This is a genomic window from Blautia luti (assembly GCF_013304735.1).
In the GTDB taxonomy this organism is placed as follows: domain Bacteria; phylum Bacillota; class Clostridia; order Lachnospirales; family Lachnospiraceae; genus Blautia_A.
Genome location: NZ_JAAITI010000004.1, coordinates 115,343 through 167,586, shown reverse-complemented (window position 1 = coordinate 167,586; position 52,244 = coordinate 115,343). Strand labels below are relative to the sequence as shown.

The 52,244-nt window shown below is 38.9% G+C and carries 50 protein-coding genes and 3 pseudogenes (1 of these 53 cut by a window edge); 47 read left to right on the top strand and 6 right to left on the bottom strand.

Going from position 1 to position 52,244, the window contains the following annotated elements:
- The 7 genes and pseudogenes from G5B06_RS04090 to G5B06_RS04065 all read left to right on the top strand — a co-directional run.
- A partial coding sequence (locus G5B06_RS04090; protein ID WP_173771421.1) for a SpaA isopeptide-forming pilin-related protein occupies window positions 1-6,023 on the top strand: 6,023 nt, incomplete at its 5' end.
- Between the two features lie 81 nt (window positions 6,024-6,104).
- The gene (locus G5B06_RS04085; protein WP_005344203.1) at window positions 6,105-6,245 is read left to right on the top strand and encodes a hypothetical protein; all 141 of its coding nucleotides are present in this window, start codon (window positions 6,105-6,107) and stop codon (window positions 6,243-6,245) included.
- 6 nt (window positions 6,246-6,251) lie between these two features.
- Window positions 6,252-7,340, top strand: coding sequence for a DUF5688 family protein (locus G5B06_RS04080; protein WP_118342922.1), 1,089 nt, complete (start codon window positions 6,252-6,254; stop codon window positions 7,338-7,340).
- A 76-nt stretch (window positions 7,341-7,416) separates the two neighbouring features.
- A complete protein-coding gene (locus G5B06_RS04075) occupies window positions 7,417-7,725 on the top strand; it encodes a hypothetical protein (protein WP_023922639.1) in 309 nt (102 codons plus the stop codon).
- Window positions 7,726-8,605: 880 nt separating this feature from the next.
- Window positions 8,606-8,950, top strand: a complete 345-nt coding sequence (locus G5B06_RS19770) for a TnpV protein (RefSeq protein ID WP_081717104.1) — start codon at window positions 8,606-8,608, stop codon at window positions 8,948-8,950.
- A 1,610-nt stretch (window positions 8,951-10,560) separates the two neighbouring features.
- Window positions 10,561-15,411, top strand: a pseudogene (locus tag G5B06_RS19765) (DEAD/DEAH box helicase family protein); the annotation flags it as partial.
- 76 nt (window positions 15,412-15,487) lie between these two features.
- Window positions 15,488-16,039, top strand: a pseudogene (locus tag G5B06_RS04065) (hypothetical protein); the annotation flags it as partial.
- A 64-nt stretch (window positions 16,040-16,103) separates the two neighbouring features.
- Here the strand turns inward: G5B06_RS04065 and G5B06_RS04060 are convergent.
- Both G5B06_RS04060 and G5B06_RS04055 read right to left on the bottom strand, forming a co-directional pair.
- Window positions 16,104-17,222: a site-specific integrase gene (locus tag G5B06_RS04060; RefSeq protein ID WP_144136860.1), complete on the bottom strand. Its 1,119-nt coding sequence runs from the start codon at window positions 17,220-17,222 to the stop codon at window positions 16,104-16,106.
- 46 nt (window positions 17,223-17,268) lie between these two features.
- Window positions 17,269-17,853: a helix-turn-helix domain-containing protein gene (locus G5B06_RS04055; RefSeq protein WP_144136859.1), complete on the bottom strand. Its 585-nt coding sequence runs from the start codon at window positions 17,851-17,853 to the stop codon at window positions 17,269-17,271.
- A gap of 213 nt (window positions 17,854-18,066) precedes the next feature.
- Here G5B06_RS04055 and G5B06_RS04050 point away from each other — a divergent pair, with 213 nt between their 5' ends.
- From G5B06_RS04050 to G5B06_RS18925, 26 genes and pseudogenes are all read left to right on the top strand, one after another.
- Window positions 18,067-18,261 carry a hypothetical protein gene (locus G5B06_RS04050; RefSeq protein WP_016225774.1) on the top strand — a complete coding sequence of 65 codons (195 nt, stop codon included), beginning with the start codon at window positions 18,067-18,069 and terminating at the stop codon, window positions 18,259-18,261.
- Entirely contained in the window at window positions 18,258-18,872 is a 615-nt protein-coding gene (locus tag G5B06_RS04045; RefSeq protein WP_144136858.1) for a CHC2 zinc finger domain-containing protein, read from the top strand. The genes G5B06_RS04050 and G5B06_RS04045 overlap by 4 nt, the downstream gene beginning before the upstream one ends.
- Window positions 18,873-18,900: 28 nt before the next feature.
- Complete coding sequence (locus G5B06_RS04040) at window positions 18,901-20,205, top strand: DNA primase family protein (protein ID WP_144136878.1); 1,305 nt, start codon at window positions 18,901-18,903, stop codon at window positions 20,203-20,205.
- A 169-nt stretch (window positions 20,206-20,374) separates the two neighbouring features.
- Window positions 20,375-20,635 (top strand): hypothetical protein, encoded by a 261-nt coding sequence (locus G5B06_RS04035; protein ID WP_144136857.1) that lies wholly within the window; start codon window positions 20,375-20,377, stop codon window positions 20,633-20,635.
- Between the two features lie 185 nt (window positions 20,636-20,820).
- The gene (locus G5B06_RS04030) at window positions 20,821-22,251 is read left to right on the top strand and encodes a MobA/MobL family protein (RefSeq protein ID WP_129923494.1); all 1,431 of its coding nucleotides are present in this window, start codon (window positions 20,821-20,823) and stop codon (window positions 22,249-22,251) included.
- Window positions 22,252-22,367: 116 nt separating this feature from the next.
- Entirely contained in the window at window positions 22,368-22,517 is a 150-nt protein-coding gene (locus G5B06_RS04025) for a YydF family exported signaling peptide (RefSeq protein WP_129923495.1), read from the top strand.
- Between the two features lie 93 nt (window positions 22,518-22,610).
- The gene (locus G5B06_RS04020; protein ID WP_129923496.1) at window positions 22,611-23,240 is read left to right on the top strand and encodes an ABC transporter ATP-binding protein; all 630 of its coding nucleotides are present in this window, start codon (window positions 22,611-22,613) and stop codon (window positions 23,238-23,240) included.
- An 8-nt stretch (window positions 23,241-23,248) separates the two neighbouring features.
- Window positions 23,249-23,971 (top strand): hypothetical protein, encoded by a 723-nt coding sequence (locus tag G5B06_RS04015; protein ID WP_131222952.1) that lies wholly within the window; start codon window positions 23,249-23,251, stop codon window positions 23,969-23,971.
- A complete protein-coding gene (locus tag G5B06_RS04010) occupies window positions 23,961-24,899 on the top strand; it encodes a radical SAM protein (RefSeq protein ID WP_129923498.1) in 939 nt (312 codons plus the stop codon). Before G5B06_RS04015 ends, G5B06_RS04010 begins: the two co-directional genes overlap by 11 nt.
- Complete coding sequence (locus G5B06_RS04005; protein ID WP_129923499.1) at window positions 24,880-25,593, top strand: metalloprotease family protein; 714 nt, start codon at window positions 24,880-24,882, stop codon at window positions 25,591-25,593. The genes G5B06_RS04010 and G5B06_RS04005 overlap by 20 nt, the downstream gene beginning before the upstream one ends.
- A 306-nt stretch (window positions 25,594-25,899) precedes the next feature.
- Window positions 25,900-27,990: a YodL domain-containing protein gene (locus G5B06_RS04000; RefSeq protein ID WP_244094526.1), complete on the top strand. Its 2,091-nt coding sequence runs from the start codon at window positions 25,900-25,902 to the stop codon at window positions 27,988-27,990.
- Window positions 27,991-28,289: 299 nt separating this feature from the next.
- Complete coding sequence (locus G5B06_RS03995) at window positions 28,290-28,496, top strand: hypothetical protein (protein ID WP_012744284.1); 207 nt, start codon at window positions 28,290-28,292, stop codon at window positions 28,494-28,496.
- 730 nt (window positions 28,497-29,226) lie between these two features.
- Window positions 29,227-29,664: pseudogene (locus G5B06_RS19760) on the top strand (CHAP domain-containing protein); the annotation flags it as partial.
- 158 nt (window positions 29,665-29,822) lie between these two features.
- Entirely contained in the window at window positions 29,823-30,035 is a 213-nt protein-coding gene (locus G5B06_RS03985; protein WP_008703822.1) for a helix-turn-helix domain-containing protein, read from the top strand.
- Window positions 30,036-30,040: 5 nt separating this feature from the next.
- The gene (gene vanR / locus G5B06_RS03980) at window positions 30,041-30,742 is read left to right on the top strand and encodes a VanR-ABDEGLN family response regulator transcription factor (protein WP_004853366.1); all 702 of its coding nucleotides are present in this window, start codon (window positions 30,041-30,043) and stop codon (window positions 30,740-30,742) included.
- Window positions 30,729-31,814 (top strand): sensor histidine kinase, encoded by a 1,086-nt coding sequence (locus G5B06_RS03975; protein WP_008703821.1) that lies wholly within the window; start codon window positions 30,729-30,731, stop codon window positions 31,812-31,814. The genes vanR and G5B06_RS03975 overlap by 14 nt, the downstream gene beginning before the upstream one ends.
- Window positions 31,815-31,951: 137 nt before the next feature.
- Entirely contained in the window at window positions 31,952-32,806 is an 855-nt protein-coding gene (locus G5B06_RS03970) for a hypothetical protein (RefSeq protein ID WP_020994032.1), read from the top strand.
- Between the two features lie 4 nt (window positions 32,807-32,810).
- Window positions 32,811-33,524 (top strand): ABC transporter ATP-binding protein, encoded by a 714-nt coding sequence (locus tag G5B06_RS03965; protein ID WP_004853372.1) that lies wholly within the window; start codon window positions 32,811-32,813, stop codon window positions 33,522-33,524.
- Entirely contained in the window at window positions 33,514-34,698 is a 1,185-nt protein-coding gene (locus G5B06_RS03960; protein WP_117456454.1) for an ABC transporter permease, read from the top strand. The genes G5B06_RS03965 and G5B06_RS03960 overlap by 11 nt, the downstream gene beginning before the upstream one ends.
- A 27-nt stretch (window positions 34,699-34,725) precedes the next feature.
- Window positions 34,726-35,229, top strand: coding sequence for a hypothetical protein (locus tag G5B06_RS03955; RefSeq protein WP_015514509.1), 504 nt, complete (start codon window positions 34,726-34,728; stop codon window positions 35,227-35,229).
- 43 nt (window positions 35,230-35,272) lie between these two features.
- A complete protein-coding gene (locus tag G5B06_RS03950; protein ID WP_012744280.1) occupies window positions 35,273-36,229 on the top strand; it encodes a D-alanyl-D-alanine carboxypeptidase family protein in 957 nt (318 codons plus the stop codon).
- A gap of 65 nt (window positions 36,230-36,294) precedes the next feature.
- Window positions 36,295-36,693 (top strand): winged helix-turn-helix domain-containing protein, encoded by a 399-nt coding sequence (locus tag G5B06_RS03945; protein ID WP_015514508.1) that lies wholly within the window; start codon window positions 36,295-36,297, stop codon window positions 36,691-36,693.
- Between the two features lie 441 nt (window positions 36,694-37,134).
- Entirely contained in the window at window positions 37,135-37,737 is a 603-nt protein-coding gene (locus tag G5B06_RS03940) for a hypothetical protein (RefSeq protein WP_015514507.1), read from the top strand.
- Window positions 37,738-37,779: 42 nt separating this feature from the next.
- The gene (locus tag G5B06_RS03935) at window positions 37,780-38,364 is read left to right on the top strand and encodes an SOS response-associated peptidase (protein WP_012744277.1); all 585 of its coding nucleotides are present in this window, start codon (window positions 37,780-37,782) and stop codon (window positions 38,362-38,364) included.
- A gap of 23 nt (window positions 38,365-38,387) precedes the next feature.
- Window positions 38,388-38,846 (top strand): YaiI/YqxD family protein, encoded by a 459-nt coding sequence (locus G5B06_RS03930; protein ID WP_015514506.1) that lies wholly within the window; start codon window positions 38,388-38,390, stop codon window positions 38,844-38,846.
- Between the two features lie 10 nt (window positions 38,847-38,856).
- The gene (locus tag G5B06_RS18925; protein WP_012744275.1) at window positions 38,857-39,375 is read left to right on the top strand and encodes a hypothetical protein; all 519 of its coding nucleotides are present in this window, start codon (window positions 38,857-38,859) and stop codon (window positions 39,373-39,375) included.
- A 15-nt stretch (window positions 39,376-39,390) separates the two neighbouring features.
- Here the strand turns inward: G5B06_RS18925 and G5B06_RS03920 are convergent, their stop codons facing one another.
- Both G5B06_RS03920 and G5B06_RS03915 read right to left on the bottom strand, forming a co-directional pair.
- Window positions 39,391-40,770 (bottom strand): relaxase/mobilization nuclease domain-containing protein, encoded by a 1,380-nt coding sequence (locus G5B06_RS03920; RefSeq protein WP_012744274.1) that lies wholly within the window; start codon window positions 40,768-40,770, stop codon window positions 39,391-39,393.
- Window positions 40,737-41,060: a MobC family plasmid mobilization relaxosome protein gene (locus G5B06_RS03915; protein WP_012744273.1), complete on the bottom strand. Its 324-nt coding sequence runs from the start codon at window positions 41,058-41,060 to the stop codon at window positions 40,737-40,739. The genes G5B06_RS03920 and G5B06_RS03915 overlap by 34 nt, the downstream gene beginning before the upstream one ends.
- Before the next feature lie 249 nt (window positions 41,061-41,309).
- On the opposite strand from G5B06_RS03915, the gene G5B06_RS03910 reads away from it, so the two are divergent.
- Complete coding sequence (locus tag G5B06_RS03910) at window positions 41,310-41,699, top strand: MmcQ/YjbR family DNA-binding protein (protein ID WP_055039885.1); 390 nt, start codon at window positions 41,310-41,312, stop codon at window positions 41,697-41,699.
- Window positions 41,700-41,756: 57 nt separating this feature from the next.
- On the opposite strand, the gene G5B06_RS03905 is transcribed toward G5B06_RS03910, so the two are convergent.
- Window positions 41,757-41,957: a helix-turn-helix transcriptional regulator gene (locus G5B06_RS03905; RefSeq protein ID WP_005344265.1), complete on the bottom strand. Its 201-nt coding sequence runs from the start codon at window positions 41,955-41,957 to the stop codon at window positions 41,757-41,759.
- Window positions 41,958-42,013: 56 nt separating this feature from the next.
- Window positions 42,014-42,745, bottom strand: a complete 732-nt coding sequence (locus tag G5B06_RS03900) for a helix-turn-helix domain-containing protein (protein ID WP_055039884.1) — start codon at window positions 42,743-42,745, stop codon at window positions 42,014-42,016.
- A gap of 194 nt (window positions 42,746-42,939) precedes the next feature.
- Here G5B06_RS03900 and dinB point away from each other — a divergent pair, with 194 nt between their 5' ends.
- The 13 genes from dinB to G5B06_RS03840 all read left to right on the top strand — a co-directional run.
- A complete protein-coding gene (dinB, locus tag G5B06_RS03895) occupies window positions 42,940-44,187 on the top strand; it encodes a DNA polymerase IV (RefSeq protein WP_055039883.1) in 1,248 nt (415 codons plus the stop codon).
- 14 nt (window positions 44,188-44,201) lie between these two features.
- Window positions 44,202-44,414: a DNA-binding protein gene (locus G5B06_RS03890; protein ID WP_055039882.1), complete on the top strand. Its 213-nt coding sequence runs from the start codon at window positions 44,202-44,204 to the stop codon at window positions 44,412-44,414.
- A 12-nt stretch (window positions 44,415-44,426) separates the two neighbouring features.
- Window positions 44,427-44,666 carry a hypothetical protein gene (locus G5B06_RS03885; protein ID WP_005344271.1) on the top strand — a complete coding sequence of 80 codons (240 nt, stop codon included), beginning with the start codon at window positions 44,427-44,429 and terminating at the stop codon, window positions 44,664-44,666.
- 250 nt (window positions 44,667-44,916) lie between these two features.
- The gene (locus tag G5B06_RS03880) at window positions 44,917-45,489 is read left to right on the top strand and encodes a hypothetical protein (RefSeq protein WP_008688147.1); all 573 of its coding nucleotides are present in this window, start codon (window positions 44,917-44,919) and stop codon (window positions 45,487-45,489) included.
- A gap of 9 nt (window positions 45,490-45,498) precedes the next feature.
- Entirely contained in the window at window positions 45,499-45,870 is a 372-nt protein-coding gene (locus tag G5B06_RS03875; protein ID WP_044921552.1) for a hypothetical protein, read from the top strand.
- A gap of 103 nt (window positions 45,871-45,973) precedes the next feature.
- Window positions 45,974-46,813: a PD-(D/E)XK nuclease family transposase gene (locus G5B06_RS03870; RefSeq protein WP_015529876.1), complete on the top strand. Its 840-nt coding sequence runs from the start codon at window positions 45,974-45,976 to the stop codon at window positions 46,811-46,813.
- Between the two features lie 127 nt (window positions 46,814-46,940).
- Window positions 46,941-47,078 (top strand): LytTR family transcriptional regulator DNA-binding domain-containing protein, encoded by a 138-nt coding sequence (locus tag G5B06_RS19755; RefSeq protein ID WP_015529878.1) that lies wholly within the window; start codon window positions 46,941-46,943, stop codon window positions 47,076-47,078.
- Between the two features lie 259 nt (window positions 47,079-47,337).
- Window positions 47,338-47,463 (top strand): hypothetical protein, encoded by a 126-nt coding sequence (locus tag G5B06_RS19210; RefSeq protein ID WP_015529879.1) that lies wholly within the window; start codon window positions 47,338-47,340, stop codon window positions 47,461-47,463.
- A 152-nt stretch (window positions 47,464-47,615) separates the two neighbouring features.
- Window positions 47,616-48,977 carry a radical SAM protein gene (locus tag G5B06_RS03860; RefSeq protein ID WP_055039881.1) on the top strand — a complete coding sequence of 454 codons (1,362 nt, stop codon included), beginning with the start codon at window positions 47,616-47,618 and terminating at the stop codon, window positions 48,975-48,977.
- The gene (locus G5B06_RS03855; protein ID WP_015529880.1) at window positions 48,977-49,648 is read left to right on the top strand and encodes an ABC transporter ATP-binding protein; all 672 of its coding nucleotides are present in this window, start codon (window positions 48,977-48,979) and stop codon (window positions 49,646-49,648) included. The genes G5B06_RS03860 and G5B06_RS03855 overlap by 1 nt, the downstream gene beginning before the upstream one ends.
- Entirely contained in the window at window positions 49,641-50,345 is a 705-nt protein-coding gene (locus G5B06_RS03850) for a hypothetical protein (protein ID WP_015529881.1), read from the top strand. The genes G5B06_RS03855 and G5B06_RS03850 overlap by 8 nt, the downstream gene beginning before the upstream one ends.
- Window positions 50,336-50,983: a hypothetical protein gene (locus tag G5B06_RS03845; protein WP_015529882.1), complete on the top strand. Its 648-nt coding sequence runs from the start codon at window positions 50,336-50,338 to the stop codon at window positions 50,981-50,983. Before G5B06_RS03850 ends, G5B06_RS03845 begins: the two co-directional genes overlap by 10 nt.
- Window positions 50,984-51,024: 41 nt before the next feature.
- Window positions 51,025-52,244, top strand: partial view of a hypothetical protein gene (locus G5B06_RS03840; protein ID WP_055039880.1) — the 5' portion only. The gene runs 64 nt beyond the window's last position; the window shows 1,220 of its 1,284 coding nt (coding positions 1-1,220); it begins with the start codon at window positions 51,025-51,027; its stop codon lies off the right edge, out of view.

Here is a 52,244-nt window from a genome sequence, read left to right as displayed (position 1 = left end):
CGACAGATCATGCGGACACTTACAAAGCGGTCTATTATGTGGAACCGGTAAATCAGGAGCATCCGAAGTACCAGATCAGCCGAAAGCTGATTGTGCGTGAGAAAGAAACAGAAGTGCAGACAGAAACTGCAGGGAGTGAAGCAGTAACCGAATCAGAAACAGCTGGCAGTGAACAGCAGACAGAGGAAACGGAGAATTCAGAAGCAGACTCGGAATTGCTTCCAACAGAGGAAGTGACGGAAAGCGAGATAGAAGAATTTGATTCTCAGGCAAGCGAACTATTACCGGATATGGAAGAAGATACTGAAAATACAACGGATTCGGAAACAGGTCTTACAGTATCGGATGCAATGGAGCAGGCGGAAGAGGAAGGAATTGATTTATACGCCATGGAAGCTGGTGAAACAGTCACTTTTATGGCAAAGACAAGTGCAAGAAGTGTACAGAAAGTATCTGTTACAAGAGGAACTCTGTATCGTTATGCGGATTATGGTTATGGTTCTTATCTTACCTATCAGTATACGGTTCAGTTTGGAAATGTATCTGCGACTGCTTACTGTGTACAGCCATCAAAACCGGGACCAGGAACAGGTAATTACACGATTAGTAAAGTCGGAGATGGAAAAACATTAGCTAAGGTATGTTATTACGGAACCAAGGCAGCAGGAGATGAAGGATTCTTTACAGAAGAGAATGGTTATGGAAATCTTAGTGCTGGAGCAAAATTCATTCTTGTTCATCTGGCGGCTTCTTATGCTAATGGAAGTGGCGACGCTTTTTCCGGAGCGAATAGTACAGCCAAGAATTTAGCAATGAAATTGTATAATTATTGTGTTTCACAGCCAGAAATACCGGATGTAGCAATGTCATTTTCTGATGGAGATGTAAAAGCTTATGTGGATGGCAATTCACAGAGAACCAAAGATATTACATTCAAAGCAGATAAGCTACAGACAATTACGATGAAGCTTCCGTCTGGTGTGAAACTTCATAATCTAAGCACAGGCACAACAAGTAAAGCTGGTGCAAGTGTAGAAATTTGCGGAGGAACAAAGTTTTATCTTTCTGCACCACTGACACAGGTGAGTGACGTGGCACAGAGCTGGTCTTCTACAATGAAGGGAAGTATTACAAAAGATTACTCTGCTTATAAAATCACCACCGGATCTGACACGCAGGATCTTGCGTTGGTATTTGGTGAAGGTGTGACAGATGAAAAATATATTGATTTCAAAGTGTCTTGGATTGAACAGGCTACGATCGAAATCGTAAAGAAAGACGATACAGCGGATGTCAATCTTGCAGGTGCAGTATTCGGTGTATACAGCGATGAGGCATGTACAAAGCTGATCACTCAGATGCCGGCAACAGATAAGAATGGAAAATCCTCTGTTACGATCATCAAGACACAGGATACCGTTTATCTGAAAGAGATCACAGCGCCACAGGGATATGTAGTAAATGCAACGGCAACAAATGTGAAACTGGTAGCAAGTAAGACCTCGGCTGTGACCGTGGAAAACAAGGAGCAGCTGGCAGAGCTTACCATTTACAAAGAAGGTCAGGTTCTTATCGGTGCAGAAGTCAGTGAGAGTGGAACCGTATTCCAGTATGAGAACCGCAGACAGAAAAATGCAGTATATAACGTGTATGCCGGAGCGGATATCGTAACTGCTTATGGCACAAAAGTGTACAGCAAAGGTGACTTGGTAAAAGAAAATCTGACAACAGGTGAGAATGGTTCTGTCACACTGAAAAACCTGCATCTTGGAACCTATGTGGTAAAAGAAGCAAAAGCACCGGACAATTTCTATAACGGCAGCGAAGAAAAGCCAGTGACTCTGACCTATGCCGGACAGAATAAAGAAGTTGTATTTGCAGATGTGACTTTTAACAACGAGAGACAGAAAGCAGATGTTTCCGTAGTAAAACAGGATAAAGACACCAAGAAACCACTGAATGGCGGTATTTTTGCTCTGTATGCATCCGATGATATTAGAAATGCAGACGGAACCGTTGTTGTGAAAAAAGGAACACTGATTGAGAAAGCAACTACTGGAGCAGATGGGAATGCAAAATTCACAGCGGATCTTCCGATTGGATATTCCTATTTTGTAAAAGAAGATCAGGCACCGGAAGGCTATGTAAGAAATACAGAAGATGTGTATACGTTCAAGTTTTCTTACACCAATGATAAAGAAGCAACCGTATCTTTTGCCCATACCTTCAGTAATGACCGTGTGACAGCAAAGATCAATTTATTCAAAGTTGATAAAGAAACAGGAAAAGCAGTACCGCAGGGAGATGCCACACTGAAAGGTGCAGTTTATGGTCTGTATGCCCGTGAAGATATTGTGCATCCGGACGGAGCAACCGGAACTATTTATAAAGCAGGAGAACAGATAGCATCTCTTACAACAGATGACAAAGGACAGGCTTCTGTAAATGGCTTGTATCTTGGCAAATATTATATCAAAGAGATTACACCTCCGACCGGATACCTGGCAGATACAGAAGAGCATGATCTTACGTGCAGTTATGAAGGAGATATGACAGCAGAAGTGAAAAGAGAGTGCACTTCCAGTGAGCAGGTCATCAAGCAGCCATTCCAGATTATTAAAGCAGCCAACAATGGAAAGACAGATGCAGATCTGTTATCCGGAGCTGGATTTACAGTTTATCTGAAATCTTCCCTTACAAAGAAAGCAGATGGCAGTTATGATTTTGATTCTGCAAAACCAGTAGTGAGTGGAGAAAAAGGAGCAACTGAGATTTTCACAGATGAAAAAGGGTATGCCTGCAGTATTCCATTACCATTTGGAAGCTATATCGTGCGTGAGACAACAACACCGCACAACTACAAGCCAGTCGATGATTTTGAAGTGAATATCACAGAGCATCATCCAAATGAGCCACAGATCTGGCGAGTGCTTCTGGATGAAGAGTTTAAGGCAAAACTGAAAATCGTGAAAAAAGACGATGAAACAAAGAAATCCGTCCTGATTGCAGGAACAGAATTTAAAGTGTACGACCTGGACAACAAGAAGTATGTGGAACGGGTAACAACTTACCCAGTGACAACAACCCATAAGTCCTATTTTACGGACAGCCAGGGATATCTGATCATGCCGAAGAATCTGAAGATCGGACATTACCGCATTGAGGAAGTCAACGCACCGGAAGGGTACACAATCAACAAGAACTATGTAGAGATTGCGGTGGATGCAAACACAGCATACCAGATGGATTCTGAGAGCGGAGATGCCATTATTACGGTAGATTACGAGAACCATCCGGTAAAAGGAAAGCTGACGATCTATAAAAAAGGTGAAATGCTGACCGGATTCAAAAAGGATTTTGTTTATGAAGAAAGATACCTTAAGGGTGCGGAATTTAATGTCTATGCAGCTGAAAATATCTATACACCGGATTATCAGAAAGATGAAAACGGAAACAGACAGCTGATCTATGCAAAAGATGCACTGGTAACAACGGTAACGACTGGAGAAGACGGAAAAGCAGTTGCAGAGAATCTGCCGCTTGGTTCTTACTATGTGGTAGAAAAGACTGCACCGGAAGGATTCGTACTGAACCATGACAGATCAGAAGTCGCATTTGTCTATGCCAATCAGGATACACCTGTGATCGAACAGGAAGTGACTGTTGGCGATGACCGACAGAAAGTTGCAATCCAGGTAGAAAAACAGGATGCAGAAAATGGTGCAACCGTAGCAGGAGCTGTCTTTGGTATCTATAACAAAGCGGATATCAAGGCAGATGGAAAAGCAATCGTGAAAGCAGACACACTCTTACAGGAAATGACTTCTGATAATGATGGTCTTGCGGCATGTACGCTGGATCTGCCACTTGGACAGTATTATGTGAAGGAGTTAAAGGCACCGGCGGGATTTGTATCCTCTGATGAAGTTCTGAATCTGGATGCTTCTTACCAGGGACAGGATGTGAAGACAGTAAAACTGAAAACTGTGAAAAAGAACCAGCCGACAACAGTAGAAATCACGAAATCTGATGTAACAACAGGTGTGGAGCTGGATGGGGCAAAACTCACCGTTCTTGATAAAGAAGGAAATGTTGTGGATCAGTGGACGTCTGTAAAAGATCAGCCACATGTGATCAAACGCCTGACAGTTGGAGAGGAATACACTCTTCGTGAGGAAATGGCACCTTATGGATATCTGAAAGCAACGGATGTGAAGTTCACTCTGGAAGATACCGCCGAGATTCAGAAAGTAGAGATGAAAGATGAAGTACCGACAGGACTTCTGATCATCAACAAAAATGGAGAGTTTTTGGATAAGGTAACACTTTTGGATCATGTAAAAGGTACCGTGGAGCATCTTTTTGAGTATGTAACCGGAAGCCTTACAGATGTGACGTTCGATGTATTTGCTGCGGAAGATATCAAAGCGGCAGATGGTGTCAGTGAAGATTATTTCAAAGCAGATGAAAAAGTGGGAACCATTACTACAGATTCCAATGGTATTGCACAGATGGGAGATCTCCCGGCTGGAAAATACTATGTGAAGGAAGTAAAAACAGCCCATGGTTATGTGCTGGACAAAGAGCCGAGATATGTTGATCTTTCTTACCGTGATCAGGACACACCAGTCATCACTTATGATGAGAAATGGCAGAATGCCCGTCAGAAAGTAAAGATTACGGTTCTGAAGAAAGAAAAGGATACAGAACGTGTCCTTGCAGGTGGTGTCTTCGGTCTTTATACCAGTGAAAATATCAAAAATGCAAAGGGCGAGGTACTTCTTGAGAAAGACAGTCTGATTGAGCAGCGGGTAACGGATGAAAAAGGACAGATCACTTTTACGGCAGATCTTCCGGTAGACGGAAAATACTATGTGAAAGAGATCTTTGCACCGGACGGATTTGTTACAACAGATGAAGTACAGGAATTTACCTTTGAATATGCTGGAGAAGACCAGGCAGAAGTAAGCTACGACTTTACTTTTGAAAATCAGCCAACCACAGTAGAGCTGACCAAAACAGACCTGACAACAGGCAAAGAACTTCCAGGTGCACACCTGAAAGTAACGGATTCAGATGGCAATACAGTAGATGAATGGACTTCTACGGAAGAATCCCATGTGATCAAAGAACTGGTTGTTGGTAAGGAATACACCATGACAGAGACAAAACCGGCAGATGGATATGTCACTGCAGAAAGTATTACTTTCACAGTAGAGAATACAGCAGAGGTTCAGAAGCATGAGATGAAAGATGATGTGACAAAAGTGCAGATCAGTAAGACGGATATCACAGGAGAAACTGAGATTCCGGGTGCGAAACTGACAATTCTCGATAAGGATGATCAGGTAGTAGAGAGCTGGATTTCCACAGAGGAAGCACACTATATTGAAAAACTGCCAATCGGTAAATACACCTTACGTGAAGAGCAGGCACCGAAAGGATATCTTCTGACAGCCGATGTGACATTTGAGGTGAAAGATACCGGAGAAATCCAGAAAGTGGCTATGAAAGATGATACTGCCAAGGGAAAAGTGATTCTCAATAAGACAGATAAATCGTCAGGAGAACCACTGAAAGGGGTAGAATTTGAACTCCGTGACAGCAAAGGAAAAGTTCTGGAAACTTTAAAGACAGATGCTGCCGGTCATGCAGAAAGTAAGCTGTATGAGATTGCCACATTTAAGAACGGCAAATATGATACAGCGATCAAGTATTATCTGGTGGAAACAAAGACACTGGATGGATACACACTGGATCAAACCAAGCATGAAGTGACATTTGCTTATGCAGATGACAGTACACCGGTTGTAGAAGTTACCTTTAATCTGACAAATGAGAAGCCGGAAGTTCCAGAAACACCGAACACACCGGATACACCACAGTCCCATGAAGAGACGAAGGTATCAAACGCACCAAAAACAGGTGACAGCACAAATATCTGGCTGCCGATCCTGCTTCTGATAATCTCCACAGGAGGTATGGCAGGACTTTATATCAGCAGAAAAAGGAAAAACAAATAAGGAAACCAACGGTTATGATTGGGAGCTTCTATGTGAGGCTCCCTTTTTCATACACAAAATCACAGAAAGGAACAGAAAACTATGATGAAAGCAATGGAAAAAAGACAGGAAGCACGAAAAAACCAGGAGAAAACTTTAAAGAGAATGATGGCTTATCAGAAGAAAGCTGAGCAGATGGTCAGCAGAAAAAGAATGAACCATCACATGATCAGAAAGGGGTAAAAGCGTATGATGAACAGAAAAGAATTTTATGAATATGTCAAAGACAATGTAAAGGAGTATCTGCCAGAGTCTTACAGGGACGCAGAAATTAAACTTCAGGAAGTAGAAAAAAACAACGGTTTGAAGCTGACAGGTATTACGATTCCAAACGGAGATCAGAGAATCGTACCGACGGTCTATCTGGATTCCCTCTACCAGGAATATATCAATGGGAAAGATGTAGATTCTTGTGTTGGGGATGTAGCTGATATGCGTATTGAAGCACAGGGTAAAGCAGAATTTTTTGATATGGGAGTTCCGGATATTCTTGATTATGAAAAGATGAAGGACAAATTACAGATGAGAATTTGTGACAAAGAATGGAATACCGATCGTTTGGCAGACAAAGTAGTCACAGAACACGGAGATTTTGCAGCTTATTATGCAGTAAATCTGGAGGAAAATGGAGAGGGAATCAGCAGTATTCCAGTAACTGTTTCTCTGATGAACGAATGGGGAGTATCTGTCGAACAGATTCAGGCAGATGCGATGATGGCAGATAAGAACAGAGGCGTGCAACTGGTGGATATGACACAGATTATCGAATCTATGATTTTTGGAGGAACACCGAAGAATCTTTTGAATGAAAAACTGGATATGGAAACTGTGGAGAATCCAATGTTCTGCCTTACCAATGAATCTAAGATGAATGGAGCTTCCCTGTTACTGCAGGAAGATATTCGAAAACAGATTGGGGAATGCCTGGGAAGTGATTACTTTGTCATCCCATCTTCCGTTCATGAAGTGCTGATTCTCCCGGATAACGGTATTTTACAGGTTCCAGAATTAAATGCGATGGTACAGGAAGTCAATGAGACACAAGTGGAAAGACAGGAACAGCTTTCTGATAAGGTTCAGTTCTGTGACAAAAAGACCGCAGTATTGGAAAATGCTGAGCGCAGGGAAGCACGTCTGGAGAAAGAAAAAGTAGCCGAAAAAGCGGAAGTAAAAGGTGGAATCCATGGAAGATTGGAGAAAGCTAAGGCAGAAATCAAGGCAAAAGGGACGGATACAATCCCAAAGAGTAAGGCGAGAGATCTTGCTACAGCATTATAAAGTGAAAAGAAAACGATGGCTTATGGGGACTGTGCAGAGCAGTCCCCAATTTTTTGAAGTTGGAGGAGAAAAGAATATGGATTGGTGTTTATATGGTGAAGACAAAAGGAGGGAAATTGATAGAGATTTAAAACCGGAATATCTTTTGGATGATTTACGGAGATATCAGGATGTATTTGGCGAAGAGTTTGGTGTGAAAGAACTTCTTATGCTGGAGGATATCAGGGTAAAGGCTATGATTGCCGGAGCACTTGCAGATATGCCGGAATTTCTTGTTGATCAGATTGGAAAAGCAAATAATAGCAGTAGCTTTCCTTCCGTGACAAGGGCAATGGAACGGATTGCCGATGTTGTAGAAGAAAAGTGGGAAGAAGAAAGGGAGTAACAGATGGCAAATAAATTATATGCAATGGAGCAGCTGACGGAGGAAGTGGCAAAGGACGTTTCCGCTAATCCGCAGGAGTGGATACGTTTTCTAAATACTGCATCCAGGCTGTACCGGTACACTTTTCCGGAACAGCTCTTGATCTATGCACAGCGTCCGGGAGCAACAGCGGTGGCTTCCATGGAAATCTGGAACCAGAAGATGTACCGATGGATTAAAAAGGGTTCCAAAGGAATTGCCCTGATAGATAACACATCCGGACCAAAAACGAAGTTACGATATGTTTTTGATGTGCAGGATACTTATAAGGTAAAAAATCTTGGCAGAGATCCACAGTTATGGAACCTTAATCCGGAAGGAGAACAACTGGTGGCAGATTATCTGCAGGAACAGCTTGCACTGGAAACAACAGAGGGAGGCTTGCCAGAGGTTCTTCACCAGGCGGCAGAAGAAAGTGTGCAGGCCTGGCTACCGGATGCTTTCGATGAATTGCAAATGGATGTATCAGGTACTTTTCTGGAAGATTTGGACGAGCAGAATCAGAAAGTGGAGTTCCGGGAATTGATGACAAACAGTGTCTGGTATGTATTACTGAACCGATGTGGACTGGATGTACAGGAATATCTGGATGCAGAGGATTTTCGGCATATTACGGATTTTAACCAGTTAAAGGTTATGGGACATCTTGGAAGTTCTGTGAATGAGATCAGCAGACCGGTATTGATGCAGATTGGACGATATGTATTGGATGATCTGGAAAAAGATCTGAAAACGGTTGCAAAAGAAAAGAAAGTAGCTTATAATAAATTTAACACGTTAATTCGTGAAAGTGAAACAAAGAACACAGAAGATAGAGAAAAAAATAAGGAGGAAACAGAGCATGAGAGAGATCACTTACAGCCAGAACGGAGAGTATCAGATTCCAGATATCAGCCTGGAAGAGACAAGAGGAACAATCGGGAAGTACGGAATGATGAGGAAAGAGTATCTGAGAAATTACAAGGTAGCCAGGTTCAACATTCTGACACTGCAGAACCGTCTGGACAGTCATCTGATGGAGATCGACAGTCAGGCAAGACAGAGAGTAGACAACCTGATGAACGAACTTCTAGAGAAAGATCCGGCACCAGACAAGATGGCAGACACAATGGCATGGACCAGACACATGAACCAGATCAAAGCACAGGCAGAGGAACTGGTGATCCAGGAGATTATTTACAGTTAAGCCTGTTCCCAACAGAAGAGGAACAGTTTGGAGAAATAAGGAAAGCGGCAGCTGCATTAGAACAGCCGGCCGCTTTTCTTATTTCCGATGAAGTAGTCGATCATATCCTTCGCACAGGTAGTGGGCAGAAAAATACACTGTTTCATATTACTGCAAGATTGATTGAAGGTCTGGACAATGAAGAAATGCAAAGCTTCCTGAAAGATGAATATGGCACCGGAGGAAAAGGATTTACCATAGATAATCAGAAAATCAGTATCTGGTACGACAACGATGGTATCCGTATCCGGCGAGGTGACTCTGCAAGAAGAAACTTTGACCGTATCGTTACGTGGGAAGAAGCTGCTGACAGGATCCGGGATATGTATGAGGAGGGAAATTACGTTGATAATCTTATCTCCAATAATGCTATCGAGCAGGAACAGAAAGAAATGACAGATCTTCTGGCACTTCATTTCCGAGATACAAATAGAAATACGGAAGAATACCGGTCTTATACGGATTGGCAGGATACCATTCGGAACGCTTGGACAGATCCAGAAGGAAAAAAAGAAATCTATCAGCAGTTTGAATGGTTACAAGCGGATATGAATGAAAATCCGAGTAATTATCATCGTTGGGAAATTCAGCACAATCCAGTATATTCTCAGCGTTTTCGTGACCTTCAGAGAGATTTCTCCTGGGTGGATCAACAATTTAAAGTAGAACGTCTAGGGCTTTCCTTTATCACACAGGATGAAATTGATGCAGTGTTAAGAAGAGGTGGCATTACTGCCGGAGGACGTAACCGGATTTACGAATATTTCATGGAACATTATGATATGAAAGATGCAGCTGAGTTCCTGAAAAATGAATATGGAACAGGTGGTTCTTCACCCGGAATACCAGGAGCAGGTGCTTCCGACGCATCACATGATGCAAAAGGATTAAAACTTGCAAAAGGAAAAATTGGCAATCCAGAAGTAGAAGTTCTATTAAAGTGGAATAAGGTTGCAGAACGTGTCCGCCAGTTAATCCGCACAGATGATTATTTGTCATCGGAGGAAATGGAAAAGTACGAAGAGCGACAGGAAGCACAAAAACTGGCAGACTTGGAAGAAGCACAGCAGATGTTAGGAGAACAACAGGAGCAGGATACTTTAACCGCTGAAGATATAACTGATTTGCAATTAGTTGATTCAGAATATATGTCTGGTACCAGAACAACAATTCATGATTTTGATTGCAAAGTTAAGGGAGAAGAGAATCAACTTCAATACACATTAGAATATCATGATGATGGAGAAGGTTTCACGATTCATACGGAAAAAGATGATATTTGGAATCGAATGTCAACACAAGAATTGGAACGTCTGGATGTAAAACTTGGACAAGAAGTACTTTATTATCATTATCACAACAAAACAGTAAATGCGGATACCCTAGATAAATTACGGGAAATCAGGGAAGAAATAATGGAGGAAGAGTCCTCGTATTTCACTGCTATTTCTAATCGTGTGTGGACAGATTATGATAAAAAAGAAAAAGAATTATCTGGAGAAGTTGAGGTATCGGAAGAAAAAGAATCTTTGGAAGAGATTAACGGAATATCAGAACCGATTCCAGCAACGAACTTCCGCATCACAGATGATGAGCTTGGGCAGGGGACAGCAAAAGAAAAGTTCCGTGCCAATATCATGGCTATCCAGCTGTTAAAGAAATGTGAGGATGAGAACCGTAATGCGACACCAGAGGAACAGGAAATCTTATCCCGATACGTTGGCTGGGGAGGTCTTGCAGATGCATTTGATGAAACAAAAGCTGCATGGGAGACAGAATATCTGGAATTAAAGACGGTTCTTACACCAGAGGAATATGCGGCAGCCAGAGCTTCCACCTTAAATGCTCATTATACACAGCCGATTGTGATTGACAGTATGTATCAGGTGTTGGAGAATCTGGGATTTACAAAGGGAAATATCCTGGAGCCATCTATGGGAGTCGGGAACTTTTTTGGAATGCTTCCGGAGAATCTAAACCAGTCCAAACTTTATGGTGTGGAATTGGACAGCATCAGCGGCAGAATTGCAAAGCTGCTCTATCCTGATGCCAATATTCAGATCAAAGGTTTTGAGAAGACAGATTATCCCAATGATTTCTTTGACGTGACAATCGGAAATGTGCCATTTGGTGCATACAAGGTCAATGACCGTCAGTATGATCGCTTCAATTTCATGATTCATGATTACTTTCTTGCCAAAACGATAGATCAGTTACGTCCAGGTGGTGTGGCTGCTCTGATCACAACAAAGGGAACTATGGACAAGGCATCACCAGAAGTTCGAAAATATCTGGCAGAGAGGGCAGATCTGTTGGGAGCAATCCGACTGCCCAACACAGCTTTTAAGGCAAATGCAGGAACAGAAGTCAGTGCTGATATTTTGTTTTTCCAGAAGCGTGACAGCATGACAAAAGAGATGCCGGAGTGGGTGAATCTTGGAAGTGATACCAATGGAATTACAGTCAACCAGTATTTTGCAGACCATCCTGAAATGATTCTGGGTGAGATGAAAGAAGTATCGGGTCCATATGGTATGGAAACAACCTGTATGCCGATAGAAGGTGCTGACCTTGAACTCCAGCTTGCAGAAGCGGTCAAGAACATTCATGGAAGCATGGTATCGGCAGTAGATGTGGAAACAGAACTGGATGAGATGCCAGAGAGTATTCCGGCAGATCCGAATGTCAGAAATTACAGCTATACGGTGGTAGATGATCAGGTATATTACCGTGTCAACTCTTTGATGAATCAGGTGAAAATGCCTGCCGCCACTGCAGAACGTGTGAAAGGCATGGTTGCAATCCGTGATACTGTTCGTGAATTGATCGCCATGCAGATGGAGGAATTTGTAGCAGACGAAGAAATCCAGAAACAGCAGGAGAAACTGAATCAGGTATATGATACCTACACAGCAAAGTATGGAGTCATTGGAAGTAATGCTAACAAACGTGCATTTTCTGATGACTCTTCTTATTGTCTGCTGTGTTCACTGGAAGACTTGAATGAAGATGGAACGCTGAAACGAAAAGCGGACATGTTTACTAAGCGAACCATTAAAAAGGCGGTCGCTGTGACAAGCGTTGAGACAGCCACAGAAGCACTTGCATTGTCTCTTAACGAAAGGGCAAAGGTAGACCTTCCTTATATGGCAAAGCTGACTGGAAAGACCGAAGAGAAAATCACAGAAGAACTGGTTGGAGTTATCTTTAAGAATCCACTGACAGACCAGTGGGAAAGCGGAGATGAATATCTGTCCGGAAATGTCAGGGATAAATTAAATACTGCGAGAACCTTTGCAGAGAATCGTCCGGAATTTACACCGAATGTCCGTGCATTAGAGGCAGTTCAGCCGAGAAATCTGGAAGCGTCTGAGATTGAGGTGCGTGTTGGAGCTACATGGATTGAGCCTTCGGATTATCAGGCTTTTATGGTGGAACTGCTTCATACCCCGTGGTATCTTGCACAGAAGGAAATACAGGTAAAATACTCTGAGGTCAATGGTGAATGGCGTATTACTGGAAAAAATGCAGATAGTCCAAGGAATGCGTTTGCCTATGCAACGTATGGAACTGAGAGAGCAAATGCCTATAAGATTCTGGAAGATACCCTGAACCTGAAAGATGTCCGCATTTATGATAAGAGTGTCAATGAGAATGGTGATGAAATCCGTGTCCTCAATAAGAAAGAAACCATGCTGGCATCACAGAAGCAGGATGCCATGAAAGTAGCATTTAAGGATTGGATTTTTAAAGATCAGCAGAGGCGTGAAAGACTGGTAAAAGTTTACAATGAACGATTTAACAGTATCCGTCCCCGTGAATATGATGGCAGTCATTTGACTTTCCCAGGAATGAATCCGGAAATAGAGCTTCGCCCGCATCAGAAAAATGCTGTTGCACATCAGCTTTACGGAGAGAATGTGCTTCTGGCTCATGTAGTAGGAGCTGGGAAGACTTACGAGATGGTAGCGGCTGCAATGGAGAGCAAACGTCTGGGATTATCACAGAAGAATTTATTTGTCGTGCCGAATCATCTGACAGAGCAGTGGGGAGCAGAATTCCTGCAGTTATATCCGGGAGCCAATATCCTGGTAGCAACCAAGAAAGATTTTGAACCGGCGAACCGGAAAAAGTTCTGTGCCAGAATCGCTATGGGAAATTACGATGCTATTATTATTGGTCATTCCCAGTTTGAGCGTATACCAATCTCTGATGAGAGGCAGGAAGCTATGCTGCGGAAGCAGATTGATGATCTGGAAATGGCGATTCAGAGTGCAAGGTATGAACAGGATGGCGGACGTTATACCGTCAAACAGATTGAAAAAACCAGAAAGACACTGCAGACAAGGCTGGAAAAGCTGAATCAGAAAGAAAAAAAAGATCAGGTAGTTACGTTTGAAGAACTGGGAGTAGATCACTTGTATGTAGATGAAGCACACAGCTATAAAAATGCGTTTCTCTATACAAAAATGAGGAATGTAGCCGGGATTGCACAGAACGAAGCACAGAAGTCGGCAGATATGTTCAATAAATGTCAGTATCTGGATGAGATTACTGGAGGAAAAGGCATTACTTTTGCCACGGGCACACCAATCAGCAATAGTATGACGGAATTATATGTTATGCAGCGATATCTGCAGAACAGTAAATTACAAAATATGGGACTTGGACTGTTTGATTCCTGGGCTTCCACTTTTGGAGAAGTTGTCACGAGCATCGAACTTGCTCCCGAAGGAACAGGATATCGTGCAAAGTCCAGATTTGCACGGTTTTATAATATCCCGGAACTGATGAATATGTTCAAGGAGATTGCAGATATCAAGACTTCCGATCAGTTAAAGCTTCCTGTGCCGGAAGCAGAATATGAAACAGTGGTGCTGAAACCAACGGAACAGCAGAAAGAAATCGTAGAAAGCCTTGGAGAACGTGCGGAAGTTGTCAGAAATGGCGGAGTAGATGCCGCGGTTGATAATATGCTGAAAATCACCAATGATGGAAGAAAGTTAGCATTGGATCAGCGTTTAGTGAACGAATTATTGCCAGACAATCCGGAAAGCAAGATATCAGTCTGTGCAGAGAAAAGCTATGAAATCTGGAAAGACACAGCAGCACAGAAATCAGCACAATTGATTTTCTGTGATTTGAGTACACCGAAAGGCGATGGCAGTTTTAATGTCTACGACGACCTGAAACGGAAACTGATGGAAAAAGGAGTGCCGGAAAAAGAGATTGCTTTTATTCATGATGCAAATACAGAAGCAAAGAAGACGGAGCTGTTTGGAAAAGTGAAATCCGGACAGGTTCGTTTTTTGATTGGTTCTACAGCAAAGATGGGTGCAGGAACCAATGTGCAGGATCGTCTGATTGCGTTGCATCATCTGGATATTGGCTGGAAACCATCTGACTTGGAACAGAGGGAAGGACGTATTATCCGTCAGGGAAACCATAATAAAAAGGTTCATATCTTCCGGTATGTAACTGAATCCACATTTGACAGCTACATGTGGCAGTTGATTGAGAACAAGCAGAAATTCATTTCTCAGATTATGACCAGCAAAGCACCTGTGCGAAGCTGTGAAGATGTAGACGAAGCGGCACTTTCCTATGCAGAGGTCAAAGCTCTTGCAACCGGAAATCCGGCAGTAAAAGAGAAGATGGCATTGGATGTTGATGTGGCAAAATTAAAACTTTTAAAAGCCAACCACATGAATAACCAGTATCGACTGGAAGATGATATTGCAAGGAATTTTCCACAACAGATTGCAAAACTGACAGAGATCATTGACAGCTACAAGGCAGACATCGCTCATTTTTCTGAGTACAAAATCACAGATCCAGAGCAGTTTTCTATGGAAATCAGTGGCAAAGTGTTCACAGAAAAGAAAGAGGCAGGAGCGGCTCTTCTGGCGGTCTGCAAAGAAATTAAGTCTGTGGATGCAGCTATGGATATTGGAAGCTATCAGGGATTTAACATGAGAATCCAATTCGACAGTTGGAGCAAAGAGTTTATCCTGTCTGTAAAGCATGAATCGGTAGCTAAAGTTCGATTGGGAGCCGATGCTCTAGGAAATATCACTCGTATCAATAATCTTTTAGAAAGTTATCCGGAGAAACTGGCAGAAGCAGAACAACGGCTGGAAACGGTACAGGAGCAGATGACAAACGCCAAAGAGGAAGTCGGGAAGCCATTTCCAAAAGAAGAGGAACTGAACCAAAAACTGGAGCGACTGTCAGAGTTAAATGCACTTCTCAATATGGATGAACGGGAAGATACAGAAACAGAGCAGTCGGAATCAAAAGAGAAAGAAGAAAGACCGGCACGAGGTTCTATCCATGAGAAACTGCAGATTTATAAGGAAAAGAGTCAGCGGGAAAGTGAAACTGGCAAGGAAACCAGAAAACGGGACTTCGGTCTGGAATAAAGAGGAAAGATGGCATAATTTGGTAGAAGAAGGTTCTGTCGGTTATGCCATTTTTTAGAACACAGGAGGAATTTATATGGCAAGAAACAGGATAACGGGTAGAGAAACACAGAAAATGCAGGAATACACGCAGGGACAGATCAGTCAGGCAGAGCGTAGAGGCATAGAATTTCCAACAGATGTAAAAGAACAGCTTTTTGAATATGCGAATCTGATCGGTGAGGAAGAGAAAGTTAGGACTCTGGTAAGAAATCTAGCAGATGCAGTGATCCAGGCAGATGAAGAAGGGGTAGAGGATCTACTGGATGATGCAAGAATGGATATTCAGGATCTACCAGATCCAACCATAGGTAAGCTGGAATTACGTGATTATGGATATACAGCAGAAGACATGGTGCCGCTTAGAAAAGAAGCAGCTTTGGATTATCACAGAATGGGTTCTAAGATTTATTGCCTGGGCAGCGATGGCAGCAAGGGAGAGTATGCAAGTAAAGAAATGATACAGGCGCATGAAGGTCTGTTTGGCATGGAATCGCAGATGTGGGAACGGATAGAGGAGAATGACCTGGATTATGCCGATGAAGATTTTGGAGCATTTCAGGAGCCTATGAGTGTCATTGAGTTTGAATAGTTGCTACATCTCTGGAAAGCCTTGAATTATAAGGATTTCCAGAGATTTTTCTTTTTGTTGGCTACAAATTGGCTACATCTGCCATTTGGCTACTATCTGGGACTGCTGTTCCGTTGATAAGGTTTTCAAGCTGTTGTGCGACTTCGGCTTGTTTGTTTGGATACAGATGACTGTAAGTATTTAAGGTTGTCTGTATTTTTTCATGCCCTAAACGGTCAGCAATCAGAAGTGGCTGGCATCCCATCTCAATCAAAAGGCTGGCGTGGGAGTGACGGAGATCATGCACACGAATCTTCTTTACACCGGATTTTTTACATCCTCTGAGCATTTCATGGTTCAGGAAATGTTTGGTGTAAGGGAAAAGTCTGTCGTTAGGCTGAATCTCATAACACTTATCCATATAGGTTTTTAAACAATCAGCAAGTGTCTGAGGTATCGTGATAACCCGGTTACTTTTTGGCGTTTTAGGAGGCCAGACAACATCCCTGCCATTGATTCTTTGGAAGGTTTTGTTGATGGTGATGGTATTATTTTCTAAGTTCACATCTTCCGGCGTTAAAGCACACAGTTCGCCTACACGCATTCCAGTATAGTACATGGTCATGAAGGCTGTATAAGAAGCTGGCTTATCCTGTACGGCTGTAATAAACTGTTCAAATTCCGTTTTTGTCCAGAACTGCATTTCTTCTGCATTGCTTTTTCCCATGCTCCCAGCCTTTGTGCATGGATTTTCCCGCAAATCATAATATTTCACTGCATAATTGAACATAGCGGTAATCTGATTATTGATTGCTCTAAGGTAGGTCTGAGCATAAGGCTTTCCGTTCTTATCACGATATGCAGTCAATCCGTTCTGCCATTTACGGATATCCTTTGGTGTAATCTCATTGATCGGGATTTTCCCAAACACCGGAAGGATTTTTTTATCTACCATATAACGCTTGCTGATGATGGTGGATTCTTTCAGACGGTGTCCCATATCCTCAAAATACAAATCTACAAAATCCCGAAACAGCATACCCATATCTGCATTGGCTTTATTGAGAAAGTCCCTTTCCCATTCCAGAGCTTCTTTTTTTGTGGTAAAACCACGTTTTTTCTTGTGGATAGTCTTTCCTGTGTAGTCTTTGACACGCACCTGTGACATCCATTTTCCTGTTGTATCTTTTGTTACTGACAATTACATCATTCCTTTCATAAGAGTTTTCAACTCGTCTTATGTAGGTCTACTTGCCAGAAAAAAGAGCATTCTTTCTTTTTAACCGTTCCTCAGTATCGAGATTTTCCGGTTCTTCCATCTCTACACCCTGTGAAGCGTAGTAGGCAAGAGTTTTATCTTTCCACTCTTCATAGGCATCTTTAGCCATGCAATACTGCTGAAAAGATTCCCTGTTGTTTTCCCATTCCTCAAGGAACAGGCACATATCTGCATTCTGATCAGCGGATTTGTCTTTCCCATCAAAAGTAATGGAACATTGCCAGCCGTCATGATGTGGCGGTCTTTTTGTTTCTATGGAAAAGTGCAGTCCACTGATTTTTTCCAGTTGAAACAAACATTCCATAACATCAGAGAGACAGTCAAATTTGAAATCCCCTGTCTGATGTCCGAGAAGATAGGTAGAAGTCGTATCAAGCACTTTAGCCAATTCATTGACCATTGCGATTGATACTTCAATTTCCCCGCTTTCATATTTCTGGATGGTACGGAGAGATTTTCCAAGAAGGTTTGCTAAATCTTTCTGGTTATATCCTCTTTTTTTTCGGAGTGTTTTAATCCGTTCTCCTATTGTTGAAACTTCCATTTTGTTCATTTTTTATTCACCTCATGGATAATATAACATGAAATAAAACGAATTGCAAGTGCGTAATATTAAAAATATATATTGACAAATGTGAAGAATAAACGTATGATGTAAATACGAATTAAAAGTGCATATAAAAAACGTATTGAATAATAAATATGAAATAGAGGCGTATTGCAATAGCACTTTCGATAAATAGAAAAAAGAAAAGGAGGAGATTGTATGCAGATTAATGTATCTTATATTACCGCAAATGACATTATGGAGATTCTCGGGGTTGGGAGAAGCAAAGCCTATGAAATTGTGCGGGTAATGAATGAAGAACTGGAAAATGCCGGATATAACATCATCAAGGGGAAAGTTCCGGTCAGGTATTTCCAGAAAAAATATTATGGCTGTGAGATGAAAATGGAATGAATATCTTTCAGACAGTAAAAGAAAACGTAACTGCAAGGCAGGCAGCCGAACAGTACGGGTTGAAAGTCAATAAAAACGGGATGGTCTGTTGCCCCTTTCATGATGACAGGCATCCCAGTATGAAAGTGGATAGAGGTTTTTGCTGTTTTGCTTGTGGTGCGAAAGGGGATGTGATCACATTTGTGGCAGATTTCTTTCATCTAGCACCATTGGAAGCAGCAAAGAAACTGGCAGAAGATTTTCAGATACCTGTTTTTACAGATAACGCAAGAAAAAGGAATGCCAGTAAGAAAAAAGAAAAACCGAAAAGAACATTCTACCAGACGGAAAAGAAATTTGAAGAATGGGAACGGGAAAGTATCCGTATTTTATCGGATTATCTTCATCTGCTGGAAGAATGGAAAATAAGATACGCACCAAAAACACCAGAGGAAGAATGGAAAGCAGAATTTATAGAAGCCTGCCAGCAGACAGAAAAGATAAATTACTATCTGGATTTACTGGTGTTTGGAGAGTTACAGGACAGAATTGAATTTTTACTGGATAGTGGGAAGGATGTGAAAAGAATTGAGAAACGAATGGAAGAATATAGACGAAACAACAAGGAATAGACTGGAAGAAGCATTGGATCAGAGAGAAATGAACTTTAAAGGGTACTCTCAGGAATGGTTTGAGGATGGGCAGATTGATGAGGTGGCATTTTGTGAAAATTTCCTGCAAAGAATGCCATTGAAATGTATCAACGGTATCTTTTTCAGCTATGACGGAATGCTGCCGGACAGCGAGGTAGAAAAAGAAATTTACAGAATGGTAAAACCAGTTCTTACGAAAGGAATTTCCAAGAAAGTAAAACAGCTTTTGGAGGTTCTGAAACTGGAAGCCTATTCAGAGGAACTTCCGGTGCAAATGGATCGTATCCATGTGAATAACGGAACTTATTTTCTAAATGGAGATTTTACAGAAAAGAAGGAGTTCTGTCTGAACCGCTTGCCTGTAAATTATGAAATGAAAGAAGCAAAGCCGGAACGGTGGTTACAATTTCTTTCAGAACTGTTGGAGGAAGATGATATTCCTACCTTGCAGGAATATATGGGATATTGTTTAATTCCATCCAACAAGGCACAGAAGTTATTGATTATCTTAGGAAAAGGAGGGGAGGGGAAATCCCGTATAGGTTTGGTTATGAGAAAAATTCTCGGAACGAATATGAATGTAAGTAATATTCAGAAAGTAGAACATAATCGTTTCGCAAGGGCGGATTTGGAATACCGACTTTTGATGGTGGATGATGATATGAAACTGGAAGCATTGAAAGACACCAACTACATTAAAACCATAGTCACGCTGGAGGATAAGATGGATTTGGAAAGGAAGTCAAAGCAGAGCGTACAGGGGAATTTATATGTCAGATTTCTCTGCTTTGGAAACGGGAGTCTGAGTGCTTTGCATGATCGTTCCTATGGATTTTACCGCAGACAGATTATCCTTACGGTCAAAGATGTGCCACCGGACAGAGTAGATGATCCCTATCTGATCGAGAAATTGCAAAGAGAAGCAGACGATATTTTTCTCTGGTGTCTGGAGGGATTGAAACGATTACTGAAAAATAAATACCGATTTACCATCAGTGAACGTGCAAAGAAAAATCTGCACGAAGCTATGGAATCTGGAAATAATATTATCGCTTTTATGCAGTCATCTGGGTATATCCGTTTGGAAGAAAATACAACGGCAACTTCTAAAAATTTATATCAGGCATACGGCCGCTGGTGTGAAGACAATACGGAAAAACCTATGAGTGCAAAAAGTTTTTCGGGGTACTTAAAAGAAAATGAAAAGAAGTATCACATTCATTATTCTACCAATATTCCCTCAGACAATGGGAAAAATGCCAGAGGATTTCAGGGAATCCATACGCAGATACGCATAGACAGTTACCGTTGATACGGATGAAAAACCGATAAAAAAGAATTTTCCAAAGAAGCGTATATGCGTATATCTTCAGGAAAATCAAGGGGTTACAGGTTTCTGAAAAGTGTGGAAGATACGTTTATACGCTTATACGTGTAATTTTTAAATTTATTTTATTTTTTAGCAGAAGGGAGTGTTGCAGATGTTAAAGCAGCCGGAAAGAGAAAGCAGAAATGTGAATGATTTGTTTTATGAGATGGAGGGCAGACAGATACAGAAAATGAACAAGGTACTGGAAGGCGTGGAACTGACTAAAGCAGAGGAAAGAACCATGATATGGCTTGCTGGATGGGAAGAAAGTACTGTGGATCATTTGCTATCAGTCATAGAAAAAACAGCCCGGATACGGGCAGAAAAAAAGGGCGGATACGCCCATAAATCTAAGCGTGAGTCCGAGAAGTAATCGGATTATGTTAAACAAAGACAAGCCCTCGGCGATTGAGAGCGAAATACACTCATCGCACAAACCTATGGTTTGTACTCTGTGTATTTCGCTCTGCGAGGCTTATGCCGGATACGGCAATCAGTTCGTAAACAGGTGCCTATGCACCTACTCACAACAAAGTCGGCGGGAGCCGAGGAAGGAGGATGCTTATAGGCAGACATTCATTTATCAGACAAAGCAAGCTGTCCGATGTGGAAGGAAGGATTGATTATATCTCCAATCCGAAACGGCAGGAATATCTCTATGCGACCTATCAGACAGAAGGAGTAACACCGGAGTTTTGGAAAAATCTTGCAAGAGAAAATCAGTTGGATTTTAAGGCGAGTGGATCGGCAGGGAAATGTATTGAAGGGCGTGAGTTTATCATTGCACTTCCTGAAAGTTTTGTTCAGTACAGGGCAGATGATGTGGTAAGGCTTTTTACGGAGAGTTTTCATAAAAGGTATGGTGTGGAGTGTAGTGCAGCCCTTCATCACAACAAGGCAAAGACGAATTATCATATCCATCTGGTATTCAGTGAACGGAAAATGTTGGAACAGCCTGAAGTAAAGATTGCTACCCGAAATATGTTTTATGATGAGCAGGGAAAGCATAGACGCACAAAGAAAGAGGTTTTAGACGAGCAGGGTAATCTTCGGGTGGGATGCAGTATTATCCCCAAAGGGGAAGTCTATGAAAGCCATATTTTCACGAAAAAGGATGAATGGTTTAAGAACAAAGCATTTACCAAAGAAGTCAAGGAACTGTTTACTGATACGATCAACCGATATGTAAAAGAAGAATCTGAAAAACTATCCGTATTTCAACAGGGCGGCGTATATTTAGCAACGAAGAAAATTGGAAAGAACAATCCGAAAGCAGAGGAGATAAAGGCAGACAATGCGGCAAGGCAGGAATGGAATCGGACAGTTGATGTGGCATTAGTTGAAGGTGTTCCTGAAGAAGATATTTTGAAGATCAAGCAGGAAAAAATCACAGATAAAACGCTGCAATCTATAAGGGCATACGGTTGGTTGCCGGATATGTTCCGTCAGATTATCCGAGGTGCGAAAGACTTTTTACAGGAAGTAATTTTCAAATTTAAGCTACCGCCTAAACCTGTACCCAAGATTGACTTGCAGGAGTGGAAAGATATGCAGAAGCTCATGTATGAATTGCAGAGACAGTCAATAGAGATAAAACGCACACAGCAGGATATTTCTTCTTTGAAAAAGCAACTGTCAGAGTTACGAGGACTATTTAAAGGCAAAGAGAGAAAATCTCTGGAAGGGAAAATTGAATTGTTAGAGGATTTGGAAAAGCGTCTGCACAGGAGTATGGAGCAGATCGTAAAACGTGAAGGGTATCCAAATGTGCAATCCTTTCAGAAGGTTTATAACAAGGCAGAAGAACTGATTATAGAATACAATGAAGAACTGCGGGCATGGAAAAATCAGACGGACCAGAAGAAAGAAAATCCGTTAGAACAGCCGAAAAAAGCAAGCGTACTGGAAAAACTGCACCGCTATCAGCATGAAGGCAGACAGCAACCAAAACGGTCAGTTAAGAAAAAATCTATGGATAGAGGAAGATAAAGTATAATAAATTGTTTTGGAAAAAATATGAAAAAACAATAAAAAATACGAAAAAGATATTGAATTTTTAAACAAGAGTGCTATACTGCTTGATATGAAGAAAGGAGGAAAGCCAAATGCGTATTAATGACTTTAAAGCAACAGATGACAAAGACAAAAAAGAACTGGAAAAAAAGCTGAATTCTTTTAAACTTGAAAAAGTTCTGAGCCTTTGGTATTTTGTCCGTTCATCAGGTAAGGCTACGATTGTTGGAAGTAAATCATAAATAACCGTAGAAGAAATGCCTCTAAATTCTCTAAAAAGGAGTTTAGAGGTATTTCCACTTTAATAAGTATTTTGATACTGTTTGGCGAAAAATATGAAGCTTACAAATTTTTCTCTTTCAATAAAAGGAAAGTGCCTGTTAGAAAATGTAAATGTAGATTTTAAATCAAAAACAATCAATCATATTTTAGGAAAAAATGGGACTGGAAAAACATGTTTAGCAAAAGCACTTGTTGGAGCAATGAAGTTTGATGGAGATATAGAAGGTGTTAATAAGAAGGTTTGTGTTATAGGAAGTTATACTAATTTGCCATCAGATTTAAAAGTTAAAGACATTATAGATGTGACTAAACGTAAATTTAATGTTACAGTTGCCCAAAAATTGATTGAACAGTTGAATATACAAGAAATTTCATTTGATAATAAGATGAAAAATTTAAGTGATGGGCAAAAACAGAAAATTAAATTACTATTTTTCTTAGCGACACAGCCAGAAATTGTAGTATTAGACGAATTTACAAATGCTTTGGATAAAAAAAGTTGCTTTGATATATATAGCTTTTTGAATGAATACATCAAAACGAGTAATACAACTATTATCAACATTACTCATAATTTGACAGATATAGAATATCTTGAAGGTGCATATTATTTGATAGAAAATAAAAATATTTTGTCAAATATGACTAAAGAGAAAGTTGTAAATGCTTATATTAAGGGGTGATGGTTAGAATGAAGCTAGAAATGAAAAGGGCTGTAAGAAACAAATTTTATGTAATTTTTACATTGATTAACTTATTAAATGTTTTGCTAGGATACATTTTATTGGTTACTATAGACAAAGTTCAAAATGTGACTTTCCAAGATATGTTTGAAAGTGTATATACTGTTTATACGCAATTTGGAACATTGTTATTTTCGGCTTTTATAATAATGCAGTTTTATGTGGATTATAAAGAAAAAAATATATTTTTTTATAAAACTTTAGGTTTTTCAGAGTTAAGATACTATTTGACAAAGGTTGGCATGATTTTATTAGCAACAATAATTGGCAGTGCTTTTTCTTCAATTTTGGTTTGTGTACCATATGCAAAATTAGGAATGTTGCCAGTGGTATTCCTAAAAATAGAAGGGGTAATGATTTATTATACCCTTATCATATCGACAATAGGATTTATATTTAGCAATTTTTTGGTTGCATTTTTTTCAAGTTTCTTTTTGTGGATCGCAGGAATAGTAGTTTCAGCTGGTTCTCCTTTTATGGAGTATTTTGCATATTATGATGCATCAACAACGGACTATCATCATCTAATATCTTATTTGGATGGGAAAATTGAAATAACAAGTTTGTTACACTACATTGCTGGAAATTATGTATATGATTTGATAGTATTTTTAATTTGTGTTATGGCTGTTTTATGTTTACGTAGGAGGTGGGCAAAGAATGGAATTTAGTCATTTAGCTATATTGTTAACAGAGAATTGTAATGCACATTGTAAAATGTGCTGTGATAGTCGTGGAATAGTGAGAGGAAAGACTTTAACAGAAAGAGAATTGGATAAAATTCTTAATGATGTTAAAGAATGTAAACAGATAACTGATATTGGTATAACTGGTGGTGAACCTATGTTATATCCTGCGTTAATAGATAGAATTATGGAATTTCCTTTCGACAGAAATGTAAAAATTTCGATTAAAACTAATGGTTTTTGGGGAAAAAATATAGAAGATGTTGAAAAATTCATAGAAAAATATAAGACAAAACTTTCGTATATATCGTTGAGTTATGATGAATTTCATATGCCCTTTATTGATATACAGTGCTTGAAAAATATTATTATGGTAGCAAAATCGTATAATATTTCAACGGATGTAGTTGGATGTTTTTTAAAAGATTCGATGACACCGGGAGATATATTAAATCAATTGGGAGAAAGTGCATATTATACAAAGTTTTGTTATCAGCCAGTAATTGCAACTGGATCAGGAAAGTTGTTTGAAGAAAATAGTTATATAAAATTACTTGACTCAGATAATGATGTTTTAAGATGTGTAGGATGTATTGAACCTAATATATTAATCAATCCTAGATTGGAAGTTTATCCATGTTGTTCGCAGGTTATTGAAAATACTATTTTACAAATGGGTAACTTGAATGAAAACAGTTTAAAAGAAATAATTACAGACATCAAAAGTAATTATGTTTTAAATACGGTATTTACAGAAGGATTTACACCATTTATAAAATTGCTTGAAGATAACAAAATTGATTATCCGCATAAATTAGCTAGTCCTTGTGAGTTTTGTGAATTTTTGTTTAAGGACGATTGGTTTTTACAGTTATTAGCCTCTGTTAATTATTATGAAAATATTAGAAAATGAAGATAATAGTATTATAGTTGGAAAATCTGCTGATGATTATATTCTAAAATATCAAAATGACTTTTATAAAATGAAAAAAAAGGATTTTATTCAGATATGTGATGAAGAAAAATTGATTTTTCGAGAAGAAATTAAAGAAAATCCAATATACGCAATAATTATGGTGGGTATCATTTCTTTGACAATAGTAATGTATTTCTTCCATGAAAAGTATGTTATTATTGATTCTAATTTTATAATTGCAAACATAATTTTATTTGCGAATATATTTATACATGAACTAGGGCATGTTTTGTTTCTTAAATTATTTTATAAAAGTGGAAAAATAAAAATAGGTTTTAAAATCTATTTTATTTATCCAGCATTTTATGTGGATACATCAGATAGTTATTTACTGCCTAAATATAAAAGGATAGCAGTATATCTAGCAGGGAATTTTATGAATTGTATTTATGTATTGATTTGTTTTATTTTTTTCCCTTCTTTAAATAAGTATAATTATGCCATTATTTCTACAATACTGATTAATTTTTTGCCTATAATAAAAAGTGATGGATATTATGCTATTACTAGTTTATTTAATAGATATAATGTTGCAAAATCAAAGAAGAAGGATTTTATAGAAGATACTGTTAGAGGAATTTTGATGTTTTTATTTTTGTTTTTACTATCAAAATTAAATGTTTCTTTATAAAAATCTAAGATAAGGAGTACTGTTATTAAACATTAAATAAAAATGAGGTGAATAAAAACAGTGGCTACATTTTGGCTACAAAAACATTACGAACGAATCGGATTGTGCGGATAATCAATCACAAAACACATATAAAACGAACTAATAATACACTTTATAAGCGTTTGTACGAATGTAAAAGACGAGCAGGAAGAAGCACTGAAATTATACGATGCCGGAGCAGATATCTATCTGATCACTAATTTTTCATCACCAATGTATGTCACGGAACGCATGGAAATTGAACGAGGACCGGAGCATTATCAGATGTCTATGACAGAACTGGAGCGTTTCCGTAACCTGGAATGGGAAATGCAGAAATATCCGCAGATTCAGTCTTTGAAAGAGGCAAACCTGTTGTTAGGAACAAGGCGAACCTTTGGTATTTATCAGATCAAGGACGATTCACCGGGCGAAAACTATGCATTTATGAATATGCGCTTTATTGAAAGTCATGGTATGCAGATAAAAAAAGAAGATTATAAGCTGGTCTATGTTGGGGAATTATCGGGAAATATGTCACTGGATGATATTTTTGAAAGGTTCAACATTGATAGACCGGAAGATTTCCGTGGGCATTCCCTGTCTGTCAGTGATATCATAGTTCTGAATGACGGGGAAAAAGTAACCGCTCATTTTGTAGACAGTATCAGTTTTGAACAGCTGGATTCTTTCCTGAATCTGGAAGAACAGGTTCTTAGTGAACTGGCATATGAGGTAGGAGAACGTTACTTTGCTATTCAGAGAACAGAAGAAGGATATGATTATTCGTTTTACGATGAAGATTTTCGTCTGATGGATGGTGGCGTCTATGAAAATGATCAAATTTCTATTGAAGAAGCGGCAGAGGAACTTCTGGAAGACGAAGGCTGGACTGGAGAACGCATCCGTGGAGATTATGATCAGTTGATGGAAAAAGTAGAAGAAATGGATGAAGTTGTAATGGCAGAGATTCAGAAAAGCCAGGGCGAATATAAGCCTTTGGCAAAGGTGGAGGAACTGGAAGAGGCGAATTATAACATGATTGATAACGTCCTTAATAATATGCCACCGAAGAAAGAGCCTTATCTGGAATATTTCGCCACAGAATGTGATGAGTTCCATGATATGGGAGCTTATGAAAAAAGTACCGATGTTAATCAGATTGCTGCGGTCTATGAAAAATATAGGGAGAATCCTAAAACTGCGTATCTGGGATGCTCAATGGGAATTATTTATCGTGATCCGGAAGACAGTTACTATGATGAAGCCGAATTTGCGATCGTTAAAGGGAATACCGTATTCGGAAATCTGATGGATGATGTTCGATTTTATGGAGAACTTGCACTGGTACGGGAAGGGATCGAGAAAATTCATGAAGCATTGCCGGACTACAAGTATGTACCGATGAGGGATGTTCGAGAAGCAATGTATCCTGAGAAAATGACCACAGAACAGCTGGCAGAGGCACTGGATGAGATTGCAGAAGCTTTTGATCCGTATGAGTATCGAGATAATGTGGAGAGGGGAGAAAATACGGTGCAGGAAGTAATGCTGGATTTGAGAAGTGGAAATATTCATTCCTATATTTCATATCTGAAGGATATTGTAGACGAAGAATGCGATCTGTCTGTTCGTGCAGGAGTATTGATTGAAAGACTGAAAGCCTATGAACCTGAACTTCCAAAGGATATGGAACCAATGGTGTATGTAAACTATTGTGAAGAAAGTGATCTCATGAATCCAAGATGTCAGAAGCTGTCTGAGCTGGATGCAAAAACAGCAGAAATGGATAAAGAATGGTATGCAAAACGTGATCCGAAGACAGAGGAACCTACAAAAATTGCAAAGATATATGTGACTGTATATTATGCGGAAAAAGGTGAACAGATGCTGCATCATTTTAAGAAGTCAATGGATATTGGAAATGGACATGGCGGTATTGTGAGTCAGTTGAAGTATGATAATGAAATGAAGCTTACAGATGAGTATTGGATCAATTACCAGAAAGGCAAAGGAAGTGAAGAGTTCCAAAAGTATATGGAAGATCTGACAGACATGCAGAATCATGTGCTTCCGTATCTGCAGAGTTTTTGCAATCTGGAGGAAAAAGGTGTGAAGGAGAGACGAGAACAGCAGATAGCAGAAAGATATGAAGGAAGAGCAGATGAGAGGGTAACAAGTACCGAAGCGAATGAAGTTGTTAAGGATGTAGGAAAAACAGATAGAAAACCGGCACAGCAGAAGCAGGCGGTAGATGGAAAAGATAAGAAATTATCCATTCATGAACGGCTTGAGATCAATAAGAGGATTATTCAAGAAAAGCAGGGAAAAGATAAAACGGAGAGAGGAGTTGATTTGGGTGTAAGGACAGTGTAGAATAAGCAGAACGAGTCGGAGGTCATGGATGATAACGTGGCTTCCGGCTTTATTGCGTATTGTCGGAAGAATTATAAATGGTATAATGAATGTAAATGCGATAAAAGAATGTCGCCTGTTATGCGACTTCCAAATGAGAAAAGTGTGTTATTCTGAGATCAAACAAGAGGCTAATAGAGTCAGGAGGGTGACATTATGAGTAAAAAAGGATATAGCAGACCAGGATTCTTTGGATCCATAAACCATTATGATGCAAACGGAAAAAAGTAGGCGAGAGCAGACCAGGATTCTTTGGTGGTATGAACGACTATGATGCAAATGGAAAGAAAATCGGACATAGTTCGCCTTCCTTTTTTGGTGGTATGAATCATTATGACAATAACGGGCATAAAGTAGGTGAGAGTCGACCAGGATTCTTTGGCGGTTTAAACCATTATGATGACAAGGGGCATAAGCGGGGGCATAGCAATCCAGGATTTTTAGGTGGATTCAATCATTACGGTTAAAACTGCACAGAGAGCAGCACAAGCGGCAAGGGCTGCGGCAAAAGCCGCCGTGGTTACGGTAAAGGCGATTGCCAAAGCGACCGCACTTGCCATTAAAGCGATTATTGCCGGAACGAAAGCCTTGATTGCCGCTATCGCCGCAGGCGGCTGGGTGGCGGTTTTGGTTATTATCGTGATTTGCCTGATTGGTATGATCCTCGGCTCAGTATTTGGCATTTTCTTCTCAGACGAAGATTCCGGCACTGGAATGAGTATGCAGACCGTTGTGCAGGAAATCAATACCGAATACGATACCAAGCTGCAAGAGGAAAAGAACTCGGTATCCTATGATGTTCTTGAAATGAGTGGCAGCAGAGCCGTTTGGAAAGAGGTGCTTGCCGTTTACTCTGTAAAAACGAATACGGATCAAGATAACCCCCAAGAGGTTGCCACAATGGACGATGGCAAAAAGCAACTCTTAAAAGACATCTTTTGGGAGATGAATCAAATATCTTCCCGAACAGAGAGCAAGACCGAAACAGTTATTACCGAAACCGATGACGGACACGGTAATATCGTGGAAACTGAAAGCACGGTCACACAAACCTATCTGTATATTACCGTCAGCCACAAGACTGCCGAGGAAATGGCGGCGCAATATGGTTTTAACGAAGAACAGAAAGGCTACCTCGCTGAACTGCTTGCAGATGAAAACAATTACCTTTGGTCACAGGTGCTTTACGGCATTACAGGCGGCGACGGACAGATCGTGACCGTTGCACTCTCTCTGGTTGGCAATGTGGACGGTCAGCCGTATTGGTCGTGGTACGGTTTTAACTCCCGTGTAGAATGGTGTGCTTGCTTTGTATCTTGGTGTGCCAACGAGTGCGGCTATATCGACGCTGGAGTTATCCCAAAATATGCAGGCTGTGTCAACGGAGTACAATGGTTTAAGGATCGTGGACAATGGCTGGATGGCAGCGCCGAGCCTGCCCCCGGAATGATTATTTTCTTCGATTGGGCAGACGAAAGTGGTCAGGATGGATTATCCGACCATACGGGTATTGTTCAAAAGGTCGAAAACGGCAAGGTTTATACGGTCGAGGGCAACTCCGGCGACAGTTGCCGAGTCAATGAGTATTCTATCGGTTATTACGAGATTCTTGGCTACGGCGCACCTGCCTATTAAAATACACAAGCCGCCTGCATTTTGCAGGCGGTTGGATTACATATCAGAAAGATATTGTGCCGGTTTGAAAACTAAAAGTCTCAAAATACAGACTTAATAATTGCGATTTCACTCTCAAAGTGCTATAATACAAACTATATTTGGGTGGAGGTGCGGAAATGAAAGTACGGTACAACAAACTTTGGAAACTTCTGATTGACAAGGGAATGAAAAAGAGTCAATTACGAGAAGCGGTCGGGGCAAGCAAAAGTACATTTGCGAAACTCGGAAAAAATGAAAATGTTACCCTTCCCGTGCTGTTGAATATATGCGAATACTTAGAGTGTGATTTTGGCGACATAATGGAAGCCGTACCCGAAAATGAGGTGTAGGATCAATGAACAAGAAGATTTTAATTGTGGATGACGAAAAAGAAATCGTTGATCTGCTTGAAGTGTATTTGAGTAACGATGGTTATTCAGTATATAAATGTTATAATGGGTTAGAGGCGATGAAATGTATCAAACAGTCGCAGATTGATTTAGCGATACTTGATATTATGCTGCCGGATATTGATGGTTTTCGACTTTGCCAAAAAATTCGGGAAAAGTTTTACTTCCCTATTATTATGCTTACCGCCAAAATTGAGGATAGCGACAAGATTATGGGGCTTACGATTGGTGCGGATGATTATATAACGAAACCGTTTAATCCTTTAGAGGTTGTGGCAAGAGTAAAGACGCAATTAAGGCGTTATCAGAGCTATAACAGTCCTAATTTGAGCCAATCCGAAGAAAAAGACGAGTATGACATCAGAGGTCTACTGATAAACAGAGTCAGCCACAAGTGCTACTTGTATGGCAAAGAAATAGCCTTGACTCCGTTGGAGTTTTCTATTCTGTGGTATCTGTGCGAACATCAGGGTAAAGTTGTCGCCTCGGAGGAATTATTTGAAGCCGTGTGGAAAGAAAAGTATCTTCGCAACAGTAACAATACGGTAATGGCGCACATTGGGCGGCTTCGGGAAAAATTGAATGAACCTTCAAAAAATCCGAAGTTCATTAAAACTGTTTGGGGGGTAGGGTATGAAATTGAATAAAAAAGAAAAAAACTATCTGCTCTCTACCTTGTTCAAAGGGTATGTAATTCAATGTGCGATTTGCTCTGTGCTTATTTTTGGCGGTACTTTTCTTTTAGGAATTATGGCAGAGGAAATTCTCCGCAAGTATGTTTTGTATTATTACTTGTATTACAGAACAGTATATCTTTATATAGTGGCTGTAATCGTGTGGGGTGGCTGTATTATATACATGACATACCTACTTTTGAAAAAAGTAGTCGCCTATGTGTACGAGGTACAGGCTGCGACAGGAAAAATGTTCGATCAGAATGTCAGTTACATTGAAATGTCCCCGGAGTTGAGTGAAATCGCCGCTAACATCAATCAGTTAAAACAAGAGGCTGAAAGTAATGCAAGGCTTGCAAAAGAAAATGAGCAGCGAAAAAATGACCTGATTATGTATCTTGCACACGATTTGAAAACACCGCTTTCTTCTGTAATCGGGTATCTTACTTTACTGCGTGATGAGTCGCAAATCTCAAAGGAACTTCGAGAAAAGTACCTTTCAATCACTCTTGGTAAGGCAGAACGGTTAGAGGATCTGATTAACGAGTTTTTCGAGATAACACGATTCAATATATACGATATTACATTACAATACACGAAAATCAATTTAACTCGCCTGCTGGAGCAACTTGTATATGAATTTAAGCCTATGCTCAAATCAAAGAATTTGCAATGTAATCTTTGTGTTGATGATGATATAATGCTTCGATGTGACGCAGACAAAATTCAGCGTGTTTTTGATAACCTTTTGAGAAATGCGGTTATCTACAGTTTTGAAAATACGGATATCACGATCAGCGCACAATGTCAGGAAGATACGGTCAGCATTATTTTTTGTAACCACGGCGATACTCTGCCGGAAGAAAAGTTAAACAGGATTTTCGAGCAGTTTTATCGGCTTGACGCAGCGAGAAGTACAAGCAGTGGAGGAGCTGGATTAGGTTTGGCGATTGCAAAGCAGATTGTTGAACTACACAATGGTACAATCGTTGCAGAGAGCCAAGAGGATCAAAACAAGTTTTCAATTACTTTGCCGTTGGCGTAGGAAAATTGTAAGAATTTGCATAGAAAAAAAGAGGAATACCTTACGAGCAATCAAGAAAATACGGGCTTCTGTTTTGGTACAATAAAAGTATCAAGATAGAGGCTCGTATTTTTTGTGATACAGCATAAGGAGGAATGATGAAGTTGCTAAGAAAACAAATGCTGCTATGTTCTATTTTGTTTCTTGTATTTACGCTATCTGCCTGCTCTGCAATTGGGCAGACAGACGAAAACAATCTTACAGATAGCGCAACATCCGCAGAAAAAACGGTATCAGTTGTACGAGGGACAATTACTCCAACCGTTTCAACGCAAACGACTATTGTTCCGGCAGTACCGTTTATTATTTCCTCACCCGAAAATGGCATATTTAATACAGCGGTAGAATTAGAAGAAAAAATCACTGCCGGGCAAATTATTGGAACTGTGAACGGCAAAGAATTGAAATCTCCGGTGGATGGTACAATTACCTCTATTGCCCCATCCAATGAAAGCGTACCGAGTAATTATCCCGTAGCGATAGTGCATTATACAGGATTTGCCCTCAATGTAGAGGCAGATAATTTTTTGAGTACCTTACCGGAGTATGCAGAGTTGAAAGCAAAATTTCAAGTATATGATGGTGTAGGACCAACCGATATGATTGCCGTGGTGTCGCCTGCCGCAGATGAAAATGCGTTTACGGGAATCGTGCCGCAAGAGGGCATTCTGCAATGCTTGATCAGTCAAACAGTCGATGTGAAATCGGGGCAAAGTGCAACGGTAGTCATAACGGCGACAACGAGAAATGATGTCCTTATATTGCCGCTGTCGGTAATAGCGGGTAGACAAGGGACGGGATTGGTTACTGTAATTACTCCGAATGGAGAAAGAGTGGAAACAAAAGTGACATTGGGTGTGACAGACGGAGCCAATATAGAAATACTGTCCGGCTTAGAGGAGGGCGATGTAGTTTCTGCTACTCCGCCAAACCTTGATCCGAGGGGGATTTGATAAAATGAAAGGAATTTCCGAAAAGACTTTAATCAAAATAAAGGATTTGAAAGCAAGCGTCAAATTGAATAATGGCGATATGCTGACAACAGTAACCAACGCTAATATGGAATTGCAACGAGGGCGCAGTTATGCCATTGTCGGAAAGTCCGGCTCAGGCAAAACAAGCCTTATATCCATTATTGGCTTGTTAAATCGGGAATATGAGGGCGAGTACCTTTATGATGGTATATCTATTTCTGCTTTGAAAGACCGTGATCTGTCTATACTGCGAGCCAATAATATCGGATTTGTATTTCAGAACTACTCTCTGATTAAGCACTTGCGGGTATGGGAAAATATCGAATTACCCCTACTCTATGCCAAAAAGTCGTTTACCGCCAAACAGCGTCACGAGATAATTACAGGCTTGCTAAAAAGTGTCGGCTTAGAAAGCAAGGAAAATGATTACCCAATCAATTTGTCCGGCGGTGAACAACAAAGAGTTGCAATCGCAAGGGCGCTTGCAGTATCTCCGGAAGCCATTTTATGTGATGAGCCTACGGGAGCGTTGGATAAAAAGACGGGAACGCAGATTATGGAACTGTTGCACAGCGTCGTAAAAGAAAATGGAATTATGCTGCTGTTGGTTACGCACGATCCTGATATTGCAGATACCTGTGATACGATTTTTGAAATGGATGGAGGGAGGATAACTTGTGCTAAAAATGATACTTAAAGACCTTCGTCTGTCTCCACTTAGAAGTATTCTGACAAGTGTTTCAATGCTTGTAGGCATTATCGCAATGCTTGGATCGGTATTAGTTGGTACGCTTGGACGGGAGTATTTGATTTCCGTAAACGCACAGGTATATGGCTGGTCACCTACTTACTCATTCGTGATAACGGAATCCGATTTTCACGATAGAAATAAAATGGAACAATTATTCCAGAGATTTGAAGCCATTGATGATGTAGCCGCTGTTACTTTTTCTATGGGAGAAGATATTCGATTTGCACCAATGAAAGATTTAACGCCAATACCGCCGAATGATGTTTACCAAAACCTGATGGCTTTTGATTTAGTTTGCACCACGGAGGCATATAGTCAAGTCTATAATCTTCCAATGACATCCGGTAGATGGTTAGAGCCTTCGAGTGAGGGCGGATCGCTTGAAGTGGTCATAAACAAAGAAGCTAAAAACTATTTTAATGATTCGCCCTATGCTGCAGGAAATGTAAAAAGCACACTTTCGTTAACCCCATTCAATATTGTCGGAGTAGTAAACGATGGCAGGGATTTTCCGACTATCTATGCGGATTCTGCGGCGATCCTCAATTTCGCACCAGCAATGTGGCAAGTACAAAATGCAAATGTGTATTGGCATCCCACAACAGGACTGACAATCGAACAGATACATTCTGCCCTTGGCGACATTTTGACTGATACCATTGGCGGTTACTGGGAAAGTGCTGGGCGGAGTGATATTGGAGATACCTATGATTCGGTATTGTCCATACTGCAATTAGGGCTTTTGGTTACTTCGCTTTTGTTGCTGTTTGTTTCCGTATTAGGGCAGATCAATATCGGACTATCTTCATTGGAACAGCGCACACATGAGTTGCTGATCCGCAGAGCGATAGGTGCTTCACGAACAAATATTGTGGCATTGGTTTTAGGCTCACAGTTGATTTTATCAATATTCGTTTGCTTTGCAGCTATTTTGATTTCGCTGATTTTGGTGCATTGTATTGGAGCGTTGCTCCCTGTGGATTCCCCGGTGGGAACACCGAGTTATCCAATCAGCGTTGCTGTTGTTGCAGTTGCTGTGTCTGTGCTTACAGCATTATTGGGCGGATTATTACCAGCATTGAAAGCAGCAAAATTAGAGCCTGCATTGGCTCTTAGATAATAAAACTCAATTCAAGGAGGAAACAAAATGAAACGAACAATCTCAAAATCCGAAAGACCGTACAGACTGTTATTGTGTGTTATGATTTCTTTGCTGGTGATTATGCTGGCAGGCTGCTCCACTTCTTCGGACTCCGACACAAACACAAGAGGTTTCACGGACTTTGCTACCATTGAAGAAGAATACCTAACGACCATTGAGAGTTTGAATTGGCCGGAGGGCTTTACGCCGCCTGATGCTTTGGAAGGCGAAGATACGGGAGCGTCTTTTCAGATAGGATATGGCGATACAAGAGCATCTAACCTTTGGGAATATTCTTGGATGCAGGAATGGCTTGATACTTACAATACGGATTCGGAAAGGGCGGCAAAAGCCTTAGCTGAACTCGAAAAAGCCTTTGATATGCCTTATATGGGAACAGATCGCTGTGATGACGCCACACGCAAATATCTTCGTGATAATATTGATAAAGCTAAGTTGGGAGATCCGTCTGGATTTACAGAGTGTATTCAGGCAAATTATGCCGATTAAAAATGGCACATAGGAGTTTTGGTGTTGGGAGGTGAGCACATATATGCAGAGAAAACGCCGTAAGAAAAAACGATTTGGAGTATTTTTGTTTTTGCTTGTAGTTTGTATCGGCATAGGTATAATGTTTGTGCCGTGGGCAATGCAGCCGGAAAATTTCAGAGAGGTAAAGAATAAAATAAATGGTTTTCTCTACAAAGAAGATTTTCCTGACTCTTATAATGCAAAATCGCTGATTTTGGTGGATTGTTCTGATGATGAAATATTTGTTTCAAAAAACGAGAACGAGCCACAAATTCCTGCAAGTTTAGCCAAGCTGTTTGTTATTGAGTATGCGTCAACTTTAGCAGACCTTGATAGTATCGTTGTTGCAGACTATGGTGCTATTTCACTCACGAAACCTGGCTCGTCTGTTGCTCAAATCAAGGAAAAAGAATACTTTTTACACAATCTATTTGCGGCAATGTTAGTACCGTCAGGGAATGACGCAGCTTATGTGGTTGCTGATTATTGTGGAGGATTACTTTCGCCGCAAGCAGAAAGCTGTCAAGAGCGTGTGAGGATTTTCATGGAGAACTTAAACCTGCATTTGCAACAGCAGGGGTACTTAGACACAGTTTTATATGATCCGAGTGGTTTTGATATGGAGGCACTTACCACCACTTTAGATTTGAAAGAAGTAGTATATCGGTTGTTGGAATACTCGTGGTTTAGAGAAATTGTATCTCAAAACACTTATACGGCAACACTGCCTGATGGCAGTACACAAATATGGCAGAATACAAACGCCTTCCTTGATCCGACATCCGAATATTACAACGAAAATGTATGCGGAATTAAGACTGGCTCTCTGTCTGACGACTATAACTTGATTGTGCTTTATCAGCAGCACGGAAAAGAGTTTTTGATATGCAGTTTAGGCTCTCAGTCCGATTCCTCTCGTTATGACGATGTGAATTTTATTCTGAAAACGATTGATGAATCGTATTATCTCACGCAATAAATCTTATGTTGTCCAAGACAAAAAAACTAACCAAGGGGGGTGATAATATCGGACGAATCGTAATAATGGAGTTCAAAGCACAAGACTCAACAGCCTTTGACGATATGCTGGCTTTTGTAAAACAGCACCCTGATTTTGAAAAATTAGAGATTTCATATGAGCCGACATTATCCCTTTCCGGCTTAGAAATCAATTTGAGCCGGCGCAGAGTTATCAATAACGGTCAGGAAATTGAACTGACCGTCAAAGAGTACGATATACTCTGCTTGCTCGCAGCCAATAAAGGTCGTGTTCTTACATACGAGCAGATTTATGATAAGGTGTGGGGCGAAATATCAGCAGGCAATGAAAAGGATACCGTAGGCTTTCACATTCGGAATCTTCGTAAAAAACTTTGTGATACAAACTCTCACTTTTCCATAGATAGTGTTCGTGAGATCGGCTACCGCTTTAACAGTCAGTAAGCAGTCCCTCGTAGTTCATAATGAATTGCGAGGGATTATTCATTTTCTAAGACGGTATGTCGGAATTTGATAAATCCCTGCAAATGTTGATTTTATACGACTGTTAAGAGCAATATCGTGTCTAAACTTGCGACTGGACTTTGCATTTTCTACGAGTTATCTTCGTAATATCTCGGCATTATACTACTGGAATGTTTATCATAAACAGGGCATGATTTATGGCAGAATGGGCAGTCGTTCTCGTGCCATTTATTAGGTCTTGCTTGGATACGAATATGTTTAACTCCATTCTTATCAGAGTAAAGATTACAATTTTTTATAACTGTGTTCTTGACATTAAGGACACTTTTGCATAATGTATTAACTGAAGCCACTTGTGAATACTCCTTTTGTGTTTTTCTTCGCAGTTAATACATTAAAGGACACAAGTGTTTTTTCAATATGGTGTTGTTAATTTATGGTGTTAGGCTTCCACCATTATGCCAGAAGCCTCATATAAATTTATTGGGAAGAGTTACCGATCAAGTTTTCTCAGAATCCGAAGAATGGGATATTGATACGGTGTCAGAAACTATTGCATCGGAATATGAAAGAGCAACGAATCTTTCGATAAATAAAGAGAAGCAGAATTTGCCAATAGAAGAAAAACGAACGATAGATGTTAAAGAAATACGAGAATGGCTGAACTTTATTATTACGATTATATCAGTTGTTTTGGGAGTTACGAATTCTTCAGCAACAACGATAAATAATTACAATTATACACAACAAGTCAATAATTATTACATCGTTGGAATGGGATATGATGCGAAGGAGCTAAATACGACTAAATATAGAATCGTTAATAGAGAATCTATTGTACGACTGAAGCATGACTGCCATTCGATTGTAATTGAAAAGCTTGAGGAAGGGAAAGTTGTTAGAATTATAGATAAATATAAAAAGTGGCGACAGATAATTTGGGAGAATGAAGATGGTGAAGAATGTATGGGGTGGATTCAAAATTATAGATTAACTGAGTTTAAAGTGCCTAGAAATAAATGATGTATATTTGATGAAATAGAATCTATAAGTGAAGGAAGTATTATGTGTGGTAGATATTATATTGATTCTGATATGGCAGATGAAATCGAAAAAGTAGTGCATGATATAGACCAACGGATCCGGCAGGAACATTTTGCAGGAGATATCTTTCCAACCAATGTAGCACCGATCATTGAAAAATCAGAACATGGATTGAAACTGGATGTTTGCAAGTGGGGATATCCATTGTCACAAGGAAAGAATCTGGTTATAAATGCAAGAGCAGAATCTGTTATGGACAAACCTTCTTTTCGAAATGGAATCCTCTATCACCGCATTTTGATACCGGCAAGTGGGTTCTATGAATGGAATCGGTTAAAAGAGAAAAATACATTTTCCAGATATGATGCACCAGTATTGTATATGGCTGGCTTCTGTGATTGGTTTGAGAATGAACGACGATTTGTGATTATGACTACAGCAGCCAATGAATCTATGATAAAAGTACATGATCGTATGCCGCTGATATTGGAAAAAGGACAGCTGAAAGATTGGTTCGATGACAGGAAAATGGAGCAAATTCTGCATCAGGTACCGGTTCAGCTAAAACGAGAGGCAGAATACGAACAGCAGAGCTTATTCTTATAATGGTTCAGAGGAGAAATAGAAAGATGCAAATATTTGTTGATGCAGATGCCTGCCCAGTGGTTGCGATCATTGAAAAGATTGCAAAAGATAATAGTGTTCCGGTAATGTTGTTGTGTGATACAAACCATGTTCTGTCATCGACTTATAGTAAAGTTGTTGTTGTCGGTGCAGGAGCAGATGCAGTAGATTATAAACTGATTAGTATCTGCCATAAAGGAGATATTGTCGTATCACAGGACTATGGTGTGGCTGCAATGGCATTGGGAAAAGGTGCTTATGCTATTCATCAATCAGGTAAATGGTACACGGATGATAATATTGATCAGATGCTAATGGAACGTCACCTGAGTAAAAAAGCCAGAAGAAGTTCCCGTAAATGTCATGTCAAGGGACCGAAGAAGCGGACGGAGGAAGATGATGAAAGATTCGCTCAGTCTTTTGAAAAAATGCTTTTGATGGCACGGGAGAAAGAAGGCAGATGAGGAATTGTAGATGCAGAGGAACGACAGAAGCTATAAAGACTTAAAACAAAAACAGAAGAGTGCAATAGCAGATAAAACATACAAAATGCACTTGAAGTTTTATCTTGAGAATCAGCGAATGCCGGATGCTACTGAAATGAATGATATATGCAAAAGTTTGTTTACGGCAGTTCAATCGCTTGCTCCTAAAACGGAATATGAAGAATTTTATAAAATTGTTGAAAAGCGTGAAAAGAGTTATGAAGAACGTATCCTGAGAGACATTCAGAATGGAATTATAATAGAAACACTTATGGCAAAAAAACATAAGAAAACGCCGGAAGAAAAAGCAGCTGTTGCGAAACAAAAGAAGCAGCAGAGGCGAGCAAGACGGAAACAAGAAACAAGAGATAATCTGGCTAAAGAAGAAATCTTGCAAGATGACAGATTTTTCGTTATTGCCGGTTATACCTCCGGAGGTGCACCGTATGGTGTCACCTGGGAGGAAATGGGTCTGAAACCTTGGGAAGATTTGGAAGAGAATAATTGAGTTGTCAGTGCAATCTTATTTATCTCTTGTGACAGAAACAGGTTCCCGTTTTGCCGGAAGTAAGTCTGAATTGATTTCAGGAGCATCGAGCAGCACAGAGAAATTTTGCTGAATGATATCCAGTGTTTTCTGCTTTTTCTGTAATTTCTGTTTTTCCCGGACGGTAGCAGCTTGTTCAGATTCAAGATTTTCAATCCGCTTCTGGATTTTTTCAGAGCTAGGGATTTTGGTAACACCGAGATCCTGAAGCTCTTTTTTTAGTGAATCGTGGAGTTGGTATTCTGCCAGATGCTTGGAACGGTATTCTTTTGGATTTTTTGCAGATTTGCAATCTTCTATCACTTTACGGCAGAGCCGGTAAGAATCACAGTGTTTCTGAATGACTTTCTGCGTGCTTAGCTCACTGGTGATGTGTGCTATTCTCTGATCAGCCGCTTTAACAGAAGCATCAACATCAGAAACATGCTGCCTGAAATCCTCATAATTCAGTAGGTTATTTTCTGAAAGATAGTTGAAGGTGCGGGCTGCCTCTTTTAGATTATTGAGTTTTGCCCAATGTTCAAATCCTTCTCGATTGCCAGTCGTTACATACGTGGAGATATTGATATACAGGCGAGCTTCTCTGGACAGATGTTTTGGAGTTTTCACTTTGCTACGATTTTTAGCTAAGTGGATGCGGACGTTTTCTTCCGTATAATAACTTCCCAGAGATTTCATATAAGTGAAATTTTTTTGTTCCGGTGCACGGAAAGAAAGATGCTTTCCCTGCCGGACTTCATATCCAGCTAACTGCATTTTTTGTAGAAATTCCTCATAGTTGATGGAAGTCCAGATTGCTTTATCAACTGCAACACGTAGCTTGGCTTTCCAACTGGTGCCACGATGATATTCCATGTTCTCTTTATAGCTTTTTCCTTTTTCTCCGGTTGGCATACTGGTGGCAAGTCCATTTTCCAGGCAGATACGATTACTGATTCTGCAGAGTTTATGGTAGCTCCGCTTATTGGAAACATACTTGTGATGATCAACAAAGCTTGCAGCGTTGAAGATGATATGGTTATGAATGTGCTTTTTATCAACATGGGTACTGATCACGTATTCATATTTTCCTTTCAGTACTTCGGCTGCAAATTGCTGTCCTAAGCGATGGGCAGTTTCGGCATCAACTTCTCCAGGTTTAAATGACTGGATCAGATGAAATGCCAGGTTATTACCTTTGTCCATTCCATTCTTTTTTGCCATTTCTCTAGTCATGGAAAATTCGAGATCAGCAGTTTCCGGGGAACAGCCAAAACTGGAAACCAGCAGTTTTTCATCAGTCTTGTCTGGATTCGTGATATAGTCCAGAGCTTTCTTGTCTGTTACTTTAATGGGGAAGATCTTAATATATGCCATAGTTCTTTCACCATCTCTTTCAATTCTTGCATTTCTTCCGGATATAGATCTCCGGTGGTATTTACCTTTTTTGCAATCTGGTTGATATTTATGCCAATCTTGTGCATTTCCTCATACTGTTTCTTCAGAGGAGTTGTATCTGTGTTGACGATGTAGCCGTCGATTGCCATCTTACGCAGATAAGCTCCCATGTTCTTGGTTTTTGATTCTATCATCTTCCTGCGGATTAACTTTCGTTCTTCTTCTGTGACATAAAAATGAATTTCTTTGTTTCTTTTTCTTTCAGCCATTAGCAGTTTCTCCTTTCTGAGAGGGCAGTAGTATCGTTGCTTTCAGCGTTTTTCAATTCAGGGCAGGGTACCCTAAATTGGGATTTTCCGGAAGTGTATCCTCACTTCCTGTCCTTGCTGTTTTATCCCTCTATTAGTTAAAGTCAGGAGAACCGGGAAAATGCAAAAGAATTTGACAGGTAGTATAGGGAACAAAAATGTGGTAAGATTATGGACAGGATATCAGAAGAATCAGGAGTTGAATGGATTGTGAAGAAAGAAGAAATATTTGAATATGTGCAGAAACAGTATGGCACACTTCCGGAATATCTATGGAGTAAACTACCGGACAGTGCAGTACTCCGACATAAAAATGGAAAATGGTATGCAGTGATCATGACGGTTGAAAAATCGAAACTGGGATTAGAAGGAAGAGAGTTGGTTGATATCATTGACGTAAAGTGTGATCCGGACATGACAAATATGATTATTCAGACTTATGGATTTTTACCTGGGTATCATATGAATAAACAGCACTGGATCACGATTTTACTGGATGGTTCGGTCAGCGAAGCAAAGGTACTGGACTTTTTAGATATGAGTTATGACCTGATTGACGGAGCAGGCGGAAAAGAAGAAAATGTAAGTGGTTTACAGTGATTTTTGAGCAAAAGGAAAACCGGGGATTTTACTCCTCGGTTTTTCGGCTGTTATGCTTCAGTCTTCAACTTGAAAAATATCTTCTACAGGCACTTTCAGGTAATGGGCCAGCCGGATTGCAATCTCAAGAGAGGGATTACGTTCTCCACGTTCGATGCGGCCTATAGTCTGGCTGCAGGAACCTATGGCTTCAGCCAAATCTGCTTGAATGAGATTCCGTTCTTCACGAATATCTTTTAATGTATTATTGATTGCCATTCAATCACTTCCTTTGCTTATTGTTATCAGCAGGATCATGAACCTGCTGTTGAAATCTAATGAAATCCCGGAATTTCTGCACCTTTGCATTTCCCGATTACTTTTCCAAAAACTTTAAAAGAGTCAGATTCCAAAACCTGGATAGGACGATATTTTTGATTTAAAGAGATCAGATAAACACCATCTGGCTCATCGTGTAATTCCTTGATGTAAATATTGCCGTTGAGATAGAAGATTCCAATTTCACCATTAGCAAGAGAATCTTTTTTCTGAATCCATGCAACATCATCTGTATGATAAACTGGCTCCATACTGTCACCGGAAATCCGTACACCAAAGTCAGTCTGCTCAGGAGCAAGGTGTCCTACATCATAGGTTTCTTTTACAGAATCCTCCAGGTAATTTCCAGTACCAGCAGAAACTGGTTCCCATGTAATTTCTACAGGATGATGGAATGGGATAATTTTTGCAGACAGTGGAGAAAACTTTTTAGAAGCTTTCAAAATATCAGCAAATTCAATCAATTTATTTCTGCCTTCTTCATTCAATCCACTCATAATGTTATATGGGTTTTCTCCAAAGAAGGATTCATATATATCTTCGATATCAAGTAACTGGCAAAGTGTCAGGAAAACATGTAAAGCTGGTTCTCGTGCATTGGTCTCCCATTTGGAGATTGCTTTTGTAGTGACCTGAATACCTTCCTGAGAAAGCAGGTCTACCAGATCTGATTGAGAGTATCCTTTCTTTTTTCTATTTTCTGCTAATATTTCCCCGAAATCACGCATTTGTTCGCCTCATTTCTATTTGAATTTTCTATATGCATTATACCGTATGTTAGAAATAAAATCAACAATAATCTCCAAAATGGAGAAAATACAACCAAGATGTTACTTGACTATCTCCGGAATGTCGATATATACTAAACATACAAAAATTGATAAGACATCATGTTGAAGAAAACAGCTGGGAGGTGAAAAGTTTGAGTGAGCGTGTGATCCTGCATAGTGATATGAACTGTTTTTATGCCAGTGTGGAAATGCTGCATCATCCGGAATTTACCGGAATGCCGCTGGCAGTCGGTGGCGATCCGGAAGCCAGACATGGGATTGTGCTGACAGCAAATTATATTGCAAAGCAAAAAGGTGTAAAGACCGGAATGGCATTATGGCAGGCAAAACAGATTTGTCCGGAAATCATATTTGTACCACCACGGATGGATTTGTATTTGAGATTTTCACAGATGGCAAGAGAAATCTATTCGGAGTATACGGACAAGATCGAGCCATATGGAATTGATGAAGCCTGGCTGGATGTATCGGACAGCAGAAATTTGAAAGGAAGCGGAATGACGATTGCAAGAGAAATCAGCCATCGGATTAAATACGAACTGGGTGTAACGGTAAGTATTGGAATTTCCTGGAATAAGATTTATGCGAAACTTGGTTCAGATTATAAAAAGCCGGATGCAATCACAGAGTTTAATCGAGAAAATTATAAAGACAGGATATGGCAGCTTCCAGCGACAGATTTGCTTTATGTCGGAAGACAGACAAATAAGAAATTGCAAAAACTTGGAATCCGGACAATTGGGCAACTTGCGGAATCAGACGAAAAGTTGTTAGAGAGCCATTTGGGAAAAATAGGAAATGTATTATGGGCTTTCGCAAATGGTTGGGATGAAGATCCGGTTTGCAAGGAAGGATATGAAGCACCAGTAAAGTCGATAGGTAATAGCACTACAACACCGAGAGATCTGGAAAATGATCTGGATGTCTGGATCATTCAAATAGCATTGGCAGAAAGTGTAGCTGCACGATTGCGGAAACATGGATTTAAATGCAAAACAGTAGAAATTACAGTTCGAGATAATGGATTGTATAGTTTTTCCAGACAGATACATTTACGACAGCCAACGAATATTACAAACGAGATTGTAACTGCAGCATTTCAGCTATTTAAAGATAATTATAAATGGGAACATCCCATTAGAAGCCTGGGAATCCGAGCTGCGGATCTTGTGTTAGATGATATTCCCGTGCAGTTGGATTTATTTGGAAATCAGGAGAAAAAGGAAAAGTTAGAGAAGCTGGATCGTACTGTAGATGAGATCAGACGACGGTTTGGTTATTTCAGTATACAGCGAGCGGCAATGTATCAAGATAAAGTCTTATCCCACTTAGACGCTGGTACGCACACGATCCATCCACACAGTTATTTTCATGGGTAATTGGAGGGATAGATTTGAAAAAAACATTAACCAGAAAACAGAAAGAAAGTTATCAGTGTCTTTTGGATTATACGAAGGAGCATGGATATCCGCCGACAGTACGGGAATTTGGAAAATTGATCGGGGTGAAATCAACATCATCAGCATTTTCCAGAATCAAGCAGTTGGAGTTAAATGGATATATCCGCAGAATCCCGGCATCGCCAAGAGCAATTGAGATTTTATAGTGAGGTGTCGGCATGAACAAAGTATATGTAGATGTAGTGGCAGAGTTTCGGAAAGACGGACAGCTGGTTCCCATATTTTTTACATGGGAGGATGGAAGAAAGTATAGCATTGACAGAATTTTGAAAATCGAGCGATGCGCCAGCAGAAAGGCAGGCGGTGTAGGAATGATGTACACCTGTATGATACAAGGGCAGGAAAGCCACTTGTTTTACGAAGTGGATAAATGGTTTATGGAGAGAAAAACAGCATAAGGAGAGATTGGTATAGACGATATTATTTGGATTATTAACCGGCAGGGATAGTCACTTTCCCTTTATATTCCTGCAGGTTTTACATAAGAAGATGGATTCCGGTCAGCAAAGGCAGCTCCCACAATGCCTTTTGGATATCCGCTTCTGCAAGTTGTAGTAAGTAATTGCTTCCCATCAAAATCATGGGGAAAGCGAACTGGTCTGAAAGACCGCCAGTTAGTGTGATGATGATAAGGAGATTTTGAAACTGATGACAGACAGAGATTATGCAATTAAATCAATGAAAGAAATTACCTTCCAGATGGCAAGTCATGCACAGGATTATCTGGAAGTTACAATCGAAAGACATTATACTGATATTAAAGAATTGATGACAAGCTATCAGAAATTGATTTTGGAAAATCAGATTGTGTTAGAAGAACTGGATATGGAATGCCAGGAGAAAATCAATGAAGATATGGCATATGCATTGAGTTATCTGAGCATTTATAACAACCAGCTGAATGTGCCAAAGATGCACCGGGAGATGAATAATCTGATGATTATTTATGGATTGTCGGACATGATCTATCGGGGAATGACTTTGGTGAAGTTCTATGCACCGAATGGTGTGATGCTCAGTGAAATCCTTCATTCCTGTTTTTGCAGTCATTATAATAAGACAGATGTGGAAGTACAACAGGAGTTAGGAATAGGCAGGACTTCTTTTTATAAAATGAAGAAGCAGGCACTTGGGTATTTAGGATTTTATTTTTATGAGATCGTGGTACCGCAGGCAAAGGATAAAAGATTTAAACCGTCACTGGGCGTTGAGGAAGAGTAGGTGAATAATATGAGATACGAAGATTCAATGAAAGGTGTAGCTGCTCAGATAATCAAAGAACAGCAGCGAGTCAGTAAAATTAAAAACAATCCAGAAGAGTTCCATTGGCATGACGAATATGCAACGTTGAATTTCTTTCGGTTTATCTGCAAAAATATCGGTAACTTGGGAAATGGAGAAATTGAGAAAATGGTCACACGCTTGAAAAGCATAGATCAGAAAGCAGTGGAAAACCATGTGAATGGTGCTGTTTGGGCATTTGATTATGATAAGATGTTCTGTGTATTGATGGAAAATGAAATTTGCCGAAAGGTGTGTGAAAAGAATAAATATAATAGTTGGATGAAACTGATTGGAAATTATTGTTTTCAAGTGGTGTAGGATAAAATAGTGGCTTGTGAAAAGCTGATTTTGATGTTAAGATGAAATTGGGATAGGAGACATTTAGGAACCTATCCTGACATAGCAAAGAATGGAGGCGAGAATGGACGTGGCGAAAGAAGAAATCGTGAAAACAGAAGAATTGGAAACACGTTACGAAAGATACAAGGGTATCTTAAAAGACCTTACCATCATGAGCGATGTGTTTATGCGGAATGTATTCAAGAAACGGGAATGTACAGAATATGTTCTGCAGGTAATTATGAATAAAAAGGATCTGAAAGTGATTGATCAAGTTCTGCAGAAAGACTATAAGAATTTGCAGGGGCGTTCAGCTATTCTGGACTGTGTTGCCAGAGATTCTGAAGGCAAGCAGATGGATGTAGAAATCCAACAGGACAACGAAGGGGCATCTCCCAAAAGAGCAAGGTATCATAGTGGTCTGATGGATATGAACACATTAAATCCAGGACAGGATTTTGATGACCTTCCGGAAAGCTACGTGATTTTTATCACCAGAGACGATGCACTTGGATACGGACTTCCGATTTATCATATAGACAGGAAAATCGAAGAAGTCAGTGAGAATTTTAAGGATGAAGCTCATATTATCTATGTAAATTCTAAGAAACAAGAGGATACAGAATTAGGCAGACTGATGCATGATCTTCACTGTAAGAATGCAGAAGATATGCACAGTAAGATACTTGCTGACAGAGTATACGAATTGAAGGAAACACAGAAAGGGGTGGAATTCATGTGCCGTGAGATGGAACAGATTTACAGTGAAGGTATTGAAAGCGGTGAAATGCAAAAAGCAAAAGAGACAACGATTGCCCTTGCAGAGATGGGTTTACCTGCTGACAAGATTGCTAAAGCCGTTAAGATTGGCGTCGATGTCGTACAGAAATGGATTGATGAGAGCATGAGTGTTGCACATTAACAAATACTGAATTTCAAAGAAGCTGCCAGAAGATATGATTTTCTGGCAGCTTCTTTTTAAGAAATTGGAACACAAAGAAAAAGTGCTTTCTCAGAATTGATGTGAATAGAAATTAGGAAGCAAAACAATGCGAAGAGATTGTTCACTCGTGCAACTGGAAGACATGTTGGATAGAAATTTATTTATAAGAATTAGTAAGAGCGGCATTGTAAATTTAATGAATGTTGATTCTTATAAAAAAGGAACAATAAATATAAATGGATAAGAAATAAATGTTGCAAGAAGAAGACGTAAAGATTTCGAAATCGCATTCCAAAGATATGATCTTGAATTTAGAGGGGAATAAATGGAAATAGGAATATTATATTTATAGTAGTAAATAAAGCTTTTAATGATTAAGCTTAATGGCATAATCGACATAATCTAAGAACATTGCAGTAATTACTCATGTAAATGTCGTAAAGCTAATATATAATTTAGTCACTCGATAACAAAGTCGAGAATATACATAAGGAGGAAATGCCATGAATCCTAGTATTTCACCAATGGGAAACGGATGTAAATTATGTGCAGGATGTACAGGGTGTATGTTCTGTGGACCATCCGCAATTGCTGCAGCGGGTGCAGCAGGCTTTGTTGGATTTTTCTGAGTAATAAATCATAACAAGCAGAAGACTGGAAGTGAGATTTTACCGCTAGATAGTAATAATTCTCACTTCCTGTTCTTTCTATAAAATAATTACAGATGATAATAGAAATAAGATTGATTATATTGTAGGTTAAACAACAATAAGGAGAAGGTATGTATCTGAGATTAATTAACGTAAAAGCAATAGAAAGACAAAGAGATTCTTATATTCTTGTAATAAATAACCGTTATGAAAAGATGGGTGAATCATTGTATCGCATTAACAAAGATGCTTTAGAAATTATACGTAACCTAAATGGGACAAAAACATTTGATGATCTAGTTGACATGATGATCAGTTGTCATTTAGAGAAGAAAGAACAGGCTAAGTATAAATTAAATAATTTTTTGAATGAATTGGAGAAAAATCCAGGAATTTCTGTGGAGTATTTAAAAAAAACAAATCCAATAGAAATACCAATACTTGGAAATGGAAAAACACAGTATCCATCAGCTATTTCTGTAGAAATTACACATAGGTGTAATGCAAAGTGTTTGCACTGTTATGGAGAATATTGTGCAACGAATGCATTTAAAGATAATACAGAGGAAATAAAGAAGTTACTTAAGGATGCACGTAAAGCAGGGACAAGAGTAGTAGAATTTACAGGTGGAGAAGTCACGTGTCATCCGAGGTTTTTAGAAATCCTGAATGAAGCGTATAATCTTGACTATTCATTAGTAAGTATACTATCGAATGGTTTATTTTGGAATAAAGAATTGTTCGCACTGATTGCAGAACATAAGGAGCAGACAGTTGTACAAATCGATTTACACGGAGATAATGATGATTATATAAATTGGTTTATGGGAACACAAATACCCAATATTACTCACCGTGTTAAAGACACAATTATGAGAATTAATAATTCAGGAATACTGATGAGAGTTGTTACAATGGTAACACCGCAAAACATTGACCAAATTGAAAATATTGCAGGATGGGTAAAAGAAGCAGGTATCGAAACTTATGGTATATCAGCAATTACTCCTATGGGAAGAGCTGATTTAGAGGATAAAAATAATTTGCTTTTAAAGACATTAGAACAACATGAAAGGGTTGGTAAAGTAATAGAAAACATTAATACCCGATATGGAAAAGGGTTTTTATATAAAATTAAAGACGGAAATAGCAACGCAAAGAATTGTGGAGCATTTACATCGAATCCTTCAATAACGCCAGAGGGAGAAATCAAATTTTGTGCAATGGATAACCAGACAGTGATTAAATCTTTGGGAAATGTATTTAAAGAGGATATCGGACAGTTGTTTTCAAATAATTATCAATTAATGAATATGATTCGTGGTATACAAGCTCCAGATTATACAAGTAAAGAATGCTCAGGGTGTGAAAAAAAGTACTTTTGTAGTTATTGCATAATACGTGGGTTAGTAGCTGCTAAAGAAAAAGGCTTTGAAAATTGTGCATGGTATTCCCAATATATACCAAATGAGTTTAGGAGGCTGTTAATATAATGACAAATATTATTTCTATTTACAATCTTTCAAAAGCGTTTGATGGTAAGAAATTATTTCAAAATTTTAATTTTACTGTCAAGAAAAATTCTGTCCATGCCTTGATAGGAGCAAATGGAGCAGGAAAAACTACACTATTGCGTTTACTCACCGGATTATACGAACCAGATGAAGGAAAAATATCTGTATCGGGTAAACATGCAATGTTGCTTGAGAATGATTATTTATATGAGGATAAAACAGGTTTGGAGAACTTGAAAATCTTTGGGTTGTATTTTGGATACTACGTAAAGGACTATAAGAAATATAGTGATTCATTAAATATTACAGAACATTTATTGAAACGTGTTAGTACGTATTCAAAAGGAATGAAAAGAAAATTGTCAATTCTAATCGTTATACTAATCAACAGTGAGATTATTTACCTTGATGAGCCAACATCAGGGGTAGATCCGTTGTCTCGTGTTGAAATAAGAAAGATTATCCAGAAACTAAAGGAAGAAGGAAAAACAATATTGATTACATCTCATGATTTAAGTGAAATTGAGAAAAGTGCAGATTATGTCACTATGATTGAAAATGGTAAGGTTGTTTTCAATGAGGATATAGATAACATAAAAGGGACAACACTGGAAGAGTTATTTATAAAAGAAGGTGGAGATTATGAATAATATTAAAAAAGCTGTTTTTTATATTATATTTAAGAGTAAATCTACAATTTTTAATATGTTAGGAGTAGGAGTGCTTGGGACACTGATGTTGGTTGTATTTCAACAGGATCAATTTTATTCAAAAGGAACAGATTATCTTATTTTAGTTTTTTTTGTAGTTCTTTTAGGATGTACTCTTCTTCAGGCAAATTCTATAATAATAGATTTGACAGTGAAAGATAAAATGAGTAAACGGATGGAGTTTTTTTTAGCATCAGGGATTGATTTAAAGTTTATTATTAAGGCCTACACAATACAAATTTTAAAAGCATCAATTATAATTCCTTTTATTATATTTGTATTAGGTTATTATCTCATAGATTTTAAAATTTCATTTTTTGGTATTATAGCCTTTTTTATATCGACAGTAATAATGAGTTACACTGAAGTTCTATTTTTCAATACAATTACATTTTCTGTAGAAAAATATAAGTTATTTAAAAATATGGTCTTTTTTGGAAATTTTTTTCTGATTTATATTAGTGCTATGTGTGCGAATGAAATTGTTGAATTTGTATCAGGTTTAAATATTAGTATGTATATTTTTATTATTATTCTGAATATAATTGGTGCGACAATTTTAGCTGTTATTTCTTTCAGAAAGATTTCTAAATTAGACAATGAAAGTGTTGTAAGGAGTGTTGGACAATGGATTTGACTATTATTAGGATTCATGTGAAAAAAATTTTAACAGGTAATTTTGTTTTTATGAGTCTAGTAGCAATTATTTTTGGTATATTAACCTTATTTAGTAAAGGGCAGGAAAAAATAATTGGCTCATATACTTATATTGATATGCTTTGGAAGGGGTATATTTTTTTATATATTATATTTGCCTGTGAATTAAGTAAAGATTTACTACAAATGGAAAAAATCACAAGAAGAATAGAGTGGTTGATTGCAAATGGGACTAGGCTTCAATCTATCCTTATTAATCATACAGTTTCTTTGTGGATATCAACTCTCTTACTTCTTATGCCACTGTTAGGTATTACTATATACAAAATAGGATCACCTGATGTTGCCCAAATACTTGATTTCTTTACATTTACCTTATTAAGCAGTATAATTATTAATGCAGTTATTTTGGTTATAAGAGATATGAATAAATATAAGGGAATTTCTTTGCGTATATCAGTATTTTATTTTTTTATTTTAATTATTGAGAGTATGTTTTATTCCTGGAGCAATAATTTTATTTTAACTGTTATAATAAAGTATGTAATAAGTTTGTGTGTTAGTGTATTTGTTCTGCGAATGGCCACTAAAGAGAGAATTGTAATGGCATACTACTAGATACGGTAAATGATGTTTCAGTGATGTGGGTGAAAAAGAGTATGAAGAGTAAGTACAGCATATATATTCTGCTCCATATAGCTATAATTGTTATGTGGAGTTTTTTTTATAAATTTAATTTGATTACAAATGATGCTGTAGAGATAAATGCATTATCTATGATATTGTTAGTTTGTTTTATTAGTGCATTATATGTATATATTATGACATCACAAAAAAAAACAGATATAGTGGATAGTATTGATTATACAGTTCCTATATTATTCTGTAGTTCCATGATACATAGAACAGGTATTATAATTTTTGAAATCGCATTTGTATTATTTTTATTGTATAAGGCAAGGAATTTATTAGCCAGGAAAAGATATAAGGAAGAAATAACTGTTCTTATTTCTTATTTTTTGGGATTGCTTTTTTACATTAATCGGTTTGTCCTTTTTTCTTCGTTTATGATAGTATTGGGCATGGCGGTAGATATTTTTGTTAAGTATAAATGGATAAATTTCAAATATGTACATATACTTCCGACTTCTGCAAAGAAGTCAAAATATATTTTAACCTTATGGATACCACTAGTAGTATATATATCTTATATTTTTGATTGGGATTCATTTTGCCTTAATATGATTTTCCAGGTTTTTATGCTATTGTTTGAAATATTAACTATGATACATATAGAGGATAGGCAAGAATTTTATAGAGAAATAAGTTCCTTTTTTTTCTTAACAAAGTATATAAATACTGAAAGAGAGAATTTTTCAAGAATACTTCACGATGATATTGTCCAGGATATCAGAGCATCTTACAATTTATTAGCATTAGAACAACCGGATATTGTGCTATCGAAAAAGGTTTTATTAAATCTGGAAGATCGTGCAAGGAAAATGATGAATTTTTATTCGGCAAATATTTTTCTGGAATATGGTGCCTATATTAATTTAGAAAATATGTTAAATTCTATACAAGCCATATATCCAAATAAGAAAGTTCAATTAAAAATTGATATAAATGAAAAAGCAGAAAAATATCTAAAAAATAAAGTGCATTTAGAAATGCTGTTACAGATTAGTAAGGAATTGATTAACAATATTTTTAAGCATTCCAATGCGACTTATATCAAATACGAAATAAAATTGGACGAAAATATGGTGTTAATAATTAACTGCAAGAGTGATGGGGCGAGTGCAATAGATTATGAAAATATTTTCAAGTCTAAAGGTGGTGTGCTACTTTTGAGGGTGCTTGTAGAGGCAAACAATGG

Excerpts from the sequence above, each read along its gene's own strand:
- G5B06_RS03850 (WP_015529881.1), top strand. The coding sequence starts at position 49,641 with ATGAATAATATTAAAAAAGCTGTTTTTTATATTATATTTAAGAGTAAA.
- G5B06_RS03955 (WP_015514509.1), top strand. The coding sequence starts at position 34,726 with ATGAAACGAACAATCTCAAAATCCGAAAGACCGTACAGACTGTTATTG.
- G5B06_RS03960 (WP_117456454.1), top strand. The coding sequence starts at position 33,514 with ATGATACTTAAAGACCTTCGTCTGTCTCCACTTAGAAGTATTCTGACA.
- G5B06_RS03870 (WP_015529876.1), top strand. The coding sequence starts at position 45,974 with ATGGACGTGGCGAAAGAAGAAATCGTGAAAACAGAAGAATTGGAAACA.
- G5B06_RS18925 (WP_012744275.1), top strand. The coding sequence starts at position 38,857 with ATGCAGAGGAACGACAGAAGCTATAAAGACTTAAAACAAAAACAGAAG.
- G5B06_RS03855 (WP_015529880.1), top strand. The coding sequence starts at position 48,977 with ATGACAAATATTATTTCTATTTACAATCTTTCAAAAGCGTTTGATGGT.
- G5B06_RS03860 (WP_055039881.1), top strand. The coding sequence starts at position 47,616 with ATGTATCTGAGATTAATTAACGTAAAAGCAATAGAAAGACAAAGAGAT.
- G5B06_RS03920 (WP_012744274.1), bottom strand. The coding sequence starts at position 40,770 with ATGGCATATATTAAGATCTTCCCCATTAAAGTAACAGACAAGAAAGCT.
- G5B06_RS04040 (WP_144136878.1), top strand. The coding sequence starts at position 18,901 with ATGAACTTTAAAGGGTACTCTCAGGAATGGTTTGAGGATGGGCAGATT.
- G5B06_RS04015 (WP_131222952.1), top strand. The coding sequence starts at position 23,249 with ATGAAGCTAGAAATGAAAAGGGCTGTAAGAAACAAATTTTATGTAATT.
- G5B06_RS03940 (WP_015514507.1), top strand. The coding sequence starts at position 37,135 with ATGGTGTTGTTAATTTATGGTGTTAGGCTTCCACCATTATGCCAGAAG.
- G5B06_RS04085 (WP_005344203.1), top strand. The coding sequence starts at position 6,105 with ATGATGAAAGCAATGGAAAAAAGACAGGAAGCACGAAAAAACCAGGAG.
- G5B06_RS04035 (WP_144136857.1), top strand. The coding sequence starts at position 20,375 with ATGTTAAAGCAGCCGGAAAGAGAAAGCAGAAATGTGAATGATTTGTTT.
- G5B06_RS19770 (WP_081717104.1), top strand. The coding sequence starts at position 8,606 with ATGAGAGAGATCACTTACAGCCAGAACGGAGAGTATCAGATTCCAGAT.
- G5B06_RS04055 (WP_144136859.1), bottom strand. The coding sequence starts at position 17,853 with ATGAACAAAATGGAAGTTTCAACAATAGGAGAACGGATTAAAACACTC.
- G5B06_RS03880 (WP_008688147.1), top strand. The coding sequence starts at position 44,917 with ATGACAGACAGAGATTATGCAATTAAATCAATGAAAGAAATTACCTTC.
- G5B06_RS04050 (WP_016225774.1), top strand. The coding sequence starts at position 18,067 with ATGCAGATTAATGTATCTTATATTACCGCAAATGACATTATGGAGATT.
- G5B06_RS04075 (WP_023922639.1), top strand. The coding sequence starts at position 7,417 with ATGGATTGGTGTTTATATGGTGAAGACAAAAGGAGGGAAATTGATAGA.
- G5B06_RS03915 (WP_012744273.1), bottom strand. The coding sequence starts at position 41,060 with ATGGCTGAAAGAAAAAGAAACAAAGAAATTCATTTTTATGTCACAGAA.
- G5B06_RS03875 (WP_044921552.1), top strand. The coding sequence starts at position 45,499 with ATGAGATACGAAGATTCAATGAAAGGTGTAGCTGCTCAGATAATCAAA.
- G5B06_RS03975 (WP_008703821.1), top strand. The coding sequence starts at position 30,729 with ATGAAATTGAATAAAAAAGAAAAAAACTATCTGCTCTCTACCTTGTTC.
- vanR (WP_004853366.1), top strand. The coding sequence starts at position 30,041 with ATGAACAAGAAGATTTTAATTGTGGATGACGAAAAAGAAATCGTTGAT.
- G5B06_RS19755 (WP_015529878.1), top strand. The coding sequence starts at position 46,941 with ATGCGAAGAGATTGTTCACTCGTGCAACTGGAAGACATGTTGGATAGA.
- G5B06_RS04020 (WP_129923496.1), top strand. The coding sequence starts at position 22,611 with ATGAAGCTTACAAATTTTTCTCTTTCAATAAAAGGAAAGTGCCTGTTA.
- G5B06_RS03935 (WP_012744277.1), top strand. The coding sequence starts at position 37,780 with ATGTGTGGTAGATATTATATTGATTCTGATATGGCAGATGAAATCGAA.
- G5B06_RS04025 (WP_129923495.1), top strand. The coding sequence starts at position 22,368 with ATGCGTATTAATGACTTTAAAGCAACAGATGACAAAGACAAAAAAGAA.
- G5B06_RS03970 (WP_020994032.1), top strand. The coding sequence starts at position 31,952 with ATGAAGTTGCTAAGAAAACAAATGCTGCTATGTTCTATTTTGTTTCTT.
- G5B06_RS03930 (WP_015514506.1), top strand. The coding sequence starts at position 38,388 with ATGCAAATATTTGTTGATGCAGATGCCTGCCCAGTGGTTGCGATCATT.
- G5B06_RS03900 (WP_055039884.1), bottom strand. The coding sequence starts at position 42,745 with ATGCGTGATTTCGGGGAAATATTAGCAGAAAATAGAAAAAAGAAAGGA.
- G5B06_RS03905 (WP_005344265.1), bottom strand. The coding sequence starts at position 41,957 with ATGGCAATCAATAATACATTAAAAGATATTCGTGAAGAACGGAATCTC.
- G5B06_RS03995 (WP_012744284.1), top strand. The coding sequence starts at position 28,290 with ATGAACGACTATGATGCAAATGGAAAGAAAATCGGACATAGTTCGCCT.
- G5B06_RS04045 (WP_144136858.1), top strand. The coding sequence starts at position 18,258 with ATGAATATCTTTCAGACAGTAAAAGAAAACGTAACTGCAAGGCAGGCA.
- G5B06_RS19210 (WP_015529879.1), top strand. The coding sequence starts at position 47,338 with ATGAATCCTAGTATTTCACCAATGGGAAACGGATGTAAATTATGTGCA.
- G5B06_RS03950 (WP_012744280.1), top strand. The coding sequence starts at position 35,273 with ATGCAGAGAAAACGCCGTAAGAAAAAACGATTTGGAGTATTTTTGTTT.
- G5B06_RS03965 (WP_004853372.1), top strand. The coding sequence starts at position 32,811 with ATGAAAGGAATTTCCGAAAAGACTTTAATCAAAATAAAGGATTTGAAA.
- G5B06_RS04080 (WP_118342922.1), top strand. The coding sequence starts at position 6,252 with ATGATGAACAGAAAAGAATTTTATGAATATGTCAAAGACAATGTAAAG.
- G5B06_RS04030 (WP_129923494.1), top strand. The coding sequence starts at position 20,821 with ATGCTTATAGGCAGACATTCATTTATCAGACAAAGCAAGCTGTCCGAT.
- G5B06_RS03885 (WP_005344271.1), top strand. The coding sequence starts at position 44,427 with ATGAACAAAGTATATGTAGATGTAGTGGCAGAGTTTCGGAAAGACGGA.
- G5B06_RS04010 (WP_129923498.1), top strand. The coding sequence starts at position 23,961 with ATGGAATTTAGTCATTTAGCTATATTGTTAACAGAGAATTGTAATGCA.
- G5B06_RS03985 (WP_008703822.1), top strand. The coding sequence starts at position 29,823 with ATGAAAGTACGGTACAACAAACTTTGGAAACTTCTGATTGACAAGGGA.
- G5B06_RS03945 (WP_015514508.1), top strand. The coding sequence starts at position 36,295 with ATGGAGTTCAAAGCACAAGACTCAACAGCCTTTGACGATATGCTGGCT.
- G5B06_RS04005 (WP_129923499.1), top strand. The coding sequence starts at position 24,880 with ATGAAAATATTAGAAAATGAAGATAATAGTATTATAGTTGGAAAATCT.
- G5B06_RS04000 (WP_244094526.1), top strand. The coding sequence starts at position 25,900 with ATGTCTATGACAGAACTGGAGCGTTTCCGTAACCTGGAATGGGAAATG.
- G5B06_RS03845 (WP_015529882.1), top strand. The coding sequence starts at position 50,336 with ATGGATTTGACTATTATTAGGATTCATGTGAAAAAAATTTTAACAGGT.